The organism is Curtobacterium sp. MCBA15_008, from assembly GCF_001865065.1.
Classification (GTDB): domain Bacteria; phylum Actinomycetota; class Actinomycetes; order Actinomycetales; family Microbacteriaceae; genus Curtobacterium.
This window is the reverse complement of the sequence record NZ_MJGN01000067.1, coordinates 1-54,476: the sequence shown is the minus strand read 5'-3', so window position 1 is coordinate 54,476 and position 54,476 is coordinate 1. Positions and strand designations below refer to the sequence as shown.

The 54,476-nt window shown below is 72.5% G+C and carries 49 protein-coding genes, 1 tRNA gene and 1 pseudogene; 27 read left to right on the top strand and 24 right to left on the bottom strand.

Annotated elements, in window-relative coordinates; genetic code table 11:
* Positions 1-19 precede the first annotated feature (19 nt).
* The 3 genes and pseudogenes from BIU96_RS17945 to BIU96_RS17935 form a co-directional block, all read right to left on the bottom strand.
* Positions 20-982, bottom strand: a complete 963-nt coding sequence (locus tag BIU96_RS17945) for an SURF1 family protein (protein ID WP_083403064.1) — start codon at positions 980-982, stop codon at positions 20-22.
* 98 nt (positions 983-1,080) lie between these two features.
* Positions 1,081-1,287, bottom strand: a pseudogene (locus BIU96_RS17940) (hypothetical protein); the annotation flags it as partial.
* Positions 1,287-1,706 (bottom strand): DUF3099 domain-containing protein, encoded by a 420-nt coding sequence (locus BIU96_RS17935; RefSeq protein WP_071293973.1) that lies wholly within the window; start codon positions 1,704-1,706, stop codon positions 1,287-1,289. The gene BIU96_RS17935 and the pseudogene BIU96_RS17940, both read right to left, overlap by 1 nt.
* A 164-nt stretch (positions 1,707-1,870) precedes the next feature.
* Here BIU96_RS17935 and fabG point away from each other — a divergent pair, with 164 nt between their 5' ends.
* Positions 1,871-2,584, top strand: a complete 714-nt coding sequence (gene fabG, locus BIU96_RS17930; RefSeq protein ID WP_071293972.1) for a 3-oxoacyl-ACP reductase FabG — start codon at positions 1,871-1,873, stop codon at positions 2,582-2,584.
* 92 nt (positions 2,585-2,676) lie between these two features.
* On the opposite strand, the gene serB is transcribed toward fabG, so the two are convergent.
* On the bottom strand, positions 2,677-3,315 hold the full coding sequence (gene serB, locus BIU96_RS17925) for a phosphoserine phosphatase SerB (RefSeq protein ID WP_071293971.1): 639 nt from the start codon (positions 3,313-3,315) through the stop codon (positions 2,677-2,679).
* Positions 3,316-3,395: 80 nt separating this feature from the next.
* On the bottom strand, positions 3,396-4,637 hold the full coding sequence (locus BIU96_RS17920; protein WP_071294003.1) for a glucose-1-phosphate adenylyltransferase: 1,242 nt from the start codon (positions 4,635-4,637) through the stop codon (positions 3,396-3,398).
* Positions 4,638-4,684: 47 nt separating this feature from the next.
* Here BIU96_RS17920 and glgA point away from each other — a divergent pair, with 47 nt between their 5' ends.
* The 3 genes from glgA (at position 4,685) to BIU96_RS17905 (ending at position 7,033) form a co-directional block, all read left to right on the top strand.
* On the top strand, positions 4,685-5,884 hold the full coding sequence (gene glgA, locus BIU96_RS17915) for a glycogen synthase (RefSeq protein WP_071293970.1): 1,200 nt from the start codon (positions 4,685-4,687) through the stop codon (positions 5,882-5,884).
* Positions 5,885-5,893: 9 nt separating this feature from the next.
* Positions 5,894-6,676 carry an ABC transporter ATP-binding protein gene (locus tag BIU96_RS17910; RefSeq protein WP_071293969.1) on the top strand — a complete coding sequence of 261 codons (783 nt, stop codon included), beginning with the start codon at positions 5,894-5,896 and terminating at the stop codon, positions 6,674-6,676.
* 108 nt (positions 6,677-6,784) lie between these two features.
* Positions 6,785-7,033, top strand: a complete 249-nt coding sequence (locus BIU96_RS17905; RefSeq protein WP_071293968.1) for a type B 50S ribosomal protein L31 — start codon at positions 6,785-6,787, stop codon at positions 7,031-7,033.
* A gap of 574 nt (positions 7,034-7,607) precedes the next feature.
* Here the strand turns inward: BIU96_RS17905 and BIU96_RS17900 are convergent.
* The gene (locus BIU96_RS17900) at positions 7,608-8,273 is read right to left on the bottom strand and encodes a 3'-5' exonuclease (protein WP_071294002.1); all 666 of its coding nucleotides are present in this window, start codon (positions 8,271-8,273) and stop codon (positions 7,608-7,610) included.
* Between the two features lie 298 nt (positions 8,274-8,571).
* Positions 8,572-10,281 (bottom strand): maltose alpha-D-glucosyltransferase, encoded by a 1,710-nt coding sequence (gene treS, locus BIU96_RS17895; protein ID WP_071293967.1) that lies wholly within the window; start codon positions 10,279-10,281, stop codon positions 8,572-8,574.
* Positions 10,282-10,453: 172 nt separating this feature from the next.
* Here treS and BIU96_RS17890 point away from each other — a divergent pair, with 172 nt between their 5' ends.
* Complete coding sequence (locus BIU96_RS17890) at positions 10,454-11,470, top strand: alpha/beta fold hydrolase (protein ID WP_071293966.1); 1,017 nt, start codon at positions 10,454-10,456, stop codon at positions 11,468-11,470.
* A complete protein-coding gene (locus BIU96_RS17885) occupies positions 11,467-12,558 on the top strand; it encodes a glycosyltransferase family 1 protein (protein ID WP_071293965.1) in 1,092 nt (363 codons plus the stop codon). The genes BIU96_RS17890 and BIU96_RS17885 overlap by 4 nt, the downstream gene beginning before the upstream one ends.
* Before the next feature lie 243 nt (positions 12,559-12,801).
* Here BIU96_RS17885 and BIU96_RS17880 read toward each other — a convergent pair whose 3' ends face one another.
* From BIU96_RS17880 to BIU96_RS17870, 3 genes are all read right to left on the bottom strand, one after another.
* Complete coding sequence (locus BIU96_RS17880; protein ID WP_071293964.1) at positions 12,802-13,551, bottom strand: hypothetical protein; 750 nt, start codon at positions 13,549-13,551, stop codon at positions 12,802-12,804.
* A gap of 89 nt (positions 13,552-13,640) precedes the next feature.
* On the bottom strand, positions 13,641-14,279 hold the full coding sequence (locus BIU96_RS17875) for a histidine phosphatase family protein (protein ID WP_071293963.1): 639 nt from the start codon (positions 14,277-14,279) through the stop codon (positions 13,641-13,643).
* Positions 14,276-15,136, bottom strand: coding sequence for a Sir2 family NAD-dependent protein deacetylase (locus BIU96_RS17870; RefSeq protein ID WP_071293962.1), 861 nt, complete (start codon positions 15,134-15,136; stop codon positions 14,276-14,278). Before BIU96_RS17870 ends, BIU96_RS17875 begins: the two co-directional genes overlap by 4 nt.
* Before the next feature lie 95 nt (positions 15,137-15,231).
* On the opposite strand from BIU96_RS17870, the gene BIU96_RS17865 reads away from it, so the two are divergent.
* On the top strand, positions 15,232-16,083 hold the full coding sequence (locus BIU96_RS17865) for an RNA methyltransferase (RefSeq protein ID WP_071293961.1): 852 nt from the start codon (positions 15,232-15,234) through the stop codon (positions 16,081-16,083).
* Here the strand turns inward: BIU96_RS17865 and BIU96_RS17860 are convergent.
* From BIU96_RS17860 to BIU96_RS17850, 3 genes are read right to left on the bottom strand one after another with little or no spacing between them, the layout of a single operon-like run.
* A complete protein-coding gene (locus BIU96_RS17860; protein WP_071293960.1) occupies positions 16,080-17,609 on the bottom strand; it encodes an AtzH-like domain-containing protein in 1,530 nt (509 codons plus the stop codon). The two genes, BIU96_RS17865 and BIU96_RS17860, sit on opposite strands and share 4 nt — an antisense overlap.
* The gene (locus tag BIU96_RS17855; RefSeq protein ID WP_071293959.1) at positions 17,606-18,703 is read right to left on the bottom strand and encodes an acetamidase/formamidase family protein; all 1,098 of its coding nucleotides are present in this window, start codon (positions 18,701-18,703) and stop codon (positions 17,606-17,608) included. Before BIU96_RS17855 ends, BIU96_RS17860 begins: the two co-directional genes overlap by 4 nt.
* Entirely contained in the window at positions 18,700-19,407 is a 708-nt protein-coding gene (locus tag BIU96_RS17850) for a FadR/GntR family transcriptional regulator (protein WP_071293958.1), read from the bottom strand. Before BIU96_RS17850 ends, BIU96_RS17855 begins: the two co-directional genes overlap by 4 nt.
* A gap of 286 nt (positions 19,408-19,693) precedes the next feature.
* On the opposite strand from BIU96_RS17850, the gene BIU96_RS17845 reads away from it, so the two are divergent.
* Positions 19,694-20,614, top strand: a complete 921-nt coding sequence (locus tag BIU96_RS17845; protein ID WP_175477605.1) for a helix-turn-helix transcriptional regulator — start codon at positions 19,694-19,696, stop codon at positions 20,612-20,614.
* 302 nt (positions 20,615-20,916) lie between these two features.
* The gene (locus tag BIU96_RS17840) at positions 20,917-21,765 is read left to right on the top strand and encodes a helix-turn-helix domain-containing protein (protein ID WP_071293956.1); all 849 of its coding nucleotides are present in this window, start codon (positions 20,917-20,919) and stop codon (positions 21,763-21,765) included.
* A gap of 56 nt (positions 21,766-21,821) precedes the next feature.
* Here the strand turns inward: BIU96_RS17840 and BIU96_RS17835 are convergent, their stop codons facing one another.
* Entirely contained in the window at positions 21,822-22,391 is a 570-nt protein-coding gene (locus BIU96_RS17835; RefSeq protein WP_071293955.1) for a hypothetical protein, read from the bottom strand.
* A gap of 225 nt (positions 22,392-22,616) precedes the next feature.
* Between BIU96_RS17835 and BIU96_RS17830 the strand changes: the two genes are divergently transcribed.
* Both BIU96_RS17830 and BIU96_RS17825 read left to right on the top strand, forming a co-directional pair.
* The gene (locus BIU96_RS17830) at positions 22,617-23,894 is read left to right on the top strand and encodes an NAD(P)/FAD-dependent oxidoreductase (protein WP_071293954.1); all 1,278 of its coding nucleotides are present in this window, start codon (positions 22,617-22,619) and stop codon (positions 23,892-23,894) included.
* Between the two features lie 21 nt (positions 23,895-23,915).
* Complete coding sequence (locus BIU96_RS17825) at positions 23,916-24,596, top strand: hypothetical protein (protein ID WP_071293953.1); 681 nt, start codon at positions 23,916-23,918, stop codon at positions 24,594-24,596.
* Between the two features lie 105 nt (positions 24,597-24,701).
* On the opposite strand, the gene BIU96_RS17820 is transcribed toward BIU96_RS17825, so the two are convergent.
* A complete protein-coding gene (locus BIU96_RS17820; RefSeq protein WP_071293952.1) occupies positions 24,702-25,061 on the bottom strand; it encodes a UBP-type zinc finger domain-containing protein in 360 nt (119 codons plus the stop codon).
* 58 nt (positions 25,062-25,119) lie between these two features.
* Positions 25,120-27,972 (bottom strand): helix-turn-helix transcriptional regulator, encoded by a 2,853-nt coding sequence (locus BIU96_RS20455; RefSeq protein ID WP_083403063.1) that lies wholly within the window; start codon positions 27,970-27,972, stop codon positions 25,120-25,122.
* Between the two features lie 246 nt (positions 27,973-28,218).
* On the opposite strand from BIU96_RS20455, the gene BIU96_RS17810 reads away from it, so the two are divergent.
* Positions 28,219-29,445, top strand: a complete 1,227-nt coding sequence (locus BIU96_RS17810; protein ID WP_071294000.1) for an MFS transporter — start codon at positions 28,219-28,221, stop codon at positions 29,443-29,445.
* Here BIU96_RS17810 and BIU96_RS17805 read toward each other — a convergent pair.
* Complete coding sequence (locus tag BIU96_RS17805; RefSeq protein ID WP_071293951.1) at positions 29,442-32,090, bottom strand: LuxR family transcriptional regulator; 2,649 nt, start codon at positions 32,088-32,090, stop codon at positions 29,442-29,444. The genes BIU96_RS17810 and BIU96_RS17805 overlap by 4 nt on opposite strands.
* 285 nt (positions 32,091-32,375) lie before the next feature.
* On the opposite strand from BIU96_RS17805, the gene BIU96_RS17800 reads away from it, so the two are divergent.
* A complete protein-coding gene (locus BIU96_RS17800; RefSeq protein ID WP_071293950.1) occupies positions 32,376-33,521 on the top strand; it encodes a Dyp-type peroxidase in 1,146 nt (381 codons plus the stop codon).
* Positions 33,518-34,318, top strand: a complete 801-nt coding sequence (locus tag BIU96_RS17795) for a family 1 encapsulin nanocompartment shell protein (protein WP_071293949.1) — start codon at positions 33,518-33,520, stop codon at positions 34,316-34,318. The genes BIU96_RS17800 and BIU96_RS17795 overlap by 4 nt, the downstream gene beginning before the upstream one ends.
* Before the next feature lie 105 nt (positions 34,319-34,423).
* Here BIU96_RS17795 and BIU96_RS17790 read toward each other — a convergent pair whose 3' ends face one another.
* From BIU96_RS17790 to BIU96_RS17775, 4 genes are all read right to left on the bottom strand, one after another.
* Positions 34,424-35,278 (bottom strand): helix-turn-helix domain-containing protein, encoded by an 855-nt coding sequence (locus tag BIU96_RS17790; protein WP_071293948.1) that lies wholly within the window; start codon positions 35,276-35,278, stop codon positions 34,424-34,426.
* 159 nt (positions 35,279-35,437) lie between these two features.
* Entirely contained in the window at positions 35,438-35,824 is a 387-nt protein-coding gene (locus BIU96_RS17785) for a nuclear transport factor 2 family protein (protein ID WP_071293947.1), read from the bottom strand.
* A complete protein-coding gene (locus BIU96_RS17780) occupies positions 35,808-36,524 on the bottom strand; it encodes a DUF1275 family protein (protein WP_071293946.1) in 717 nt (238 codons plus the stop codon). Before BIU96_RS17780 ends, BIU96_RS17785 begins: the two co-directional genes overlap by 17 nt.
* A 3-nt stretch (positions 36,525-36,527) precedes the next feature.
* The gene (locus BIU96_RS17775; protein ID WP_071293945.1) at positions 36,528-37,685 is read right to left on the bottom strand and encodes an FAD-dependent monooxygenase; all 1,158 of its coding nucleotides are present in this window, start codon (positions 37,683-37,685) and stop codon (positions 36,528-36,530) included.
* Positions 37,686-38,006: 321 nt separating this feature from the next.
* Here BIU96_RS17775 and BIU96_RS17770 point away from each other — a divergent pair, with 321 nt between their 5' ends.
* The 3 genes from BIU96_RS17770 to BIU96_RS17760 are packed head-to-tail and all read left to right on the top strand — an operon-like array spanning position 38,007 to position 41,171.
* The gene (locus BIU96_RS17770; protein WP_139200130.1) at positions 38,007-39,239 is read left to right on the top strand and encodes a D-alanyl-D-alanine carboxypeptidase family protein; all 1,233 of its coding nucleotides are present in this window, start codon (positions 38,007-38,009) and stop codon (positions 39,237-39,239) included.
* Complete coding sequence (locus BIU96_RS17765) at positions 39,236-39,790, top strand: GNAT family N-acetyltransferase (protein WP_071293943.1); 555 nt, start codon at positions 39,236-39,238, stop codon at positions 39,788-39,790. The genes BIU96_RS17770 and BIU96_RS17765 overlap by 4 nt, the downstream gene beginning before the upstream one ends.
* Positions 39,791-39,800: 10 nt before the next feature.
* The gene (locus tag BIU96_RS17760; protein WP_071293942.1) at positions 39,801-41,171 is read left to right on the top strand and encodes a serine hydrolase; all 1,371 of its coding nucleotides are present in this window, start codon (positions 39,801-39,803) and stop codon (positions 41,169-41,171) included.
* Between the two features lie 90 nt (positions 41,172-41,261).
* On the opposite strand, the gene BIU96_RS17755 is transcribed toward BIU96_RS17760, so the two are convergent.
* Together BIU96_RS17755 and BIU96_RS17750 are read right to left on the bottom strand one after the other, a co-directional pair.
* Complete coding sequence (locus BIU96_RS17755; protein WP_071293941.1) at positions 41,262-41,684, bottom strand: hypothetical protein; 423 nt, start codon at positions 41,682-41,684, stop codon at positions 41,262-41,264.
* Between the two features lie 34 nt (positions 41,685-41,718).
* Positions 41,719-42,513 carry an SGNH/GDSL hydrolase family protein gene (locus BIU96_RS17750; protein WP_071293999.1) on the bottom strand — a complete coding sequence of 265 codons (795 nt, stop codon included), beginning with the start codon at positions 42,511-42,513 and terminating at the stop codon, positions 41,719-41,721.
* A 23-nt stretch (positions 42,514-42,536) separates the two neighbouring features.
* Between BIU96_RS17750 and BIU96_RS17745 the strand changes: the two genes are divergently transcribed.
* The 7 genes from BIU96_RS17745 (at position 42,537) to BIU96_RS17715 (ending at position 50,517) form a co-directional block, all read left to right on the top strand.
* The gene (locus BIU96_RS17745; protein ID WP_071293940.1) at positions 42,537-43,700 is read left to right on the top strand and encodes an acyl-CoA dehydrogenase family protein; all 1,164 of its coding nucleotides are present in this window, start codon (positions 42,537-42,539) and stop codon (positions 43,698-43,700) included.
* A gap of 38 nt (positions 43,701-43,738) precedes the next feature.
* Positions 43,739-44,989 carry a DNA polymerase IV gene (dinB, locus tag BIU96_RS17740; RefSeq protein WP_071293939.1) on the top strand — a complete coding sequence of 417 codons (1,251 nt, stop codon included), beginning with the start codon at positions 43,739-43,741 and terminating at the stop codon, positions 44,987-44,989.
* A 155-nt stretch (positions 44,990-45,144) separates the two neighbouring features.
* A complete protein-coding gene (locus tag BIU96_RS17735) occupies positions 45,145-46,944 on the top strand; it encodes a DEAD/DEAH box helicase (RefSeq protein WP_071293998.1) in 1,800 nt (599 codons plus the stop codon).
* Entirely contained in the window at positions 46,941-47,159 is a 219-nt protein-coding gene (locus BIU96_RS17730; RefSeq protein ID WP_071293938.1) for a hypothetical protein, read from the top strand. The genes BIU96_RS17735 and BIU96_RS17730 overlap by 4 nt, the downstream gene beginning before the upstream one ends.
* Before the next feature lie 32 nt (positions 47,160-47,191).
* Complete coding sequence (locus tag BIU96_RS17725) at positions 47,192-48,520, top strand: NAD(P)/FAD-dependent oxidoreductase (protein WP_071293937.1); 1,329 nt, start codon at positions 47,192-47,194, stop codon at positions 48,518-48,520.
* Positions 48,521-48,784: 264 nt separating this feature from the next.
* Positions 48,785-49,924: a zinc-dependent alcohol dehydrogenase gene (locus BIU96_RS17720; RefSeq protein ID WP_071293936.1), complete on the top strand. Its 1,140-nt coding sequence runs from the start codon at positions 48,785-48,787 to the stop codon at positions 49,922-49,924.
* A gap of 11 nt (positions 49,925-49,935) precedes the next feature.
* Positions 49,936-50,517, top strand: a complete 582-nt coding sequence (locus BIU96_RS17715; RefSeq protein WP_071293935.1) for a hypothetical protein — start codon at positions 49,936-49,938, stop codon at positions 50,515-50,517.
* A gap of 196 nt (positions 50,518-50,713) precedes the next feature.
* On the opposite strand, the gene BIU96_RS17710 is transcribed toward BIU96_RS17715, so the two are convergent.
* Positions 50,714-50,799: transfer RNA gene (locus BIU96_RS17710), tRNA-Leu, on the bottom strand.
* Positions 50,800-50,960: 161 nt separating this feature from the next.
* Between BIU96_RS17710 and BIU96_RS17705 the strand changes: the two genes are divergently transcribed.
* From BIU96_RS17705 to mshC, 3 genes are all read left to right on the top strand, one after another.
* Positions 50,961-52,277, top strand: a complete 1,317-nt coding sequence (locus tag BIU96_RS17705; RefSeq protein WP_071293934.1) for a M20/M25/M40 family metallo-hydrolase — start codon at positions 50,961-50,963, stop codon at positions 52,275-52,277.
* A gap of 62 nt (positions 52,278-52,339) precedes the next feature.
* Positions 52,340-53,170: an undecaprenyl-diphosphate phosphatase gene (locus tag BIU96_RS17700; RefSeq protein WP_071293933.1), complete on the top strand. Its 831-nt coding sequence runs from the start codon at positions 52,340-52,342 to the stop codon at positions 53,168-53,170.
* Complete coding sequence (gene mshC, locus BIU96_RS17695) at positions 53,167-54,411, top strand: cysteine--1-D-myo-inosityl 2-amino-2-deoxy-alpha-D-glucopyranoside ligase (protein ID WP_071293932.1); 1,245 nt, start codon at positions 53,167-53,169, stop codon at positions 54,409-54,411. Before BIU96_RS17700 ends, mshC begins: the two co-directional genes overlap by 4 nt.
* Positions 54,412-54,476: the final 65 nt, after the last annotated feature.

The following is a 54,476-nucleotide window of genomic DNA, read 5'->3' as shown; positions in this document are numbered from 1 at the left end:
GCCACGTGCCTCCAGTCCGTCAGCGGCCGGACCGCAGCAGCTCGTCCTCGATCTCGGCGTCGGTCTTGGGCTTGGCGTCCTTGCGGCGCTGGCGCTCGAGGGCGCGCTCGCGCTCTTCCGGGTCGTCCTGGTTGAGGTTCCGGTACTCCTGCACCATCAGGTATGCGAGGAACCCGAAGCCGCCGGCCGCGAACATGAACCACTGGATGAAGTAGCTGAGGTGCAGCCCGGTGTCGGCGGTCGGCCGGTCCCAGCCGAGCGGACGCGCCTCGGACGGAGCCGGTGACTCGGACGCGAGTTGCCCGTACGCACCCGTCCAGAGCGGCCTGTCGACCTTCTTCGCGACGTCGGACAGCGTCACCGACTGCACCTGGTCGGTGTGGGCGGGATCCGTACGGCCCGGGATGCGAGGCTCGCTCTGCTGGAGTCGGACGATCGCCGTGACCTCGCCGGTGGGGGGAGCCGGCACGTGGTCCGGGGCGTCCTGCGCGTTGCCGGTCGGCACCCAGCCGCGGTCGACGATGAACGCGCGGCCGTCGTCGGTGACGAGGGGCGTCAGGACCTCGAAGCCGGGTTGCCCGTTGTGCACGCGGTTGCGGACGAGCAGTTGGTCGTCGACGTCGTAGCGCCCGGTGGCGGTGACGCGGAGCCAGGTCTGCGAGTCGTCCCAACTGCCGGCCCGGGGGAGCGCCTGGTCGAGCGGCACCGGCGTGTGCTCGTAGTTCTGCGCGACCTGCTCGTTCTGGCGGACGGCCTCGTTGCGGCGGTCCCACTGCCACATGCCGAACAGGGTGCAGACGATCGCGAACGCCACGGCGATGGCGAAGTAGCCGAGCCACCGGCGGCTCTGCACGAAGCGCCAGCCGACGAAGGGCTCGTCCGGGTCACGCGCCGTTCGGTCGCGGTCAGCTGCCGCGGCCCGCTCGATCTTCTGGGCGTGCCGACGGCCGTACCGGGAGCCCGGGTCGAACCGGTCCGTCACCGACGCTCACCGGCCGCACGCGCACCGACGTCGTTCTTCGGGGCGTCGGCCGGGTCGCGCTCGTCGTCGAGACGGTCCACGTCCTCGTGCATGCCGGTCACCCGGACGGGGAAGGACCGGGAACGCAGGTAGTCCGCGAGGAAGTCACGGTGCTCGTCGCACGCCGCCCAGATCTTGACGCGGTCGGTCGCGTGAATCCGGGGGTTGCGCCAGTTGACGCGCCAGGCAGCGGTCGACACGCAGCCCGCGCGCGAGCACACCGGGGTCGAGCCGGGTTCGGTGAACAGGTCGAAGGTCGCGCCCATCAGCGACGACCCCAGACACGGGAGCGGTCGCCGTTGCGCTGCCACTCTTCCTGCGCGTGCTGGGCCTGTTCGCGCAGACGGTCCTGTTCGGCGCGGTAGGCCTCGGCGCGGGCGTCCTCCTGTTGTTCGCGGAGGCGCGGGTCGACGGCGTCGTACAGCTCGATCGACCCGGCGGGGGAGACCATGTCGCTCTCGGTGTGGTTGCCGGCGTTCGCGATGACCACGGCGACCCAGGGGATGACACCGGCGAGGACGATCGGGATGACGGCGAGCCAGGTGTGCCACACCGACCACACCAGCACCGCGCCGACGAAGAAGACCACGCGGACCGCCATCTGCCAGACGTAACGGGACAGCCGGTGTGCGCGGTCCTGCTCCGGTGAGTCCGGGAGGGACGTGATGCTGTTGGTCTGCTTCATCCGATGTTCTTTCCTCTGCCCTGCTCCAGCCTAAGCCCGACCGCTGACAGATGTGGGCAGCTCGCGGGGGACAGGTGCGGGTATCGGCTCCGGTACGCTCGTCCGGGCGTGTCCGACCGGTCCGGTCCCGGCGCGCCGAGCACCCCACCCCGAACGGAGCGACCATGAGCACCCCCCGTACCGTCCTCGTCACCGGCGGCAACCGCGGCATCGGCCACGCCCTCGCCGAACGGTTCGTCGCCGCCGGACACCGCGTCGCCGTGACCTCCCGCAGCGGGCAGGGCGGCCCCGAGGGTGCGCTCACGGTGCAGGCCGACATCACCGACACCGCCTCGGTGGACGCCGCCTTCACGCAGGTCGAGGCCGAGCTCGGGCCGATCGAGGTCCTGGTGGCGAACGCCGGCATCACGAACGACCAGCTCCTGCTCCGGATGTCCGAAGAGGACTTCACGAGCGTCATCGACACCAACCTGACCGGCACCTTCCGGGTCGTCAAGCGCGCCACCAAGGGAATGATGAAGGCGAAGTTCGGCCGCATCGTCCTGATGTCGAGCGTCGTCGGCGCCTACGGCCAGGTCGGGCAGGTCAACTACGCGTCGTCGAAGGCCGCCCTCGTCGGCATGGCCCGCTCGATCACCCGTGAGCTCGGATCGCGCGGCATCACCGCCAACGTCGTCGCCCCCGGCTTCATCCAGACCGACATGACGGCGGCGCTGCCGGAGGAACTGCAGGCCGAGTTCAAGAAGCAGATCCCGGCCGCGCGCTACGGCACGGTCGACGACGTCGCGGACGCCACGCTGTTCCTCGCCGGCGACGGTGCCGGGTACATCTCCGGCGCGGTCATCCCGGTCGACGGCGGCCTCGGCATGGGGCACTAGCCAGCGCCTGCGCGTCGTTTCGTGCCCAGCGACAGTTCACGGGAGCTCGCGCGCGTGACGTGTCGCTGAGCGCGAAGAACCGCACGGTCCGCTCAGCCGCGCAGGCCGAGCGTCGAGAGCACCGCGGACAGGTCGCGGTCGACGACCGCCACGTCCGCTTGCTCGCGCACACGCGGCTTCGCGTCGAACGCGACCGACAGGGCGGCGATGCGCATCATCCCGAGGTCGTTCGCGCCGTCGCCGACCGCCACGGTCCGCGCCGCGTCCACGCCGTCGGCCGCGGCCCACTCCCGCAGCGCCACGGCCTTGGCGTGCGCGTCGACGACGTCGCCGAGCACGCGCCCGGTGAGGACGCCGTCGGTCACCTCGAGCCGGTTCGCCCGGCAGTGGTCGAGCCCGAGTCGTTCGGCGAACGGGTCGAGGACCTCGTGGAACCCGCCGGACACCACCCCCACGGTGCCGCCGGCGGCGTGCACCCCGCGGACGAGTTCGTCGGCTCCGCGCGTCACACGGACCGCGTCCTGTGCACGACGGAATACGTCGACCTGGAGGCCCGCCAGGGTCGCGACACGCTCCCGGAGGCTCTCGGCGAAGTCGATCTCGCCGCGCATGGCGCGCTCCGTGATCGCCTCCACCTGTGGCCGGGTCCCGGCGCTGTCGGCCAGCAGTTCGATGACCTCGTCCTCGAGGAGCGTGGAATCGGCATCGAGGACGACGAGGAAGCGGGGCACGCACCAACGGTACCGACTGCCGGAGGGCGGCCCGTCCGTGTGACGTGCGCCGCGCCTCCAGGCAGTGTGCTGGTGCGTGTCTACGCGTCGACGCGGACGCCCTTGCCGACCACGGTGATGCCGGATTCGGTGACGGTGAAGCCGCGGGCTTCGTCCGCCTCGCGGTCGACGCCGACCTTCGCTCCCGGTGCGATGACGACGTCCTTGTCGAGGATCGCGCGGTTCACGACGGAACCGGCGCCGATCGACGCGCGCTCGAAGACGATCGAGTCGAGCACCTTCGCACCGGAGTCGATCCCGCACCACGGGCCGATCATGCTGCGTTCGACCTGCGCTCCGGAGACGAGGCAGCCGAGCGACACGAGCGAGTCCACGGTCGAGCCGGTGTTGCCGTTCGCGTCGCGGACGAACTTCGCCGGGGGCAGGTTCGTCTGCTGGTTGAAGATCGGCCAGTCCTGGTTGTAGAGGTTGAACACCGGCACCGGGGCGATCAGGTCCATGTGGGCGTCGTAGAACGAGTCGATCGTCCCCACGTCGCGCCAGTAGTACCGGTCGCGCTCGTTCGACCCGGGCACGTCGTTGCGCTTGAGGTCGTACACGCCGGCGTCGCCGCGGTTCACGAAGTCCGGGACGATGTCGCCGCCCATGTCGTGGTCCGAGGTCTCGATCTGTCCGTCGCGGAGGACCGCGTCGACCAGGGCGTCGGCGTTGAAGACGTAGTTGCCCATCGACGCGAGGATCTCGCCGGGGGAGTCGGCGAGCCCGACGGCGTCCTTCGGCTTCTCGAGGAAGGCGTCGATCTTCGTCGGGTCGTCGGCGGCGACCTGGATCACGCCGAACTGGTCGGCGAGACCGATCGGCTGCCGGATCGCGGCGACGGTCGCGCTGCGCCCGGAGGCGATGTGCGCCTCGACCATCTGGTGGAAGTCCATCCGGTACACGTGGTCCGCGCCGACCACGACGACGATGTCGGGTCGTTCGTCACGGAGCAGGTTGAGCGACTGCAGGATCGCGTCCGCCGAGCCGGCGAACCAGCGCTTGCCGAGCCGCTGCTGCGCCGGCACCGAGGCGACGTACGAGCCGAGGATGCCCTCCATGCGCCAGGTCTCGGCGACGTGGCGGTCCAGGCTGTGGGACTTGTACTGCGTCAGGACGACGATCTTCTGCAGCCCGGAGTTCACCAGGTTCGAGAGCGCGAAGTCGATGAGACGGAAGTTCCCGCCGAACGGGACAGCGGGTTTCGCGCGGTCGGCCGTGAGCGGCATGAGCCGCTTTCCCTCGCCTCCGGCGAGCACGATGCCGAATACCTTCTTTGGTGCCATGCCGCTCACAGTAGGCGTCAGCACTGGGAACCCGTTACGTTGAACGCGTGCGAGTCGATCTGCTGACCAGGGAGTATCCGCCGGAGGTCTACGGCGGAGCGGGTGTCCACGTGGCCGAACTGACCGCGGCGCTGCGGTCCGGAACGGACACCGAGGTGCGCGTCCGCGCCTTCGGGGCGTTCCGCGACGAGGCCGACGTGTGGGCCTACCGGACCCCCGACGGCCTCGAGCAGGCCAACGGGGCGCTGCAGGCGCTCGCCACCGACGTCGCCATCGCGGCGGACGTCGAGGGCGCCGACGTCGTGCACTCGCACACCTGGTACGCGAACTCGGCGGGCCGGATCGCGCAGCTGACCTACGGCATCCCGCACGTCGTCACGGCGCACAGCCTCGAGCCGCTCCGTCCGTGGAAGGCCGAGCAGCTCGGCGGCGGCTACCGCCTGTCGAGCTGGATGGAGCGCGAGGCGTTCGAGCAGGCCGACGGCGTCATCGCGGTGTCGAAGGCCATGCGCGCCGACATCCTCCGCTCGTACCCGTCGATCGACCCGGCGAAGGTGCACGTCGTCTACAACGGCATCGACATCGAGGAGTGGAAGCCGACCGTCGACGAGGACGCCGTGCGCGGCCTCGGGATCGACCCGTCGCGCCGCTCCGTCGTGTTCGTCGGTCGCATCACCCGGCAGAAGGGCCTGCCCTACCTGCTGCGCGCCGTCGCGTCGCTGCCGTCGGACGTCCAGATCGTCCTCTGCGCGGGTGCGCCGGACACACCCGAGATCATGGCCGAGGTCACCGGGCTGGTCGAGTCACTGCGCGAACAGCGTGACGGCGTGGTCTGGATCGACCGGATGCTCTCCCACCAGGAGATCGTGAACGTGCTGTCGTCCGGCACGGTGTTCGTCTGCCCGTCGGTCTACGAGCCGCTCGGGATCGTCAACCTCGAGGCGATGGCGTGCGGCATCCCCGTCGTCGGCACCGGCACCGGCGGCATCCCCGAGGTCGTCGCCGACGGCCTCACCGGGCGCATCGTGCCGATCGATCAGGTGCAGGACGGCACCGGCACGCCGACCGACCCGGACCGCTTCGTGGCGGACCTGGCGGCGACCCTCGAAGAGGTCCTCGCCGACGAGGGGCTGGCGAAGCTCATGGGCCGCGCCGGACGCCTCCGCGTCGAGACCGAGTTTACCTGGGACGCGATCGCCCAGCGGACACGGCAGGTCTACGACGAGGTGCTCGGCCAGAACCCGTAGGCTTGTCGCATGCCCTCGGTCGTGCGCTTGTCAGACGTCTCCGTGGTCCGCAACGGGGCCACCATCCTCGACGAGATCTCGTGGGAGGTGCAGGACGACGAACGCTGGGTCGTGCTCGGTGCCAACGGTGCCGGCAAGACCACGCTGCTGCAGGTCGCGGGCGCGCAGAGCTTCCCCACCTCGGGTGAGGTCGAGGTGCTCGGCACGGAGCTCGGCGGGGCCGACCTGTTCGAGCTCCGCCCCCGCATCGGCTTCGCGTCGACCGCCCTGGCGCGCCGGATCCCGGTGACCGAGAAGGTCATCGACGTCGTCCTCACCGCCGCGTACTCGGTCACGGGTCGCTGGAACGAGGAGTACGAGGAGCTCGACGTCCGCCGTGCGCAGCGCGTGCTCGACGAGTGGGGCCTCGGTGCCTTCACGGACCGGACGTTCGGCGAGCTGAGCGACGGCGAGCAGAAGCGCGTCCAGATCGCCCGCGCCGTGATGACGGACCCCGAGATCCTGTTCCTCGACGAGCCGGCGGCGTCGCTCGACCTCGGCGCGCGCGAGAGCCTCGTGCGCACCCTCGGCGGCTACGCCCAGAGCGACGACTCGCCCGCGATCGTCATCGTCACCCACCACGTCGAGGAGATCCCGGCCGGGTTCACCCACGCGCTGGTGCTCGCCGACGGCCACGTGCAGGCAGCGGGCCCGATCGACGAGGTCCTGACCGCCGAGACCCTGACCGAGGCGTTCGGCATCGAGCTGACCGTCTCGAAGGACGCCGGCCGGTACACGGCACGCGCGGCCTGACTCCTGCTCCCGTTGCGGCTCGCTGTCTGGTAACGTAGACGGCTGGCGCAAGCCGCAGACTTCCGGCGCTCTTCGCGCACTTCCATCACCGCTATCCGAGGAATCTCCATGAAGACCGACACCCACCCCGAGTACCGCGCCATCGTCTTCCGCGACCTGGCTTCCGGTGAGACGTTCCTGACGCGTTCGACCGCGAACAGCGACAAGACCATCGAGCTCGACGGTGCCACCTACCCGGTCATCGACGTCGAGATCTCGTCCGCGTCGCACCCGTTCTACACGGGCAAGCAGCGCATCCTCGACTCGGCCGGTCGCGTCGAGAAGTTCAACCAGCGCTTCAAGGGCTTCGGCAAGTAAGCAGCCGTTCTCTCCGCAACGGGCGGTCCTCCTTCGGGAGGGCCGCCCGTTGCGTCGTGTGGGGCGTTCGGTGGCGGTACGGCGATGTCGGCGGCGGTGGCGGTGGCGGCGGCGGCGGTGGCGGTACGCGTCGGCGGCGGTACGCGTCGGCGTTTGCACCCCCGTGCGGAGGTCGCGCCCCGGTGTGTGCGGGTGCGACGTGCGTGCGGGGGTGCGACTCGTGCGGGGTTGGCGTCGCAGGACCGGATCACGGCATGTGGGGCACGCACCGCGCGCCCCGGGGCGTTGCGGGCGTTGCGGGGTGCTGCACGCTGCGGGGCGCGGCTGACGCGGTGCGTCAGCGGCTGCACCCGCATGTGGACGTTGCGCCCCGGTGTGTGCGGGTGCGACGTGCGTGCGGTGGTGCGACTCGTGCGGGGCTGGCGCGCGCGGCGGCCCCGCGCGACGGCGACGGCCCAGGTTGAACCACGCAAACGACATCGAACCGGGTGCGTGACCCGGTTCGATGTCGTTTCCGTGGTTCGGCGCGGCCGGGCACGCGCGGCCGACGCAGCGCCACGGCAGCGCCCGCGCGTCAGCCGGCGTTGCGGTGCGGCCAGCGACCGTCTGCGGTGAAGGACGGGTCGCGCTTCTTGCGCATGTAGTCCTGGAACGAGGTGGCCTGCTCGGCGCACCAGCCGACCTGCTTGCGGTGGAGCTCCTCGGCGGAGACGCCGAGCTCCTGCGGGTACTTCGCCGCGATGGCCTGCGCGACACGCCCGGCAGCGATGGCGTCCGCACCGGCGTCGTGGGCGTCGTCGAGGGTGACGCCGTAGAGCTCCGACGCGGCCTCGAGCGTGCGCTTGCCCTTCCGGAAGGTGTCGAGCGCCTTGTCGATCACGAGCGGGTCGACGACGTTGCCGATGACCGGGGAGGCGATGCCGTGGCGCTTTGCCTCGCGGTCGAGGACGGTCAGGTCGTACGGGGCGTTGTAGATCACGAGCGGGATACCGCGCGCGAACACGGCCTCGACGGCGGCGATGATCTCGGCCACGACCTCGCCCGCGGGACGACCGTCGGCGCGAGCGCGTTCGGTGGTGATGCCGTGGACCGCGGCGGCGCCCTCGGGGATCTCGACGCCGGGGTCGGCGAGCCAGGCCCCTTCGACGATGGAGCGCCCGGTCATGTCGATCAGGCCGACGTGCGCGGTGACGATCCGGGCGGTCTCGACGTCGACCCCGGTGGTCTCGAGGTCGAACACCCCGAGCGCGTGCCACCAGGGGCGCCCGGCGAGGTCCTGCGGCGCGCCGGGTTCGGCGGCGGGCGTGTCGAGCGCGGTTGCGGAGTACGTCACGTCACGAGGCTAACGGCGCGCACCGACACGACCGCCGCGACCCGCCCGACGGGGGCGAGCCGCGCCTCCAGGCCGGGACGGTCCCGTGCGGGGTGGGACGCAGTCGAGGGGGCAGGAATCGTCGGGCCGGGCGTCGCCACCCGACGATTTCTGCTCCCTCGACCGGGGCGCGTCGCGCAGCGCCCCGCCAGGCCGCGCCCGCCGACTACTGGACCGGCGCGCCGACGTGCAGCCAGTAGAACGACTGCGTGCCCATGGTGAGGGTGACCTCGCCCGAGGCGTCGAACGACGGGAAGGACCCGCCGCCGAACAGGTCGTAGAGCGGGCGACCGGCGTACTCGGGGGCCGAGATCGTCACCGACGTCGGGTTCGTGGCGAACGAGAAGACGCAGAGGACGTCCTCAGCGGAGGGGCCGAACTGCTGCCCGGACCCCTCCCACGAGCGGACGAAGGCGAGCACCGAGTCGTTCGTGGTCTCCTGCACCTGCAGGGTCCCGAGGCCGAACACCGGGTGCGCCTTGCGCACGTGGATCACGTTCCGGACCCAGTGCAACAGCGACCGCGACTGCGCGAGCTGCGCCTCGACGTTCACCTGCGCGTAGTTGTACACGAGGGACTGCACGACGGGCAGGTACAGCTTGCCCGGGTCGGCGGTGGAGAAGCCCGCGTTGCGGTCCGGCGTCCACTGCATCGGCGTGCGCGAGGAGTCGCGGTCCGGCAGCCAGATGTTGTCGCCCATCCCGATCTCGTCGCCGTAGTACAGGAACGGGGACCCGGGCAGCGAGAAGAGCAGCGCGTGGATGAGCTCGAGCTCGGCGCGCGAGTTGTCGAGCAGGGGAGCGAGGCGTCGGCGGATGCCGATGTTCGAGCGCATCCGCGGGTCGTAGCCGTACCAGCCGTACATCGCCTGCCGGTACTCCTCGCTGACCATCTCGAGGGTGAGCTCGTCGTGGTTCCGGAGGAAGACACCCCACGCGGCACTGGCCGGCACGTCGAGGGTCTCCGAGAGGATCGCCTTCAGCTCGGCGGCGTGCTGCGCGCGGAGCGAGTAGAAGATCCGGGGCATCACCGGGAAGTCGAACGCCATGTGGCACTCGGGCTCCTCGTCGGTGCCGAAGAACGCGGCGGTCTCACGCGGCCACTGGTTCGCCTCCGCGAGGAGGACCCGCCCGGGGTACTCGTCGTCGACCATCGCGCGGAGCTTCTTGATGAACTCGTGGGTCTCCGGTTCGCCCTCGCCGTTGCCCTCCTCCGACTCGAAGAGGTACGGGATGGCGTCGAGCCGCAGCCCGTCGACACCGAGGTCGAGCCAGTGCCGGACGACGTCGTAGACCGCCTCGACGACCGCCGGGTTCTCGAAGTTGAGGTCGGGCTGGTGCGAGAAGAAGCGGTGGAAGAAGAACTGCCGACGGACCGGGTCGAACGTCCAGTTCGACTCCTCGGTGTCGACGAAGATGATGCGGATGTTCTCGTACTCGGTGTCCGTGTCGCGCCAGACGTAGAAGTCGCCGTAGGGGCCGTCCGGGTCCTCGCGGGACTGCTGGAACCACTCGTGCTGGTCGCTGGTGTGGTTGATCACCATGTCGATGACGATGCGCATGTTGCGCTCGTGCGACTTCGTGACGAGCTCACGGAAGTCGTCGAGGGTGCCGAACTCGGGGAGGATCGACTTGTAGTCGGCGATGTCGTACCCGCCGTCACGCATCGGCGACTTGAAGAACGGCGGCAGCCACAGGGCGTCGACGCCGAGCCACTGCAGGTAGTCGAGCTTGCCGATGACGCCCTGGAGATCACCGATCCCGTCGCCGTTGGAGTCGACGAAGGAGCGGATCATGCACTCGTAGAAGACCGAGCGCTTGTACCACTGCGGGTCCAGTGTCAGGCCGGGGAGCTGGATCGGGGCGGTGAACGTCACCCTGGACACGCTAGGCCGCCACGGGTCCGGTTGTCCGCAGAAAGGCCGGAGTGCAGGGCGGACGGACGGGAGGCGCGGCTCGTCCTCCACAGGCGGCTCACGTCGACGGGTCGTCCACGTTCTCCCGCGGGGTGCGGGGCTCGCGCGGGTGCGCGTTCGTAGACTGACGGGGATGCAACCGCCCGTCCTCTCCCCGTACCAGTCGCTGATGGCCGCCACCCCGGTCGTGCACCGTTCCGTGCCGGTCGACGGCCGCACCACGCACTACTGGGTCTACGGCCCGGAGGACGCCGCCCGCACCGTGCTCGCCGTGCACGGGTTCCGCGGGGACCACCACGGCCTCGAGACGATCGCGGCCCACCTGCAGGGCGTCCGGGTGATCGTGCCCGACCTGCCCGGGTTCGGCGTGTCGGACCCGCTGCCGGTTTCGGACATCGACTCGTACGTCGGGTGGCTCACCGGATTCCACGCCGCGCTCGGGCTCGGACGCGACACCGTCGTCCTCGGGCACTCGTTCGGCTCGATCGTCGTCGCCGCGACGGTGGCCGCCGGCCTCGACACGCGGCTGCTCGTCCTGGTGAACCCGATCGCGGCCCCCGCCCTGCAGGGACCACGGGCGGTCGGCACCGGCATCGCGATCGGCTACTACCGCGCCGGCGCCGTGCTGCCGAAGCCGCTCGGGCTCGGGCTGCTCCGGAACCCGGCGATCGTCCGCGTGATGAGCGTCGCGATGCTGAAGTCGCACGATCGCGACCTCCGCCGCTGGGTGCACGACCAGCACGACCGGTACTTCTCGGCGTTCGCGAACCGCACGAGCGTGCTCGAGGCGTTCCGCACCTCGGTCACGCACGACGTCTGCGAGTACGCGGACCGCATCACGGTGCCGGTGCTCATGATCGCGGCCGAGCACGACGACATCACCGCCGTCCCGGAGCAGCGGGCGTTGGCTGCGCGGCTGTCGGACGCCGAGCTCGTCGTGATCCCCGAGGTCGGGCACCTGGTGCACTACGAGACGCCGGACGTGGCGGCCGAGGCGGTGTTGCGGCGGATGGCGGACGCACCCGTGCGCGCGAAGCGGGACGGTCGGACCAAGGCGAGCCGTGCCTCCAGGCGGGCGACGACCGGCGGAACGAGCACCGACGCGCGCGACGTGGCCACCGGTGACGCGACCGACGGGGGTGCCGCGTGACGCGCCTCCGGGTCGGCATCGACTGCCGGTACGTCCGCATCGGGCGGCACGACGGCATCAGCCGGTTCACCGCCGGCGTCGTCGCGCACCTGCCGGACCGGCACGACTACACGCTGCTCGTGCACGACGAGCGCCAGCTCGAGTCCCTGCCGGAGGGCATGCCCTGGGCGCTCCTGCCCGCACCGACCGAACCGGGGGAGCCGTTCGTCGCCCGGAAGGTGAACCGGCTCGGCCTCGACGCGGTGTTCTCGCCGATGCAGACCATGGGCTCCCGTGGTCGTGACTACGCGCTCGTGCTGACCCTGCACGACCTCATCTACTACCGCAACCGAACGCCCCCGCGGGAGTTCTCGTGGCCGCTCCGGCTCGGCTGGCGGGCGTTCCACCTCAGCTGGGTGCCGCAGCGGGTGCTGCTGAACGGTGCCGACGGTGTCGTGACGGTGTCCGAGACCACCGCGGGCCTCATCGCGGAGCACCGGCTGACGAAGCGCCCGGTGACGGTGGCCTACAACGCCGCCGACCCGGCTGCGCGTCGGCCGTCGGACGGCGACCGGACGAAGACCCTCGTCTACATGGGGTCGTTCATGCCGTACAAGAACGTCGAGACCCTGGCTGCAGCGCTGCCGCTCCTCGGTGCCGACTGGGTGCTGCACTGCATGTCGCGCGTGTCCGACGCCGACCGTGCACGGCTGAGCGGCCTCGCGCCGTCCGGCTCGATCGTGTTCCACGACGGCGCGACCGACGACGAGTACCTGAGGGTGCTGCGGTCGGCGACGGCGCTGGCCACGGCGTCATACGACGAGGGCTTCGGCATCCCCCTGGTCGAGGCGATGGGCATCGGGACGCCGGTGGTCGTCAGCGACGTGCCGATCTTCCGCGAGATCGGGGGCGTGGCCGCCGAGTACTTCGACCCGTCGTCGCCGTCCGCCGTCGCGGCTGCGGTGCGCCGACTGGAGGCGCGGTGGGACGCCGCCTCGGAGGCGTCGGTCGTGCAGGCGGCCCGGTTCCGGTGGGACGACTCGGCGGAGCAGGTCGTGCGCGCGGTCGAGCGGGCGGTCGCGGAGCGCGCGGCGCGCGCGGCGCGCTGACGCGCGGCGGGCGCCCTGGGCGCCGGCGGCGCCCGAGTTTCGGGCTCAGCGACAGATCTCGCGGCGCGCGGCACGAGAAGTGTCGCTGGGCGCGAAAGCGACAGAGCTGCGCGGACTGACTCGCGTTGAGCCGCGAAAGCGACAGAAGGGCGCCGAACATCGGCGGCGAACTGTCGCTTTCGCGGGACGGGCGCGGACGGGACGGGGACGGACGGGACGGGACGGGACGGGGCGCGACGCGCGTCAAGACGCCGGTGCCGCCGACTCGAGCGTCGCGCCGGGGAACACAGCGTGGGCCTCCTGCGTCGCCTTCGCCATGATGGCGCCGAGCGCGTTCCCGGTGCCGTGCGTCTCGACCGTGATCGTCTGCGCCGCGGCTTCGTCCGACGGGGCATCGTCGCCCCACGAGCACCGCACGCCCGTCACCCCGCCGATGGCGTCGAGCTGGCGGGCGAGTGCGAGGCGCTTGCCGGTGGCCTCGCCGTCGGCGGAGACGCCGACCTCGAGCACGCCGAGGTCCGCCACCGCGAACACCCGCACGCCGTTGCCGCTCGCGTCGTCCGCCGCGTCGCTGAGGGCGTCGACGACGGCGGTGCGCTCGGCGTCGGACAGGGTCGGGGCCACGGCGACGGTGGACTGCACGTCGTAGCTGGCGAACGAGGTCTTCGTGGGCTCGTCGTCCCGCACGCGCTGCACGCCGTCGACCTCGCCCGCGACCGAGCCGAAGCGGTCGAGTGCGGCCTGCGGGCGGGGGAACACACCACCGACGCCGTTCTGCACGCTGCCGATGATGGTGACGAGCACGACGGCGATGACCCCGGCCGTGACGACCACGCCGATCGCGATGAGGGCCCCGCGGCCGAGGCGCTGCCGCGGCGTGCGGACGGCGACCGACTCGGTGCCCGGTCCGAAGGCGCGGTCGAGGTCGTCCGCCTCGGTGGACTGTGGCCACCCCGGCCGGGCACCACCGGTGCCTGGTTCGTCGACGGTCATGTCAGCCCCCTCACGCGCACGGGTCTGCGAGTCCCTCGGAGCCTAGTACGGCGGGTCCGACATCGGTTCGGGGGTGACCGGATCGTGCCTCAACCGCGACGTTCGAGCGGGTTCTGGTACTCGAACGCGTACCGTCCCGGCCCGTCCGACACGTCGTCGATCGGGTCGTCGAACCGGACGAGTTCGGCGTGGAAGCGCTCGGGGTCCCACCGGAAGGAGTGCACGGAGCCGTTCCGGATCGGCGTCTGGTGCCGGTCGGCGGTGCCCGGCGCTGCGGCGTTCACGATGCTCCGGATGACGGCGCCGTGCGTGGCGACCACCACGGAGCCGGCGTCGTAGCGCACGGCGATCTCGGCGAGGGTCTCGGTGACCCGGGCGAGGAGCGCGCTGCGGGACTCCCGCCCGGGGATGTCGTCGTGCGGGTACCGCTCGAGGACCTCGTCGTTGGTGAGCCCCTCGGCTTCGCCGTAGGAGCGCTCGGCCAGCCCGGGGGCGGTCGCCGGCGCCGCGAGCCCGAGGTGGTCGGCGATGATCGAGCCGGTCTCGAAGGCGCGGGACAGCGGCGAGGCCACCACGGCGTCGAAGCGTCGGCGTTCGAGCAGGACGGCGGTCGCGGCGGCCTGGGCGCGTCCGGTCGCGTTGAGGGGGATGTCCGTCGAGCCCTGGATGCGTCGTTGCGCGTTCCAGTCGGTCTCGCCGTGCCGGACCAGGTACAGGAGCGTCGTCACCGCTCGATCATCGCAGACGGGTCGAGCCGTTCCGCCAGGGCCTGCAGCGTCTCGGTGGTGCCGGCGTCGAGCTTCACCGCTGCCCGACGGTCGCTGCGGGTCTCGCCGCGGTTCACGATGACGACCGGGAGCTTCCGCCGCGTGGCGTGGTCGACGAGCCGGACGCCGGAGTTCACGGTGAGCGAGGAGCCGACGACGACCAGCGCCTCGGCCTCGGCGACGATGGACACGGCCTCGCGGAACTTCTCGGCGGGCACGAACTCGCCGAAGAACACCACGTCGGGCTTCAGCACGCCGCCGCACACCGAGCAGTCGGGCACGCGGAACCGCTCGACGTCGGTGATCTCGACGTCGCCGTCCGGTTGGAGCTGCACCGACCCGGGCTCGTCGATCCACGGGTTCTCGCGGTCGAGCACGGTCGCGAGGTCGGCGCGCGAGAACACCTGCCCGCAGGTCAGGCACACGGCGCGGTCCATCGAGCCGTGCACCTCGACGACGCGGCGGGAGCCGGCGCGGAGGTGCAGTCCGTCGACGTTCTGGGTGATGACGCCGGTGACGATGCCGTCGCGTTCGAGTCCGGCGAGCGCCCGGTGTCCGGGGTTCGGCCGTGCGGCGGCGAAGGTGCGCCAGCCGAGGTGCGATCCTGCCCAGTAGCGCTGGCGCTTCGCCGGGTCGGCGCGGAACTCCTGGAAGGTCATCGGCTTCCGCACGACCCGGCCCGCTCCGCGGTAGTCGGGGATGCCGGAGTCGGTGCTCAGGCCGGCGCCGGACAGCACCGCGATCCGCTTGCCGGCGAGCAGCTCCACCGCGCGGTCGAGATCCGCGTCCGCGGTGCTGGGCTGTTCGCTCGTGGCCATCGTGTTCACGGTACCCTCAACAGCCGACCGTCCCGGTCACTTCCCAGCACGCACCGCACCCACTTCCCAGCACGCACCACACTGAAACGAGCCCCGTGCACGCCGTCCGCATCGACTCCCTCGACGACCCCCGCCTCGACGACTTCGCCCGGCTGACGGACGTGGCGCTCCGCCGGGTCAGCGAGGTCGAGGGCGGCCTCTACATCGCCGAGTCGAACACGGTCATCGAGCGCGCGGTCCGCGCCGGGCACGTGCCCCGCAGCGTGCTGGTGCAGGAGAAGTGGCTCGACAGCGTGTTGCCGCTCGTCGCCGAGCACGACGGCCCGGTGTTCGTCGGCCCCGACGCCCTGCTCGAGGACCTCACCGGCTTCCGCATGCACCGTGGCGCCCTCGCGGCGATGCAGCGCCCGGCACTGCCGGACGTCGCCGACGTGGTGCGGGACGCGAAGCTCGTCGTCGTGCTCGAGGACATCGTCGACCACACGAACGTCGGGGCCGTGTTCCGGAGCGTCGCCGGGCTCGGTGCGGACGCCGTCCTGGTCAGCCCGCGGTGCGCCGACCCGCTGTACCGACGGAGCGTCCGGGTCAGCATGGGCACGGTCCTGCAGGTCCCGTGGACACGCATCGGCGAGTGGCCGGCCGCGGGCGAGGAACTCCGCGCACAGGGATTCCACCTGGCGGCGATGGCGCTCACCGACCGCTCGGTCGACCTCGACGCGTTCGTCGCGGACGTGCCGGAGAAGGTCGCCCTGGTGATGGGCACCGAGGGCCAGGGCCTCACCGATGCGGCGGTGGCCTCGGCGGACACCACCGTCCGGATCCCGATGTCGCACGGCGTCGACTCGCTCAACGTCGCCGCGGCGAGCGCCGTGGGACTGTGGGCGGTCGCCCACGCGCAGCGGTCGCGCTGGTCTGCTGCGCCGGCCGGGAGGCGCGGCTCGGCCTAGTCCCGCAGCATCCGCCCGGCGGTGCGCACGAGGGCACGGTCGGTGCCGGCAGCGCCGACGAGGCAGATCCCGACGGGCGCGCCGTCGACCGTGACGGCCGGTGCGCTCACCGCGGGGAGGCCGCCCACGCTCGCGAGGCTCGTCATCGCCGTGGTCGCCGTCCGCGCACGTTCGAGCGTGACGGTGTCGGCGGTCAGGGACGGTGCCGGTCCGGGGGCGGTGGGGAACAGGAGGACGCGGCCGACGGCAGCGTGGCGGATCGTCGCGCGCAGTGCTGCGAGCCGTGCGACGGCGTCGGCGACCTGCTCGGGTGGGTTCGCGGCCGCGGCGGCGAACCGGTCACCGACGACGGTGCTGAGTGCTCCCGGGTGTGCGGCGATCCACGGCCCGTGGGCAGCGGTGGCCTCGGCCGCCTGCACGAGACGCATCGTCTCGCGGAGCACCTCGAGCGGTGGGATCCCGAGCTCGGTGAGCGTGACCTCGGCGAGGTCCGTGCCGACGAGCGCGCGGAAGGCATCGCGGGTGGCGGGTTCGGCGGCGTCGACGAGGTCGGTGACGACGGTCAGGACCGCGGGCGGGTCGTCGTCGGTCGTGCGGGAATCCGGCACCGAGGCGTCGAGCACCCGGCCGAGCAGGTCCGGGTCGCGCGTGAGCCACCCGACGGTGTCGAACGACGGCGCGAGCGGCAGGAGTCCCTGGCGGGAGACGGCGTCGTGGGTCGTCCGGAGGCCCCAGAGTCCCTGGTACGAGGCGGGGACCCGGACCGATCCCGCGGTGTCGGTTCCGAGTCCGATGTCGGCCATCCCGAGGCGGACGGCCGATGCGGAGCCGCTGGACGAGCCTCCCGGCAGTGCCGTCGGGACCGCCCCGTTGGGCGGGGTGCCGTGGTGCTCGTTCCGCCCCGTCAGGTTGTAGGCGAACTCGTCGGTCCGGGCGATCCCGCGGATCGACGCGCCCGCGTCGAGGAGCGCTGCGACGGCCGCCGCGGGCACGGCCTGTTGCGTGGACTCGGCTAGGTGGGTCGGGTTGCCGGCGCCGACCGGGTGGCCGGGGACGGCGTAGAGGTCCTTCACGGCGACGGTCGTGCCGTCGAGCGGGCCGGTCCCCGTCGAGGGGAGCAGCGGGTCGCCGACCGTGCGCCAGATCGTCGGGTCGAACGCGCGGGGGCGTCCGGTGACGTGGGCGGCCGAGATGCGCCACGTGCCGTCGGTGCGTCGCCACAGCTGGGTCTGCAGGCCGTTGCCGCCCGCGGTGAAGCCGGAGACCGAGACGACGAGGGCGAGGTCGTCGGCGAGGGTCCGGACCTCGACCCGCGTGAGGGTGCGCTCGGGCACCCCGCCGCGGGCGCCGCGGAAGGCGCTGATCGTGTCGTGGCCGACGAGGAGCCCGCGGTCGTCCCCGCGCAGCGTGTCCGGGGCGCGGACGAAGGCGTCGTCGAGCGCGTCGAGGTCGTTCGCCATCAGGGCGGCCTCGTAGGCGTCGAGGGCCTCGAGGAGCCCGTCGGGTGCGTGCTCGGCGGGGCTCATCGTGCTCCCTCGAAGTCGCTCTTGCGGATGCGGGCGTGGGCACCGGTCACGAGGTCGACCACCTGCGAGATGTTGAAGTCGGTGGCTGCGCTGAGGTAGGCGTACGCCAGGTGCGGTTCCATGCCGTAACGGGCGCCGAGGATCGCGACGGCGTGCCGGACGCATGCCCGGACGGCCTCGTCGAGGTCCGGGTCGAGGCCGGTCGGCACGAGGTGCTCGTGCGTCTCGACGAGCGGCCACACGAGGTCGCCGAAGCGCGCTGCCGCCTCGCCGGCCGGCGTGAGGTCGAACCGGACGGTCGCGCGGAGGGATGCCTCCATCGCGGTGAGCGCGACCTCGCCGTCGCCCTGCGCGAAGTGCGGGTCGCCGACGTAGGCGAGCGCCCCCGGCACGAGGACCGGGAGGTGCAGCTGCGCGCCGGCCTGCAGCAGGTTCACGTCGATGTTGCCGCCGTGCCGTCCGGGCGGGACGGAGTGCAGCCGGTCGCCGGGCGTCGCGACGCCCATGATGCCGAGGAACGGGGCGAGCGGGAACCGGGCGAAGCGCTCCCGTGCCGGGGTGAGGGGGATCCGCCCCCAGGCGCCGTCGTCGTCGGTGACCACGTCGGCGAAGACGCTGACCGTGCGGCCGTCGACCGGGTACTCGCCGTGCAGGGCGCCGCGGCCGTGGCGGTTCGACACCACGCCGTAGGGCACGCGGGGGAGCGTCTCGACGACGGTCATCGTGAGGACGTCGCCCGGCTCGGCGCCCTCGACCGCGATCGGCCCGGAGACGACGTGCGGGCCGTCCTGGTCCGGGTCCCGGCGGGTGTTCCGGGTGACGGCGATCGCGTCCTCGAGCACGGCGTCCGGCGCGATGCCGTGGCGCGCGAAGAACGCCAGCGGGTCGCTGCCCTGGTCGGGGAGGATCCCCTCGTGGCTGACCGTGTCGATCGTCACCTCGGTGCCCGCCGGCACGGTCAGGGCCGGCCTCGAGTCACCGTTCGGCAGCCGCCCCCACGCGACCTGTTGGGCGTCGACGGGCAGGTAGTGGTCGGCGCGGATCGGGCCGGTGCCGGGCTGGAGCGTCCGGCTGGCGGTCGTGGTGTGCGTCACTGGTGGGGGGTCCTCTCGACCAGGTGGGCGACGTCGGTCAGGTGGTCCGCCATCGCCTGGCGGGCGGCGGCCTCGTCGTGCCGGCGGATCGCGTCGTGGATGCGCTCGTGCCACTCGAACGAGGACCGCCGCCCGTGACTCGTGCTGTGCGACTTCGCGCGGACGTCCTCGACCCAGCCGCTGCTGAGCTCGCAGAGCGACACGAACAGCGGGTTGCCCGAGGCCCGGGCGACCTGCACGTGGAAGGCGACGTCCTGCGCGAGGGACTCGGCGGGACTGAGGCCGGCGTGGGTCGACGCGAGCACGCCCTCGAGCTGCAGGAGGTCGGACTCGTCGGCACGGCGGGCGGCGAGCCCCGCGATCTGCGGTTCGACGAGGGCGCGGAACTCCGACACGTGCTCGGTCTCGGACGGGTCCCGTTCGGAGCGGGCTCCGTCGACCAACCCCAGGAGCTGGTCGGCCTCGACCGACCGCGGCAGCACGACGGTCCCGCGGCCCGGGGTGCGCGAGACGAGCCGGCGGCGCTCGAGTTCCTGCAGGGCCTCGCGCACCGTCGTGCGTGAGACGGCGAGGTCCTCGGCGAGGGTCCGCTCGGGCGGCAGCTTGTCACCGGGGGAGAGCTCGTCGCGCACCAGGCGCCCCAGGTGTGCGGCGGTGGCCGCGCCGAGGGTCCGCCCCCGGTGGAGGCCGTGTCCGTGTTCCATGTGCAGAACCCTAGGGCGACTTGGTCCCCTTGGTTCATTGGTCGGACCATCTTTTACACGGTCGTCACACGAGCGCACCCGGACCGCGCACCCGGACGGCGCACCCGGACGGCGGACCGGACCGGGAGCCGGGGTCGGCACCGGCCACGAGGCGGACGCGAGCGGCGCGCATGGCCGCTCCGCGCCTCCCGGCCGGATCGGAGCCGAGCGACGCGGAGGCGACCCGCCGTCGGGTCGGGTCGATCGACCCACCCGGCGGCGCACGTCGGGCAATAGGCTCGGGGCAGTGACCCGTGAGGGGAGGACGAGCGTGTACCTCCCCTTCGCACGTCGCGAGGACGGCCGGTTCCCCGGCCGCAGCGTCGCGGTCGTCGAGAGCCGCCGGATCGGCCCCGTGACCGTCACCCGCACCCGGGCGCCCAACGCGGCCGACCCGGACGAGTACGCCTACGTCGACCCGGGCGATGCCGTCGTGTGGGCGTTCATCGCCTCCGGGGCGATCACCGTGCGCCGGTCGTCGAGCGAGACCGTCAACGGCGCCGGCACGCTGAGCGTCGACCGCATGCAGCGCATCCACGAGTTCGGGGTGACCCCGGGGTTCGTGGCGGTGTCGGTGCGGATGGAGCGGAGCGCGCTGCACCTGAGCGGCAGCGAGCTCGACGACCTCACCGACGGCGTGTTCCCCCTGACCTCCGGCGTGCCCGTGATGATCGCGTCGGTGGCGACGAGTGTGCTCCGGTCGGACCTCGGGGACGGGCGGGACGCGGCGAGCGAAGCGGCCGCCGGACAGGCGCTCATCTCGCTCGCGAACGGGTTCGCCGTCGACGCGACCGTCCGGCAGGTCCCCTCGGACGCGGCGGCCCTCGCGCTCCGGATCCGGGCGAAGCGGCACATCGAGTTGTTCTCGACGGACCCCGGCCTGACGGTGGGGACGGTCGCCGCGGCGATGCAGGTGTCGCCGCGGACGCTGCAGAAGGCGTTCGAGGGTGAGGACGCGGGGCCGGGACGGCTCATCGCAGAGTCCCGACTGCGGCGGGCGGCCGGGCTGCTCCGCGACCCGGAGCTGGTCGACCACGTGGGGGTGGAGGCCGTCGGGCGTCGGGCGGGGTTCGGCTCGGCGTCGAGCTTCAGCCGGGCGTTCCGGGCGCGCTTCGGGGTCGGGCCGCAGGAGTACCGGGCGGGGCGGGGTCGGGACGGGGAGGGCTGACCTGCTGGGCGTCCGGGCTGCTGGCGTGCTGGCTTGCTCGGCTGCTGCTTGCGTGGTGCTTGCCTGCTGGCTGGCTGCTGCTTGCGTGGTGCTTTCCTGCTGCTTGGCTGCTGCCTGGCCGCTGCTTGGCTGCTGCCTGGCCGCTGCCTGGCTGCTGCTTGCCTGCGGCTTGTCGGATCGCGCAGGCCGTCTTGTCGGATCGCGCAGCGCTGGTCTTGGACGTAGCGCGGGCGCGGGACGATGACCCCGCGGTGCCGCCGTCCTGGCGGCCCGGCCTCGTTGCCCGGTGAGAAGGAGCAGAGATGCCGTCGCACGCTTCCCTGGTCGGTGAGTACCTCCGCGCACGGCGCGACCTGACCCAGCCCGAGGACGTCGGGCTCCCACGCGAACCGAACCGGCGGGTCCGCGGACTCCGCCGAGAGGAAGTGGCCACCCTCGCCGGCATCAGCGCCGAGTACTACCTGCGTCTCGAGCAGGGCCGCGACCACCAGCCCTCCGACCAGGTGGTGCTCTGCCTCGGCCGGGCACTCGCGCTCGACGAAGTCGCCGTGGCGTACCTCCGTCGGCTCGCCCGTCCGCCATTCGGTCCGCGACGGCGGGGCCGCAGCGCCGCCGACGAACCCGCGATCCAGCGCCTGCTCGCACGCCGGTCCGACATCCCGGCGTTCGTCGTCGACGACCGGCTCGACGTGGTCGCCTCGAACGCGCTCGCGGCGGCCCTCAGCCCGAGCATGCAGGTGGGTGCGAACCGGCTGCTGCGGATGTTCACCGAGGTCGACCGGGACACCTACCCGGACTGGCACCGCCGTGCGCAGGAGATGGTCGCGGTGCTGCGCATGCGTGCCGATCCGGAGGACCCGCGGATCCAGGACCTGGTCGGGCGTCTCTCCATCGGCGACGGGACGTTCGCCGACATGTGGGCGCGGCACGAGGTGCACGTCTACACGTCGGGGACCTGCATCGAACAGGTGGAACCGTTCGGGTCGATGGAGTTCGAGTGGGAGGACCTCGTGATGCCCGGACACGACGGGCTGACCGTGAACCTGCTCTACGCGCCGCCGGGGTCGCCCGGGGCGGCGGTGCTGGCGTACCTGACCGAGGTCATCGCGGTGGGGGCAGGGCCGCTCGGCGCGGGTCCGCGCGAGGGGTGACAGGCGGGCCCCGCTCGGGCGGCTCCGCTCGGGCGGCTCCGCCCGGGCGGTGACGGTCAGTCTTCGGCGGTGACGGTCGTGACCAGTCGGTCGTAGGCGTGCCGGGACGCTGGCGCACCGGCGGGCCGCCAGAGCAGCAACCGCAGCGCGAAGTCGTCCGGGATGAGGAGCTCCTGGAAGGCCATCGACAGCGGTCCCACCGACGCCGGCGCGAAGCCGACCTCGCCGGTGCGTGCAGGCCGCCGGTGGTCGTGCGCCCACGTCCGCGCGAAGAGGATGCTCTGCGAGGACAGCTCGCCCACGAGCCGACGGAACCCGTCGTCCTCCTCGTGCTGCTCGAGGGAGTCCCGGAGCATGGCGGCCACCTGGGCGATGGTGTCCAGGCGGCCGGTGGCGGCCCCGTCCGCGTCGTTCCGATCCGCCTCGTCGTCGGCCTGCCGCCCGAGGAACGCGTAGCGGGCGATGTTCACACCGGGGCGGAACGCTCCGGTGAGGGCCTGGGCGAGCGCGTTCGACGTGACCACGGTGAGGTGTCGGTCGGTGACCACCGCCGGGAGGCACCCGATCGCGACGACCATCTCGCGCACACCGGCAGGGGTCGCGCCCTCGGCACCGTTGCGGCTCATGCGACCCACGGTAGCGCCGAGCGACGCGCGGGAGGGTGGCCCTCGGAGGACCAGTGCTCGGTGCGGCACGGGCAAGGACCGGGCTCTCGGTGCCCCGACGGTCGGCCGGGGTGGTCCCCGGCGCGGCGACCGGGGCCCGACCCGGGCCCCCGGCAGGGCACCCGGTCCTGAGAGGGCCACGTGCGACCGGCACGGTCGTCCCTACCCTGGCGGTCAGGAGGACTGATGACCGACTACCCGGACCCGAGGCCGGAGCTGACGTCACGGCGCATCCGCGTCTACGGGCGCGAGTTCGAGGCGAGCGCGCACGCCATCACGGACTTCCTCGCCCGTTCCGTCGTGCACTTCGACTGGATCCCGCTCCGCACCGACACACAGTCAGTGGAGGTCACCGGGGACCGGTTGGCCGACGCCACGCTGCCGGTCGTCGTGTTCCCGGACGGTGCGCGGCTCGTCGCCCCCGACCTCCGTCAGGTCGCAGACCGACTGGGCTGGGTCCACGCACCTCGGCGGACCGAGTACGACCTGTCGATCTACGGCGCCGGACCCGCCGGCCTCTCCGCCGCCGTCTACGCGGCGTCCGAAGGACTGCGCGTCGTCCTGCTCGAGCGGGACGCCGTCGGAGGACAGGCTGGCTCGAGCAGCCTCATCGAGAACTACCTGGGGTTCCCGGACGGCATCCCGGGGGCGGACCTCGCCGAGCGCGCCCGCGAGCAGGCCGTCCGGTTCGGCGCCGAGCTCCTGCTGATGCGCGAAGGGATCCGGGGCGCCTTCCACGGCCACCGGATCCACGCCGACCTGGCGGACGGCAGCCAGGTCGTCGCCCGCGCCAACATCTGCGCCACCGGCGTCGAGTGGCGCCGGCTCGGCCTCGAGCGCGAGGACGAACTCCTCGGCCGTGGGGTGTACTACGGCGCCGGGACGAGCGAGGCCGACCGGTGCTCGGGGGAGCAGGTCTTCGTCGTCGGGGGAGCGAACTCGGCGGGACAGGCCGCGATGAACCTCGCCCGCTCGGCGTCGCAGGTGACGATGCTGGTCCGCGGTGACTCGCTGTCCTCGACCATGTCCGAGTACCTGAGCAGCAGGATCCGCCAGGCGCCGAACATCTCCGTGCAGACCACCAGCCGTGCCACCCGCCTCCTCGGCGACGACCGCCTGCGCTCGATCGAGGTCACCGACGGCTCCGGCACCGCCGTCGAACGACCGGCCACCCGGCTCTTCATCTGCATCGGCGGGCAGCCCAACACCCGCTGGGCCGCCGACACCGCCATCACCCGCGACCGCCTCGGGTGCCTCGTCACCGGGCCCGACCTCGACGCCGTCCCGGGGGCCCTCGACGCATGGCCGCTGTCCCGTCGCCCGTACCACCTCGAGACCAGCGTCCCCGGGTCCTTCGCCGCGGGGGACGTCCGCGCCGGCTCCGTGAAGCGCGTCGCCGCGGCCGTGGGCGAGGGTGCCAACGCCGTCACCCTCGTGCACCGCTACCTCGCCGAGACCGACTGACCCGCACCCGGAGGACCGACGATGACCGACGAAACCGACCCCGCGCTCCCCACCGCCGGCCGATCCGCCGACCACCTCGACCGACCGGCCGCGTTCTTCAGTGCGCTCCTCAACGAGCACTTCGTCCTCGAGAGCGCCCGGAGCATCACCGTCAGCGAGTCCAGCAGCAGGTCCTCGCTCTACCTGACCACGCTCTCCAGCTCACTCGTGGCGTTCGGCTTCCTCGCCCACACCCCGTTCGCGCTCGGCTTCCTGGCGGCCATCATCCCGGTCATCGTCCTGCTCGGTGCCTTCACGTACGAACGCCTCGTGGAGACGTCGCTGGAGGACGTCGCAGCGCTCGCCGCGATGCAGCGGATCCGCCGCTACTACGGACGCCTGCTGCCGGAAGCGGACACGTACTTCACCATGCCCCGGGGGCGGCACGCCGCGAACGAGCTCCTCGACATCGGCCGAGCGCCGTCCTGGTACCGACTGCTCTTCACGATGTCGTCGGCGATCGCGTTCGTGAACTCCATCGTCGCCGGAGCGGGGGTCGCGATCCTGATGGACCAGCTCGGCGCCGCCGACCCGGGGTCGATCGTCTGGGGAGTGGCCGCGACGGTGGCGCTCGCCGCGGCTCACCTCGCCTACCAGCTCCGGTCCTACCGGATGATGCACCGGCTCATCGCGCAGTCGGAAGCGCTCGACGAGCGGGACTGATCGGGGCGGCGCGCTACGGGCCGCCGGGCCGGGCCAGCGGGCCTGACCGCCGGGCCTGGCCGCACGGACGGCACGTGCCGTGGCGGTCACGACCGGGCGCGCCGACTAGGGCCGTTCCGCCAGCTCCTCGACCCAGTCGGACGGGACACGGTCAGCCGGGCCCGGCACGGACTGCCGCCGGGGGTGGCTCTGCGGGTCCGCCAGGCGCGGCCCGGGCACCGTCTGCAGGGTGACGAAGTCCCAGAACCAGTCCTCGCCCGGCTCGAAGGACTGCATGACCGCGTGTCCGGTGGCCTCGAAGTGCGCGGTCGCGTGGCGGCCGAGGGAATCGTCGCAACAGCCGATGTGGCCACACGACGCGCAGCGCCGGAGGTGGACCCACCAGGAGCCGGTCGCGTCGCACTCGACGCACCCCTTCCCGGAGGGCGGCACGGACGCGTCGATCATGTTCGCGGTGTTCGTCATGCGAGAACGATGCACCCGCCGGTCGACGCTGCACGTCGGTCGTTCGACTGCACTTGGGTCAGGACGCCCGCTGTTCGTGGAAGCGGGCGGCCAGTTCGCGGCGTGAGGAGACGCCCCACTTCGCGTAGACGTGCCGGACGTGGGTGATCACGGTGTGCGAGGAGATGAAGAGGTCCGACGCGATCTGCTGGGTCGTGAGGCCGGCCGCGACACGCTCCACCACCTGCTGCTCCCGCGACGTCAAGCCGTCCTGGGCAGGGTCCACGCACACCGGTCGTGTCGGCACGCCGGCGTCACGGAGCCGGCGCCGGACGCGTTCGGCGTCCCGGGTCGCGACGGCGCCTCCGAACCACCTGGCGGCCTCCTGCCAGGCCTCGACGGCGCCCGGCTCGCCTGCCGCTGCAGCGAGGCAGCCGAGGTCCTCGAGTGCCGACGCGAGCACCAGCGGCCGTCGCACGCGTCGGAGCCGCACCACCGCCCGGCTCAGGCTCTCCGCCGACCCGCGCACGAGGCCGTGCACGTGCAACGCGATCCCCGCGGCGAGGTCGTTCTCCGGGTTGGCCTCGGCACGGGCGAGGGCGACGGCCTCGATCCGGCAGACCCGGTCGTGTCGGCCCGCTCGGAGGGAGACCCGGAGCAGGTGCACGTCGTCGGCGGGGTCAGCCGGGCTCGACATCGACGCGACCGGCTCGTCGAGGGTCTGCCACGCCTCCTCGGTCAGGGCCACCGCCTCGTCGACGGCATCGAGCGTCTGCGCCTCGAGCGCCAGCAGCCAGGCGCCGGCACGGTGCAGCGACGGGTTTGCCCGAAGGTCCTCCGCGAAGTGCCGGTACCGCTGCACCGCCTGTCGGTCGGACTGCACGAGCGCGATCCGGAAGAGGACCGAACCCGCGGTGAGGTCCGCGAAGCCGCCGAGTTCCAGGTCCTGCGCGATGTCGAGCACGGCCTCGGCGACGGTCTTCGCCTCTTCGAGCTCGCCCTGGTCGAACAGCACCCGCGTCCGGAGCATCATCCACGACGCCGACGCCCGGGCCAGGCGGTTGTTCCTCGTCTCCGTCGCGTTGGCCTCGGCGATGCGGGCTGCGCGCTCGGTGTCGCCCGTCGCGTTCGCGAGGAACGCGACCCACAGCCCCTCCGGCAACCAGGCCGTCGCCGCGGCCTCCGGTGATCCGGCGATCCGGCGCATCGCCGACGTGATGAGCCGGGTGGCGTCGGCGAAGCGTGACTCGTTGAACGCGAGGACGGACTCGCTCGCCTCGAGCGTCGCGACCGCCCGCTGATTCGGCCCGAAGCGAGCGGCTTCCCGTGCCTCCGCCAGCGTGGCCCGGAGCGCCTCGTGGTCGCCCGCGTGGGCGAGGTTGAGCGCCCGCAACGCGAGGAAACGGGTCCGCGAGTCGGCGGGCAGTCCGGGCAGGTCCAGCCCGGACTGCACGGAACGGAGCGCGTCCGCCGTCGAACCGTCCGTCTGGAGCCGTGCGATCGCGAGCCGGAGCCGCGCGTCGTCCTCGACGTCGAGGTGCCCGTCGACGCACGTCATGAGCGCGCGGGCCTCCTGGACCCGGCCGCTCTGCCAGAGCAACGGCAGGACGTCGGCGACCAGTCCGGGGAGCGCCGGGGTCCCACGTGCCACCTCGGCCGCCCGGAGTGCGAGGGCGCTCGCCTGGTCGGCGTCGGTCTCGGCGAGTTCGAGCGCCGCGGACCGGAGGAGGTCGGCCGCCTGGACGTCCCCCGGTTCGGCGACGTTCGCGACCCGGGCGGCGACCGTCAACGGCTGGACACCCTGACGCAGCAGCGCGGTGACGCCCTGCCGGACGAGCGCGTCACGCGCGGCCGCCGGGATCATCGACTCCGCGACCTCGCGGATGACGTCGTGCCGGAAGGAGAGCACGCGTCCCTCGTCGACGAGCACCCCGGCCGCCAGCGCCTCCTGCAACTCGGGGAGCAGCCGGTGCACGGGCTCGCCGAGCACCGCGGCGAGCGCCTGCACGTCGAAGGTCCGTCCCAGCGTCGAGCCCACCTGCACGACCTGCCGCGCCGAGGTCGAGAGCCGTCGAAGGGTCTCCCGCACGGACGCTCCGAAGGCGACGGGCAGGGTGGGTGACGGCAGTGTCGCGACACCGCCGCGGAGGTCGACCAGGTGCTCGTCGACGAGCCCGCGCACCAGTTCGACGATCAGCAGGGGAACGTTGTCGGCGCGGCGGGCGGCGTCGAGCACGGACTGGTCCGGCACGGCGTCGAGCAGGTCGCCGATCACCACCGCGGTGGCCTCGTCGGTGAGCGGCTGCAGGTCGATCAGCCGGCCTCGCGTCGAGAGTTCCTCGACGGTGTCCGCCACGGACGGGTCCTGGTCCTCGGAGCGCACCGCGACGACCCACAGCACCGGCAGGTCGGACAGCCGTGCCGTGAGGGACCGGAGGACCGCGAGGGAACTCGTGTCGCACCACTGCAGGTCGTCCAGGACGACGACGACGCCGGTGGTCGACGCCGCGCGTTCCAGGTCCTCCTGCAGCTGCTGGAGGAGCCAGTACCGCGACTCGGGATCGGCGGCGACCGCTCCGGAGCGCCGCGTGTCGAAGATCGGGCGGGGCCCGGTGCCGAAGGCGTCCAGGACCGGGGCGAGCGGGATGAGGTGGGCGTCCCGGTCGGTCCGTGCGACGGCGAGGCGTGCGCGCGCGGCGGTGGCCTGCGCGATCGCTTCCTGGAGGAGCCGCGACTTCCCGATGCCGGACGGCCCCCGGACGACGATGACGTCGCCCGCTCCGGCTGCGAGGCCGTGGATCGCCGCGGCGATGTCGGACTGTTCGGCGGCCCGACCACGGAGCGGCGGTTCACGGTGCCGGCCGGGGAGCGCCGGCGGGGCGGAGGGGCCCTCTCGCACGGCGCGGTCCTCGTTCGTCAACACGGTGTCCACCAGTTCTCCTCGGGTGGCCAGAGTCTATGGACGAGGTGTGGACCAGCGACTGGCCCTGTCACTACCCCAGCGGGAATGCCGCGGGCTCGTCGGGCCGGTCGACGCCCCCGGTTCCGTGCGGGATCGGCCCTGGCGGCTGCCCGGCGGCGACGGGCCGCACACTCCGTGCCGGAGGGTGGCCCCGGCAGGACCACGACGAGCCGTTTGACGCTTGGGACCCGCAGCGCGGGTGTGCAGGCTCGTGACATGACCGCGACACGAGATGGATCCGCGCTGCGACCGCTCCCGGTGGTCCGCCACGGGACCGGCTTCTGGATCGTCGCCGTGACGTTCACCGCGGTGATGGCCTACTCGACGGTGCCGACGCCCCTGTACGGCCTGTACGAACGAGCGGACGGCTTCCCGCAGTTCGTCGTGACCTTCGTGTTCGCCGCCTACGCCGTCGGGGTCGTCGCGGCGTTGTACCTGGCCGGGCACCTCAGCGACGTGGTGGGTCGTCGGCGGATGATCCTCGTCGCCGTCGCGGTGGAGATCGCGGCGGCGGTCGTCTTCCTCCTCTGGCCCCAGCTGCCGGGCCTCCTCGTCGCACGCCTGGTCAGCGGGGTCGGGGTCGGGCTCCTCACCGCGACCGCGACCGCACACCTCGGCGAGTTGCGGTCCCGCGCCCACCCGGAGGAGGACGCGGCGAACGCCGTGACCGTCTCCGGCGTCGCGAACCTCGGCGGACTCGGGCTCGGTCCCCTCGTCGGCGGGCTCTTCGCCGAGTTCCTCCCCGCCCCGCTGGTACTGCCCCACCTCGTCTTCCTCGTCGTCTTCGTGCTCGGACTCGTGGCGATCGCGATGGTCGCCGAGACGGTGGCCCCGCCGGTCGAGCGACGCCCGTACCGGCCGCAGCGGATCGCCGTCCCGGAGAAGGCCCGAGCGACGTTCGTGGCCGCCGGCGCCGCAGCGTTCTCCGCCTTCGCGGTCTTCGGCCTGTTCACGTCCCTCGCGCCGACGTTCCTCGTGGTGTCGCTGCACCAACCGGACCGGCTCGTCGCCGGCATCGTCTCGTTCTCGGTGTTCGCTGCCGCCTGCTTCGCACAGGTGCTCCTGCGCACCGTGACGGTCGCCCGGCAGCTCCGCGTGGTGCTCGTGGTGCTGCCGGCCGGGCTGGTGCTGCTCGCGGTCGGTGCGGTGATCGGGTCGTTCCCGCTCTTCACGCTCGGAGGCGTCCTCGCCGGCGCAGGGGTCGGGCTGCTCTTCCGGTGCGCACTCGCCCGCGCGGCGTCGACCGCGGACGCCGGGTCACGCGGTGCGGTCCTGGCCGCGGTGTTCCTCATCGCCTACGCGGGACTGTGCGTCCCGGTCCTGCTCGTCGGAGGCGCGCTGGTCGTCTTCCAGCCGGTCCCCGTGCTCGTCGTCTTCGTCGCCCTCGTCCTGGTCGCGGTGGTGGTCTCCGCGGTCGGGATGCTGCGGCGGTCAGACGGCTAGCCGGCCCGCTCGAGGCCGAGCAGCGCGTCCCGGAGCCCGGCACGGGTCGTGACCCCGAGCTTCGGGAACAGCCGGTACAGGTGCCCGCTCACCGTGCGCGGCGACAGGAAGAGCTGGTTCGCGATCTGCTTGTTCGTGAGACCGGCGGCAGCGAGGGACGCCACACGACGTTCCTGTTCGCTGAGGTCCGCCGACTCGATCGACACCGTCGGTGCACACGCGCCGCCCGCGACGCGGAGCTCGGACTGCGCCCGACGCCGCCACTGCTCGGCGCCGAGGCCCTCGAACACGCTCGCCGCGAGCCGGAACTGCGTCCGAGCGTCCAACGGGTGCATGTTCCGGCGCAGCCAGTCGCCGTACGCGAACCGGACGCGAGCGACCTCGTACGGGGCGGTGTCGACGTCGACGGTCGCGAGGGCCTCCTCGAACGCCGCCCGGACGTCGTTGCCGACGTCGAGGACGGCCCGGGCAGCGCGCAGGACCAGCGCCTGACGGGGGGAGACCCGGCTCCCGATCCGCTGCTCGGCCGTCTCCAGCAGCGCGATGCCGTGGTCGTGGAGCCGCAGGCGTGCCGCGCACTCGGCGGCGTCCAGTAGCTCGACGGGCCCGTAGCCGTCCGCGACCCATCGACTCTCCACCGGCGGCCGCGTGACCGACCGGGCGTGCGCCTCCTCGAACCGTCCCATCGCGACGTCGAGCGAGGTCCGCGCGTGGTCGGCGGTGCGTGCCACGAGCGGGGCGCCGTGCTGTCGGGCCCACCGGGTCGCGTCCTCCGCCTTCTCCACCGCCTGTTCCGCTTCGCCCTGCACGGCGTGGACCACGGCGTGGAGCGCGTCCGCCAGCGCGACGAACGTCGATGCCCCCCACCGGTCGGCGGTCTCGTGCAGTCGCGTGAGCACGGCGCTCGCGGCGCGCAGACGCCCGGCCTGGAAGGCGGCCACCGCGTCGCGGCAGGATCGGAAGTACCCGAGGAGGCCGGTGCCGCCGGCTCTGCCGAGCATCGCGTCGACGAGGTCGCGCCGAGGATCGGTCGCGTCGAGCAGCGACCAGGCGACGTGCAACGCGACGGCCTTCCACGGCTGGGCGTCGGCCGTCGAGGCACGCGCGTCCCGGTACAGGGCCGCCCGCTCGTGTTCCGACCGGGAGTCGTCGACGCAGTCCTCGACGAGCCGCAGCACCGGGTCGAGGTCGCGGTCGGCGGCGAGAGACAGGGCGTCGTCCCACCAGGAGTGGTCGCCGCGGAGGAAGCAGAGGACGAACAGGGTCGTGACGAGGAGGTCGTCGTCGTGGTCGGCCGTGTCGAGCGCAGCGAGGACGGCGCGTCGGCAGTCCCGGACCTCGCCCGAGCGGACGGCTCGGACGAACTCGATGGCGGCCGTCATCGCCGGCAGTTGCTCGGCCCCCGTCCCGGCGAGACGGTCGCCTTCCGTGTCGACGACGGCGAAGTCCCCGATGAACGCCGCGACGGCCGTCGCTCGGGCACGCAGCCGAGACCTCCTGTCGTCGGACGAGGTCAGGCGCGCGGCTTCGAACAACGCGGTGACGGCCTCGTCGGGGCGGCGGAGCCGGAAGGACTCCTCGACGAGGGCGACCAGGCGGCCGGCCAGGCGGTCGTCGTCGCCGGGCGACGTCGTTGCCAGGGCGAGGACGCGGAGGCGCTCGGGAACTCCGGCGGTGGCGGCGACCAGCGCACGGACACGTCGGAGTTCGGTGCCGGAGGCCGTCGACAGGAGGTGGGCCCGGACGACGGGGTCGCGGACGATCGCTCCGGCGCCGGGGGAGGCGGGCAGCCGACCCTCGGCCGTGGACGTCCCGTCCAGGGTGGACACTTCGAGCTCCGCGTCGGGCGGGAACTCGACCGAGGCGATCGAGGCGAGGAGCGCCGCCTCGCGCTCCGCGTGCGCGAGCCCGTCGACGACGCGCGCCGCCTGTTCGGCCGCCGGGCCCAGGGGCGGGTAGAGGGCCGGGAACGGTGCCGATCGGCTGGTCCGGGACTCGGCGCTCCATCCCTGTCCGACGGCGCGGAGGACGAGCGGGTTGCCGGCGGCGAGCCGGCGGAGCACCGCGGTGCGGGCGGCGGGGAGGTCGACGCGGTCCCGCCGGAGCAGGTCGTCGATCGCCGCCGGCCCGAGCGGGCGGAGCGGGACGGACCGGAGACCGTCCCAGCCGGGGACCGTCTCCCGGTCGTCGACCGCGACGACGCACACCGTCCCCGGATCGCGCACCATGCCCGCGAGCATCGTGTGCAGCTGGGTGCGCGCGACTTCGGCGAGCGTGTGGAAGTCGTCGACGAGCACGACGTGCCGGCCTGACCCGACGGCACGACCGGTGTCGTCGGCGGTGCGGCCAGCCGGGGACTGGCTCCGCTCGGCGGCGCCCTGGACGAGCGCGATCCACGGCTCGAACGACGACGCAGAGATGACGGGGTCGCCCCCGGACGACCGCAACCGCACGACCCGGTGCCCGTCCGCTCGTGCCGCGGCCGCGATGCCGGCGAGCGCATGGGTCTTCCCGGTACCGACGGCCCCCTCGAGGATCAGGAAGCGGTCGTCCGCAGTCGACGACGGGTGGACCGCCCGACGGAGCAGGTCGTCGTCGTGATCGTCGCCGTGCGTCGGTCGCGTGCCCGCGATGCTGATGGTCATCGTTCGCTCCTCGATCATCGGTGGTCGTGCCGGTCGGGCGCTGCACCGATCCGGTGCGATCGGACGCTACTGACCCGACGTCCGCCCGCACATCACCCCTCGACGGTGAGCGCATCCCCTGCCCGGAGCCGGGCCACGGCGAGTCATCCGACTCAGGCGTCGATGAGCGCGCGCCTGGAACGCTCGGAAAGCACCATCGTGATCGGGAGGAGCGGAGCCCATGACGTCGAGCCACGTCGCACCACCGCAGCGACGCGCCCGTCGCCCCACCGGCGAGGACGACCGGTGACGGCGTCGGGCGCGCGGGTCCCGATCGACGCGCAGAGCGTCGACGCTCCCCTGTCGCGGTCGGCCGTCTTCCTGACGATGACGATCGGACCGGACGACGACGACCTCGAAGCGGTCCGCGACGTCATCGCCGACCTCGACGGGCTCATCAAGACCGTCGGCTTCCGTGACCTCGGTGCGCACCTGTCGTGCGTCGTCGGCATCGGTGCGAGCGCGTGGGACCGGTTCGTCCCGCACGTCCGGCCACGCGAGCTCCGTCCCTTCACGCCGATCTCCGGGGGGAAGCACGACGCCCCCGCCACGCACGGTGACCTGCTCTTCCACATCCGTGCCGAGCGGCAGGACTTCTGCTTCGAGTTCGAGCGGCTCCTGCTCGCGGCACTCGGCGACCACGCCGTCGTCCTCGACGAGGTCTCCGGGTTCCGGTACTTCGACACCCGCGACCTCCTCGGGTTCGTCGACGGCACCGCCAACCCCGTCGCGCAGGACCTCGACGCCTCCGCGCTGGTCGGGGACGCCGACTCGGCCTGGGCGGGCGGCAGCTACGTCGTCGTGCAGAAGTACCTCCACGACCTGGCGGGGTGGAACGCGCTCGGGACCGACGCGCAGGAACGGATCATCGGGCGGTCGAAGTCCGACAACGTCGAACGCGACAGTGCGACCGAGGCGCGACCGTCGCACAAGACCCTCGCCACGATCGTCGACGACGCCGGGGTCGAGCACGACATCCTCCGGGACAACATGCCGTTCGGCCGGCCGGGCAGCGACGAGTACGGCACGTACTTCATCGGCTACAGCGGTGAGCTCTGGGTGCTCGAACGCATGCTGGAGCGGATGTTCGTCGGGGATCCTCCCGGCACCTACGACCGACTGCTCGACTTCTCGCGCGCGGTGACCGGGGCGACGTTCTTCGCCCCGACGCACGACCAGTTGGTCGACCTCGAGCAACTGGCCGCGACCCCGCCGCCGGACGCCGCCGCCGCGGACGCCGGCGCGGACGACGGCACCACGGACGGCGGCGTGCCGACGACGGCCTCCGCAGGCGACGCGCCGCTGGCCACCCCCGCGCCCCACCGCGACCACGACCACGACCACGACCTCGGCATCGGATCACTGAGACGACCGCAAGGACGGACACCATGAACCACCTCCTCCGAGAACTCGCACCGTTCGGTCCCGACGCCTGGGCGATGCTCGACGCCGAAGCCCGGGACCGACTGGTCCCAGCGCTCACCGCACGACGGGTCGTCGACTTCGACGGTCCGTACGGCTGGCAGCGGTCGGCCGTGGACCTCGGCCGGACCGAGACGATCGACGGGACGCCCGGCATCAGCGCCCGTCGACGACGGGTCCTCCCGCTCTGCGAGGTCCGCGCCGAGTTCACCGTGCGGGTCGAGGAGATGGTCGACTTCTCCCGGGGAGCGACCGACGTGGACCTCGGCGCACTGGACCAGGCCGCACTCCGCATCGCAGCGCTCGAGAACGAGGCGGTCCTCCGCGGCTGGGCTGCCGGCGGGGTCGTCGGGGTCGGAGGCGCGACGACGCAGCCCACCCAACCGCACGACGGGACCGCGGAGTCGATCCGGGTCGCGGTCACGAACGCGGTCGCGGCGCTCCGGGACGCCGGGGTCGACGGCCCGTACTCGTTCGCCTGCAGCCCACTCGACTGGGCGGCGATCGTCGAGACCGACGACGCGGGCTACCCGCTCCGGAAGCAGATCGAGGGGATCATCGGCGGGCACGTGGAGCGGGCTCCGGGGATCGAGGAGTCGGTGGTGATCAGCATGCGCGGCGGCGACTTCGAGCTGACGATCGGCGAGGACCTGACCCTCGGCTACCTCCACCACGACCGTGACGACGTCTCGCTCTACGTCGAGGAGACGTTCGCGTTCAAGGTCAACACCCCGGAAGCGGCGGTGCGCGTCGTGCGGACGCTCTGACCCACACCCACACCCACACCCACACCCACGACGCTCCAACCCACGACGCTCCAACACGCGACGCCCCCACCCGCGACGCGCCCACTGGCGACGCGCCCACCCGCGTCAGGCCGGCGGCTGCCCCGCGCTTCCCTGCACGTCGAGGAACGCGACGGCCGCCGCGCTCTCCGGCGTCGACGGGAACAGCGGCGTGATCGTCAGCCCGTCCGTCCCGGGGACGACGAGCAGCTCCCACTCGAAGTCGAGCTGACCGAACGGCGGCACGTCCTGCACGAACGCGCCGTTGGTCAGGATGGCCACGTCGTACCGTCCCCAGAGCTCGGCGAACTCGGGGGAACGCGTCATCAGTCCGCCGAGCACCTCGCGCATCCGCTCGTCGGCGGGGTCCGCGCTGAACCGGAAGACGGCGACGATCTGCGCAGCTCGTGCCTGCCACTCCTCGGCCGCGTACTTCGCGCGGCACGCGTCGGAGAACACGTACTCGACGCGGTTCTGCCCCGGGCTGAGGACGCCGCCGCCGATCGCTTCGCAGAGCGCGTTCGACGCGACGATGTCGAGGTTCCGGTCGGCGACGAAGACCGGGGTGCCGTCCCACCGGCGCACGAGCCGTCGGAGCTCCTCGTCGCTCGGCTGTCGCCCGCTCCCCGGCGCCTCCGGTGCCGGGGCGCGTTCCGCGACCGCCCGCAGGTACGCGGCGCCGTCGGCGTCGAGCCGGAGGGCGCGTGCCAGTGCCGCGATCACCTGGGCGGAGGGGACGTGCTCGCGGCCCTGCTCCAGTCGCACGTAGTACTCGGTGCTGATGCCGGCGAGCCTCGCGACCTCGGCCCGCCGGAGGCCCTTGACACGACGTCGGTCGTCCGCGGGCAGTCCGGCGTCCGAGGGGCTGACCGCCGCTCGTCGTGCCCGGAGGTACCCGCCGAGCAGCGAGGCGTCGGCCGTCACGGCGACGACGGCTGGCACGTGGGTCGGACCATGCCCCGATCCTAGACGGACGTACAGAGGCGCCGGACGCACGCGCTCGCACCAATAAAGCGCGCGGACGCACGCGCAAGGACGCACGCACGCGCAAGGACGCACGCACGCGCAAGAACTCGCGCGACGGCGCCCGGACTCCGCCCCTCACCCCTGCAACTGCCGCCACGCAGTGATCTGGAAGTCACGCACCTCGAAGGACGCGAGCCCCATCAGCGTGCGTTCCGGCTCGCCGGGGAACCGCACGTGGATCGTCTGGTCGAGCATCACGAGCGACCCGCTCGAGGTGACCCGGTCCGGCACGATGTCGAACACCTCGAAGCTCTCGAGGATCGCCGCACAGAAGCGGAGCACCGCGGTCCGCCCGCGGATCTGGCTGCACGTGGCCGGCTGGTAGACCACGTCCGTGTCGAGGAACGGCACGAGCTGGTCGAGGTCGCGTGCGCGGAAGTTGTCGAGGAAGTCGCGCACCACGAGTTCGTTCTCCAGCGATGCCGTCATCCTGGACAGCGCGTCGTCAAGCGGGTCGAGCACGGGGTCCCCTCCGTTCGTCTCGAGTGAGCACGACCAGTGCCGATCCGGTCGTGACGAGTGGGAGCAGCGGGACGACCATCGGCGCGGCGTGTACGAGGGCGGTCCCGGCGACGGCGCCCGCCAGCACGGCAAGGACGACCAGCAGTTGCACCAGTCGCACGCCGGGTCGGCGCGCTGCGAGCTCCTCGACGAGCGAGGTCAGCGTCCCGGTGACGAACGTCGTCGTCACGCCGGAGGCGCCCGAGACCCGTTTCGCCAGCACCGTCTGCGTGCCGAGGGCCGCCGCCGAGAGCGCGATCATCCCGCACGACCCGGCGGTCCCGACGTGCCCGCCGGTGGTCGCCCACGCCACGAGCAGGCCGAGCTGCAGGACGAGTCCGGCGACGGCCAGGAGCCCGGACGCCCGTCTCGGGTATGCCGTACCGGTCACCGGCGTCGGCGACACCCGGAAGGCCACGAACGCCGCGGCCGCGAAGACCACGAGCGCGGTCGCCGCGCCGGCGACCGTCACGAGCCAGTCGGGGCGGGTGAACATCCCGAGCAGCACGAGGTTGCCGGTCATGTTCGCCGTGAAGATGCCGCCGAGCAGCAGGAACGCGAACGCGTCCGCCGCGCCGGACCCGAAGGCGAGCAGCACGAGCGCGGCGCCCAGCCGCGCGCCGGGGGCTCCCGGCGCGTGCGTGTCGCGACCGCTCGACACGGGTCATCCCTCCCGCGCGAACGGCATCGAGTGGCCGAGTCGGACGCCGTACCGGGCGACCGCCCGTGCGACGTCGAGCCGGTCGCTCGCGTAGGCGGACAGTGCGGCGTCGAGCGGTCGTCGCGCGAGCGCGTCGGCCAGCGCGAGGGCGTCACCGGCGGCCTTCGCCGCGCCCATCGCGGTGTGCGGACGCACGACGGCCGCCGCGTCGCCCGTCAACACGGCCCGGCCGGCCGTCAAGCGCGGTGCGACGTAGTCGACGATGGCCTGGAGGAACGGGGCCGGTTCCGCCAGGACGGCTGCGGCGAACTGCGGGGGCAGTTCCGACACCGCGTCGGAGTGCAGCTCGTCGCGGAGCAGGTCGGGCAGGTCACCGGGTGCCAGCGAGGTCCCGGTCGGCGGACGCCCGGACTCCCGCATGATCCGCTCGAGCCGGCTCGGCCCGATCGGTCGGTACCAGACCCAGTTGTACCGGCGGAGGCCGGGTTCGGTCTCGCCGTCCGGTCCGGGCACCAGGTAGCCGAGCACGTGCGAGCGGGGCCCGGTGAAGAACGCGAAACGCTCGAGGAGCACGTCCGCGGTCTCTGCGCGCAGGGCCCGCTCCGGGATGAGTCCGCGCCAGGTGCTGTACCCGACGTACCGGTTCGTGTGCTCGTCGGGCGCGACGAAGCGGCGGACGACGGAGTTCGCACCGTCGGCGCCGACGACGACGTCGAAGGACCGGGCGCGTCCGTCGGCGCCCACCACCTCGGCGTGGGCGTCGTCCGCTCGGACCGCTTCGACGCGGTGGTCGAGGAGGTACTGGTCGTCGTCGAGCAGGTTCCGGAGGGTCACCCAGAGGTGGTCCCACGAGACCTGCGTCTGGGGGGACCGGTCGCGGGAGACGACGTGCCCGGACTGGTCGAGCGTGATCCGCTCGTGCGCCAGGACGCCGACGTCGGCCGCTCGGTCGAGGCCGAGCCGCCGGAGCGCGAGAACCAGGTCCTGCTGGGCGACCAGTCCGGCCCCACGGCGCTCGAGGCCCGTCGGCGAGCGCTCGAACACGGTCACCTCGTGGCCGTCCTGCTTGAGCAGGGCCGCGGCGAAGAGGCCACCGAGCGACCCGCCGACGACGGCGACCCGGCGCCGGGTCGGTGATCGGAACGGGGAGGAGGTCGTCATCGTCGTCGCCCTACTCCAGGCGCCGCTCTTCGGCCTCCTCGGCGCGTCGCTTCTCCTCCTCGTGCGCCTCCTCGACCTTCTCGATCGCTTCCTCGCGGGGCTTCTTGTCGGTCATCGTGTGTCCTCTCCGTACTGGTCGCGGACGGTCGTGCCCGCAGCCTCTCGGAACGCCATCCCACCGGGGCGCCGGACGGCGCACCAGAGTCGCTTGACTGCAGTTCCGCGATCCTGATCGGACCGACATCGAACGCGAGCACGACTCGTGACCGGCGGCATGTCCTCGCAGCCTCCCGGGACCGGCCCCCGGTACGCTCGGTTCCCGTGTCACGAGTCGTCCGCCGCCCCCGTTCCGCCGTCCGGAGGCCGGTGACGATCTCGGTCGTGGCCGTGCTCGTGCTGGCGGTGGGCTACCTCGTCGCCGCGGCAGTCGTGCCCTTCGCCCCGGCAAGCGCCTCGACCACCACGTACTCGGCGCCGACCTCCACGGTGCCGGACCTCGCCTTCCCCGGCTACGGCGCCACCGCCGTCGAGGCCACCGACTTCCCGGAGAGCCTCCGGACCAGCGGGGACACGAAGCCCCGGTCGATCGCCAGCATCTCGAAGGTGGTCACGGCACTCGTCGTCCTCGACGCCAAGCCGTTGCAGCCCGGCGAACCCGGACCGTCGATCGCGTTCAACGCCGAGATGCAGGGCCTCTACGCCAAGTACCTCGCGGTGAACGGCGAGGTCGCTCCGATGCCCGCCGGCCTGAAGCTCTCCGAGTACCAGACGCTGCAGGTCATGCTGATGAAGTCGGCGAACAACTACGCGGGGTCGCTCGCGATCTGGGCGTTCGGGTCGCTCGGCGCCTACGACCGTGCCGCTGACTCGTGGCTCGAACGCCAGGGCCTCGACCACACGACCATCGACGAGCCGACCGGGCTCGACGCGGACAACACCTCGACCGCGACGGACCTCGTCAAGCTCGGCCAGCTCGCCCTCGCGAACCCGGTGGTGAAGGAGGTCGTGGGGACCAAGAAGGTCACCGTGCCCGGCGCCGGCGAGATCGAGAACTCGAACAAGCTCCTCGGACTGGACGGTGTCGAGGGCATCAAGACCGGCACCCTCGACGAAGCCGGCGCCTGCCTGCTGTTCGCGGCGACCTACGAGCGCGGTGGCAGGTCGGTGACGGTCGTCGGCACCATCCTCGGCGGGGTCGACCACGACTCGCTCGACGTCGACGTGCAGCGCCTGCTCCGGTCGGTGGCGGACAACTTCCAGGTCGTCACGCTGACGCATGCGGGACAGACCTTCGGGACGTTCTCGACGCCGTGGCAGGACGAGGCCGACGCCGTGTCCGGGAAGGCGTCCGAGGTGTTGGTGTGGGGGAAGACGACCGTCTCGGCGAAGGCCCACCTCGACCGGATCACGCTCGGCACGAAGGGGGAGCGCGTCGGGCAGGTGCGCTTCACGGTCTCCGACCACGACCCGGTGACGGTCCCGCTGGTCCTCGAGCGCTCGATCGACGACCCGGGCGTGTGGTGGCGGTGGACCAACCCGTTCCAGGGCGCGTGACGACCCCGCCGGCCGCACACCTCCGGCCCTGGTCTCCGGCGGACGCGCCGGTGCTGCGCGCGGCCTCGGCCGACCCGGAGCTCGCACGCCAACTCGGCGGGTCGCCGTTCGACGACGACGCGGCGGCGGCCGCGTTCATCGCCTCCCGGTACCGGCACGACGACCACGCCCGCAACTGGGCGGTGGACGACGGGACCGGCACCGTCGTCGGGTCCGTCGGCGTCACCTCCGTGGAGTACGGGCACGGTACCGCGTGGATCTCGTACTGGCTCGCCCCCGCGGCACGCGGCCGAGGGCTGGCGACCCGTGCCCTCGTGTCCGCCGCCGAGGACGCCTTCGCCCTCGGACTGCACCGCCTCGAGCTCGGGCACCGCACGAACAACCCCGACTCGTGCGGCGTGGCCACCCGCGCGGGCTTCGCGGCCGAGGGGATCGAGCGCGAGAGGCTCCGTTACGGCGACGAGCGCTTCGACGTCGAGACCCATGCCCGACTGGCCACTGACCCGGCCCCCGACGTCCGGCCCCTGCCGATCGCGGCCACGGAGTCGTAGTGTCGGACGTGTGACGACGACGTTCCCCCGCACTGCCCCGTCCACCCTCGGCATCGACGCCCGCGGCATCGCGGCCTTCCTCGACGCCCTCGAGTCCACCCCGGACGTGGAACCGCACGGCCTCGTGCTCCTCCGCCACGGCCAGGTCGCGGCGGAGGGTTGGTGGCGGCCGTACGACCGCGACCGCGTCCACCTGCTCTACTCCCTGAGCAAGAGCTTCACCGCCGCCGCGGTGGGGATCGCCGTCCGCGAGGGTCGCATCGACCTCGACGCCACCGCCCTGTCGTACTTCCCAGAGCTCGACGCCGACGTCACCGACGAGCGCAGCCGCCGCATCCGGGTCCGGCACCTGCTGGCGATGGCGAGCGGTCACCGCGAGGAGACCATCGCCCGTGCCGAGGCCCTCGACCCGTCGAACACCGTCCGCGGCTTCCTCCTCCTGCCGCCCGACGAGGAACCCGGCACGGTCTTCGCCTACAACCAGCCCTGCACCTACACGCTCGGCGCGATCGTCCGTCGGGTGAGCGGCGTCTCCCTCGTGGAGTACCTCCGTCCCCGGCTGCTCGACCCGCTCGGCATCGACGACCTCGCCTGGCGGCGGGACGCGTCCGGCGCCGAGTTCGGGTACAGCGGTTGCTACGCCACGACGGAGTCGGTCGCGAAGCTCGGTCAGCTGTACCTGCAGCGCGGCGTGTGGGAGGGCGAGCGGATCCTCGACGAGGACTGGGTCGCCGCAGCGACGAGCACGCAGGTGGAGAACCCCGCCGAGGCGAACCCGGACTGGCGCCAGGGGTACGGCTTCCAGTTCTGGATGGCCCGTCACGGGTTCCGCGGCGACGGCGCGTACGGCCAGTTCTGCGTGGTCCTGCCGGAGCAGGACGTCGTCCTCGCGATCACCGGGCAGAGCCTCGACATGCAGGCGGTCCTCGACGCGGCCTGGCAGCACCTGCTGCCCGCCGTCGACGCTGCGGACGCCGACGGGGCCGGGGACGACGGCCTGGAGGCACGACTCGCCTCCCTGGGGCTGCCCCCGGTGCGGGGTGGCCGGCTCCCCGACCTCGCTGCCGCCGGTCCGTTCACGGGGCCGGAGCTCGACGGCCTCGTGTTCACGCACGACGTCGACCGCTGGCGGGCGACGATCGACGTCGACGGCGGCACGCTCTCGGTGCCGGTCGGCGAGGGGGAGTGGGCCGTCGACGGCGCCCTCGCGGCGAGCGGCGCGGTCGACCCGGACGGCACGGTGCTGGTGGACGTCCGCTTCGTCGACACCCCGCACCTGCTGCACCTGCGCGTCGACCCCGGCACCGCGACCGTCTCCGCCAGCTGGGCGACCGAGCCGCTGCACGACGGCCCGCTCACCCTCCGTCGTCCGGCCGACTGAGCCCCACCCGATCGCACCCCCGCGGCGACGTCGCACCCCCGCACACCGGGGCGCGACGTCCGTGGCGGGGTGCGAACCGAACGGCCGTCGTCAGGGAGCCGGGGCCGGCAGGTCGAGGGTGACGTCCGGAGCGTCCTCGAACCGGAGCGACACGACGACGTCGTCCGCGTCGCGGAAGCGTGCGGGCAGGTCGAGCGCGTACGACGCCGGACCGAAGTCGGCCGTGCAGGCGTTGCCACCGGTCATCGTCGTCGTCGTCGTCATCGTCACGACCGGCCCCCGGTCGCCGGACTCGATGCCCGTCGGAGCGGTGGGGCAGCTGGACGACCCGTAGGTCGTGACGAAGAACCGCTCGCCCGGGTCGACCCACCCCACCGCCGGACCGGTGGCGGGCGGTGAGCTCGACAGGCCACCCGGGCCGGCGCCGTGGTAGGGCTCGCCGATGACGTCCGGACCCGAGCACCCGGTCAGGAGCGACACCACCACCGCGGCCGTGACCACACCGGCGGGCACGGCTGCGGGACCTCGGCTGCGACGCACGGCGGGCTCAGGGGGTGTCGGACTTGTGCTCGACGACGTCCTGCAGCTCCGGGCGCTTCGGGACCACGCCGTCGCCGGACGACGTGTGCTTGATGCGGCGGACGACCCAGGGCACGAGGTACTCGCGCGCCCAGCCGAGGTCCTCGGCGCGGGCCTCGCGCCACGGCCTGGCCTCGAGCGGTTCCGGGTTGAACGGCGCGAGCCCGTGCTCGACCCCCAGGGCGTCGAGCACCGCGGCTGCGACGGTCGCGTGGCCCATCGGGGAGTGGTGCAGCCGGTCGGGTGCCCACATCCGCGGGTCGCGAAGGACCCGGAGCGCCCACATGTTCGCGACGAGGGCGCCGTGCTTCAGCGCGATCGCGTGCAGGTTCTCGTTGTAGATGGCGGTCTTGCCGCGCACCATGCCGAGCACCGGGGTCATCCCGACGTCGGGGCCGGTGAAGAGCACGACGGTGGCGCCGTCACTCCGTAGCCGTTCGACCATCCGGTCCACCCGCTCGGCGAGCTCGTCGGGGTCGGAGCCGGGCCGGATGATGTCGTTGCCGCCCGCCGACACGGTCACGAGGTCGGGGCGGAGCGTGAGCGCCGGCTCGACCTGCTCGTCGATGATCTGCTGCAGCAGGCGACCGCGGATCGCGAGGTTGGCGTAGGCGAAGTCGTCGGTCTGGTTCGCCAGGACCTCGGCCACCCGGTCCGCCCAGCCGCGGTTGCCGCCCGGCACCGTGGGGTCCGGGTCACCGATCCCCTCGGTGAACGAGTCACCGATCGCGACGTACCTGGACCACGGATGACGATCTGACACGACTCGGACCATAGTCTCGTGCCATGACGAAGGCCAACACGGCAGCCGCGGGCTGGACCGCGCCGGAGGACCTGCTCGACCGCATCGCCGGACGCGCCCCCGGCTACGACGCCGCGAACGCGTTCTGCACCGAGGACCTCGACGAACTCCGGGCGGCGGGCTACCTGCGGATCGGCGTGCCGGTCGAGCGGGGCGGGTCCGGCCTCGGGCTCGCCGCGACGAGCGCGGTGCAGCGGCGCCTCGCGCAGGCCGCACCGGCGACGGCGCTCGGGCTCGGCATGCACCAGGTGTGGGTGCAGGCGGCGCGGGCCGTCACCGCGCGGGGTGAGTCGTTCCTCCAGGCCGTCACCGACCACGCGTCGGACGACCACCTGCTCGCGTTCGGGGTGAGCGAGCCCGGCAACGACGCCGTCCTGTTCGACTCGTCGACGACGGCGGAGCCGGACGGCGACGGCGGGTACCGCTTCACCGGCACCAAGGTGTTCACCTCCCTCGCGCCCGCGTGGGACGTGCTGAGCGTGTTCGGCAAGGACGAGACCGGGCCGGAGCCGCGGCTCGTGCACGGCTTCGTGCTGCGCGCCGACGGCGACGTCGAGCACCTGGACGACTGGGACACGCTCGGGATGCGGGCGACGCAGAGCCGCACGACGAAGCTGCACGGCGTGCGCGTGCCGGCGGAGCGGATCGTGCGGTCGCTGCCGGTCGGGCCGAACCAGGACCCGCTCGTGTTCGGGGTCTTCGCGGCGTTCGAGCTCCTCATCGCGTCGGTGTACGTCGGCATCGCGTCGCGTGCGGTGTCGCTGGCGGTGTCGGCGGTGCAGTCGCGCGCATCGCTCGACGGGACGCCCCGGTCCGAGGACCCGGACGTGCGCCGGACGATCGCGGACCTGCGCGGGGCGGTCGACGCGATCGAGCTGCAGGTGTCCTCGCTCGCGCGGTCCGTCGACGAGTTGGACGACCTCGGCGCGCGGTGGTTCCCGCTGCTCGTGGGGACGAAGGCACGCGCCGTGGACACCGCGCAGCACGTCGTGGACGAGGCGATGCGCGTCGTCGGCGGCGGGGCCTACCGCGCGGGCGGCGAGCTCGCCCGACTCGCTCGTGACGTCCGGGCCGGGCAGTACCACCCGTCCTCGCGGGACTCGGCGGCGCGGACGATCGCGGCGTCGGTGCTCGGTCCGCTCGGCTGACGCGCGGCGTTGTCGGTGGGGGCTGGCATCATCGCCGTGTGAGCAAGCAGGACGGACGCAACCGGCTGGTGTCCGACGCGCCCGTCGACGACCTCACGGCCACCGTGCTGCACGTCGACATGGACGCCTTCTTCGCCTCGGTCGAGCTCCTCGACCGTCCGGACCTGGTCGGACTGCCCGTCATCGTCGGGCACGACTCGGACCGGTCCGTCGTCACCGCCGCCACCTACGAAGCCCGGAAGTACGGCGTGAACTCCGCGATGCCGATGGCCGTCGCGAAGCGCCGCTGTCCCGCCGCGATCATCGTCGAGCCGCACTTCGAGAAGTACCGGGCGAAGTCCGACGCCGTGATGGCCGTCTTCGACCGCTTCACACCCCGCGTCGAGAAGCTCGGCATCGACGAGGCGTTCCTCGATGTCGCCGGCGCGCTGCGGCTCTACGGCACCCCGTGGGAGATCGGGCGTGCCATCCGCGCGGCCGTGTTCGCCGAGACGGGGCTGCACTGCTCCGTCGGCGCCGCGTCGACGAAGTTCGTCGCGAAGCTCGCCTCCAGCCGGTCCAAGCCCGACGGACTGCTGGTGGTGCCCGCGGCCGACACGGTGGCGTTCCTGCACCCGCAGCCCGTCTCCGCGCTCTGGGGCGTCGGCGGCAAGACGCAGGAGACCCTCGAACGCCGGGGGATCCGCACCGTCGGCGACCTGGCGACCACCCCGCTCGGGTCACTCGTCTCCGCGCTCGGTCCTGCCGGCGGGCAGCGCCTGCACGACCTCTCCTGGGGGCGGGACCCCCGCACCGTCGAGGGCGGCGTCGGTGAGAAGTCGATCGGGCACGAGGTCACGTTCGGACACGACCTGACCGAGCGCGACGACGTGGCGCGTGAGCTCCTGCGCCTGGCCGACAAGGTCGCGGTGCGTCTCCGCCGCGCCGACGTGCAGGCCCGCACGGTCGCGCTCAAGGTGCGGTACACCGACTTCACCACCCTGACCCGCTCCCGGACCCTGGCCGAGCCCACCGACGTCGCGAAGCGCCTGCACCGCGAAGCCGTCGAGCTGTACGACGTGCTGCACCGGCCGGGCAACCAGATCCGCCTGATCGGCGTCCGCGGCGAGAACCTCGTGCCGGCCGCGGCGAGCAACGCGCTGTGGGACGACGACGCGCCGTGGCGCGAGACGGAGACCACGGTCGACGCGGTCGCCGCGCGCTTCGGTGCTGGTGTGCTGCGACCGGCCTCCCTGGTCCGCGGCACGCCCGAGGGGCACGTCCCGCACGCTCGGCAGGACCGAGGGTGACGGTAGAATCTGCTGAAGTGAGCGCAGCCGAGTACACCGATCAGCCAGGGCCCGGGGACCAGCCCGCGTCCCTGTGGGACGACTCCGCCGCGGCCGACCAGGCGTCCCTCGGGGTCGACGCCGACGGCCCCGCCGCAGCGGCTCACGACGACGCCGTGGCCGCGGCCGAAGCCGCCGGCAACGCTGCCGTCCAGCACCTGTCACCGGCCTTCCCGGACCGCGCCGCGTGGGGCACCGCGTCGAAGCTCCGCGCCTGGCAGGTCGAAGCGCTGACGAAGTACTTCGAGAAGGAACCGCGCGACTTCCTCGCGGCGGCGACCCCCGGCGCCGGCAAGACCACGTTCGCCCTCCGGCTCGCGACCGAGCTGCTCGCCCGCGGCACCGTCGACCGGATCGTCGTCGTCGCCCCGACCGAGCACCTGAAGCGACAGTGGGCGGACTCCGCGGACCGCGTCGGCATCCGGATCGACCCGATGTTCAAGAACGGCGACGGCATGTTCGGCCGGCACTACCAGGGCGTGGCGATCACCTACGCCCAGGTCGGCATGAACCCCGAGGTCCACCAGAAGATCACCGAGGGCGGCCGCACCCTGGTCGTCCTCGACGAGGTCCACCACGGCGGGGACGCCCTGACGTGGGGTGACGGCATCCGTGAAGCCTTCTCCAAGGCCGCCCGACGGCTCTCCCTGTCCGGCACCCCGTTCCGCTCCGACACCGCGCCGATCCCGTTCGTGCAGTACGCCCCCGACGAGCAGGGCATCCGAACCTCGATCTCCGACTACAACTACGGCTACGGCCGCGCCCTGAAGGACGGCGTCGTCCGACCGGTGCTGTTCATGGCCTACGCCGGGCAGATGCGCTGGAAGACGCGCATGGGCGACGAGATGTCGGCGTCGCTCGGCGAGCAGGTCACGAAGGACATCACCGCCCAGGCGTGGCGCACCGCGCTCTCGCCCGAGGGGGAGTGGATGCCCGCCGTGCTGTCGGCGGCCGACAAACGCCTGACCGAGGTCCGCCGCGGTGTGCCGGACGCGGGCGGGCTCGTCATCGCGACGGACACCACCACGGCCCGCGCCTACGCCCGCATCCTGCAGCAGATCACCGGCGAGCGGCCGACGGTCGTGCTCTCGGACGAGGTCGCGGCCTCGAGCCGGATCCAGGCCTTCGCCGACGACACCTCGCGCTGGATGGTCGCCGTCCGCATGGTGTCCGAGGGCGTCGACGTCCCACGGCTCTGCGTTGGCGTCTACGCCACCAGCGCCAGCACGCCGCTGTTCTTCGCCCAGGTGATCGGCCGCTTCGTGCGCGCCCGTCGTCGCGGCGAGACGGCGAGCGTCTTCCTGCCGAGCGTGCCCGGGCTGATGGCGCTTGCCGCGACGCTCGAGCTCGAGCGGGACCACGCCCTCGACCGCCCGAAGGACGCCGACGACGGGATGTACAACCCCGAGGACGCGATGGTCGCCGAGGCCAACAAGGAGGACCGCGCCTCCGAGAGCCTGCTCGAGGTCCAGCCCTTCGAGGCGCTCGACTCGCAGGCGTCGTTCGACCGCGTGCTTTACGACGGGGGCGAGTTCGGCACCGGGGGAGAGGTCGGTTCGCTCGAGGAACTCGACTTCATCGGCATCCCCGGGCTCCTCGAACCCGACCAGGTGCGCGACCTCCTCCGTGCCCGGCAGGCCACGCAGGTGAAGCGCGCGAAGGGTCGGACGCCCAAGGACGGCATGCCGAAGGCCGCCGAGCCCGAGAACCGCCCGATGTACCAGACCATCAAGGAACAGCGGTCCGAGCTGCACCGGCTGGTCTCGATCTGGTCGCGGCACTCGAACGAACCGCACGGCTCGATCCACGCCGAACTCCGGCGGATCAGCGGCGGCCCGGCCGTGGCGCAGGCGAGCATCGAGCAGATCCAGAAGCGCATCGACGTGCTGCGCTCCCGGATCGGCGGGCGCCGGTGATCGAACCCGTCGACGACCGCACCTGGTACGTCAAGCGCGACGCCGAGTCCTCGCCCGAGGCGATCATCGACCGGTTCGGCGGCGGGTACCGCCTGCGCCGTTTCTCCCTGACCGAGTCGCGCCGGACCCCGCACGGGGTCTACACGGGCGTCGAACTGGCCGAGACGGCGTGGTGGCGGCTGCGGGATCGGCCGCGCGGCGGCGCGGCCTCATGACACACCAAGCGAATCTCCGGTAGACCGGGGGAATGGCAGACTCGATCCCTCACGTCCTCGTCCTCGGCGGCGGCTCCGCTGGCTACACCACCGTCAAGCAGCTCCAGAAGCACGCGGCCACGGTGCCGATGCGCATCACGCTGGTGGACCAGAACACGTACTACACCTACCTGCCGTTCCTGCCGGAGGTCGCCGGCGGCCACATCGCCCCGAAGGACGTCACGGTGGAGCTGCGTCGTGCGCTCCGCAAGACCCGCGTGATCCAGGGCAAGGTCACCGGCATCTCGTCCGCTGACAAGACGGTCACGATCGCCACGGCCGGCGGCGACGATCGCACGCTCGGCTACGACCAGCTCGTCGTCGCGCTCGGCTCGGTCACCCGCACCTTCCCGACCCCGGGGCTCGAGGAGTTCGGCGTCGGCTTCAAGAGCGTGGAAGAGGCCGCCTACGTGCGCGCCAAGCTCCTCGACAACATCGCGAAGGCCGCTGCCACCCGCGACGAGGACGAGCGTCGCCGCCTGCTCACGAGCATCTTCGTCGGCGGTGGCTACACCGGCGTCGAGGCGATCGGTGAGCTCTTCGACGTGTCGCAGGCCGCCATCAAGACGTACCCGTCGCTCGCCGGCGAGCACCCGCGCTGGGTCCTCATCGACGCGCTCGACCGCGTCGCCCCCGAGGTCGGCCCGGAGCTGTCGAAGTGGACCCTCGAGTCCCTCCGCGCCCGTGGCATCGACGTCCGCCTGAAGACCACGATGCCCAGCTGTGAGGGCGGCGTCGTGAAGCTGTCGGACGGTGACGAGTTCGCCACCGGCCTGCTCGTCTGGACCGCGGGCGTCAAGCCGAACCCGCTCCTCGACGCGTCCGACCTGCCGCGCGGACCGAAGGGCCACCTCGCCGCGAACGCGAAGCTCCAGGTCGAGAACGAGGAGACTCACGAGGTCGTCCCCGGCGTCTGGGGCCTCGGCGACGTCGCACAGGTGCCCGACCTGACCGCCGACAAGCAGCCGGCGTACTACCCGCCGAACGCGCAGAACGCGGTCCGTCAGGCCGTCGTCGCGGCGGACAACGTGGTCGCCACGATCACCGGCAAGCCCCTCGAGGAGTACCGCCACCCGTCGATCGGCACCGTCGCGTCGTACGGTGTCGCCAAGGGTGCGGCGAACATCAAGGGCATCAAGATGACGAACCTGCTCGCGTGGCTCGCGCACCGCTCGTACCACGTGTACGCGATGCCGACCCTGAACCGGAAGGCCCGCATCATCATCGGCTGGGTCACCGGTGCCGTGTCGGGTCGCGACGCGACCTCGCTCATCAAGGAGACGGACCCGCGACGCAACTTCGTCGAGGCGTCGAAGAGCTAGACGCGACCGTCCGACGGACTGGAGGCGCGGTGCCAGCTGGCACCGCGCCTCCAGTCCGTCCCGGGGTCCCCACCCCCCCCCCCCCCCCCCCCCCCCCCCCCCCCCCCCCGCAAAACGCAACCTCGGCGGTTGCTCGCAGCGGTATCTCTCTGCGCGCTGTCGCCGACGTTGCGTATCGCGAGGGCAGTGGTCAAAGTGCGCGGACCTGGATCGTCTCCCACGTGCGGCGCGCGAGCCTGGGCACGTCCAGCGACAGGAGCGCCCATGCGAGCGATGACGTACCGCGGGCCCTACCGGGTCCGCGTCGAGGAGAAGCCCGACCCGCGGGTCGAGCACCCGAACGACGCGATCGTCCGGGTGGAACGCGCGGCGATCTGCGGGTCGGACCTGCACCTGTACCACGGCATGATGCCCGACACCCGCGTCGGGCACACGTTCGGCCACGAGTTCATCGGGGTCGTCGAGCAGATCGGCTCGTCCGTCGAGACCCTGTCGGTCGGGGACCGCGTGATGGTCCCGTTCAACATCTCGTGCGGGACCTGTTGGTTCTGTGCCCGCGGACTCTTCGCGAACTGCCACAACGTGAACCCGAACGCCACCGCAGTCGGTGGTATCTACGGGTACTCGCACACCACCGGCGGGTACGACGGCGGGCAGGCCGAGCGCGTGCGGGTGCCGTTCGCCGACGTCGGACCCCAGGTGATCCCGGACTGGCTCGACGACGAGGACGCCCTCCTCATGACGGACGCACTGAGCACCGGGTACTTCGGGGCGCAGCTGGCGTCGATCCGCGAGGGCGACACCGTCGTGGTGCTCGGCGCCGGGCCGGTCGGACTGTTCTCCGCCGCGTTCGCGTGGTTCATGGGAGCCGGCCGGGTGATCGTCGTTGACCAGCTCGAGTACCGGCTCGAGAAGGCCCGAAGCTTCGCGCACGCCGAGACGATCAACTTCGCCGAGGTCGACGACGTCGTGCTCGAGATGAAGAAGCAGACCGACTTCCTCGGTGCGGACAGCGTGATCGACGCCGTCGGAGCCGAGGCGGACGGCAACTTCACCCAGCAGGTCACCGCCTCGAAGCTCAAGCTGCAGGGCGGGTCCCCGACGGCGCTCAACTGGGCGATCGACGGCGTCCGCAAGGGCGGAACGGTCTCGGCGATCGGTGCGTACGGTCCGATCCCGAGCGCGGTGAAGTTCGGCGACGCGATGAACAAGGGCGTCACGATCCACACGAACCAGGCCCACGTGAAGCGCCAGTGGCCACGGTTGCTCGAGCACATCCAGGCCGGGCACTTCAAGCCGAGCGACATCATCACGCACCGCATCCCCCTCGAGCACATCGCCGAGGGCTACCACGTGTTCTCGTCCAAGCTCGACGGTTGCATCAAGACCGTCGTCGTGCCGTGAGGAGGCCCGACATGTCCGACCACACCCCGTACATCGCCGATCCACCGCGACGGGTGCCGTCCGCCGAGGAACTCCGCGCCCGGATCCCCGGGTGGGGGAGCGACCTCGACCCGGCGGACCGGCCGTCGGTGCCGAAGCTCTCGCGCTCGGCCGGCGCCGCGACCGGTGCGCACTGGGAGGTCCCGGCGCAGCAGCCCGGCGCTGCCGGCCGGGAGCGGTCGATCGAGCACGCGCACGTCACGCCGGTGTTCGGCACCGCGCAGCCGCTCCGAGGGGTGCCGGGAGCGGTGCGGCGCCTGGCGTACGCGAGGTTCAGCGAGGGCCGGCTGGCGCACTGGATGCTCCTCGTCGTCGGGGATCGGCTCGACGTCGGGGTGCACCGGGTGACGGACGCGCTGCACGGGCGGCCGGACCGGGTCATCCGCGAGACGGGGGTGCGCGCCGAGCGGGGGAAGCACCCCGTGGCCTCGCGGCTGGGGTCGTCGCGGCGGGACTGGCGGCACCAGTTGCTCGACCCGCTCGTGGCGAACTGGGGGTGGCTCGCCGCGCTCGGTGGTGCCGTGCTGCTCGTGCGGCGGTTGCGGCGCCGCTGAGGGCCATGCGGCGCTGGTGCCGCGCCGGCGTTCGGCGGGTGGGAGGGTCTGTGCGTGTGCATCGTGCGACGTCCCACGCGTCGTTCGACGAGTGCGGTGTCGCTCCATGCACAACGGATACGGGCGCGTCCGTACGACACCGTCGACCAACAGCAAATGCCCCCCGACCGCCAGGTCAGGGGGCATTCGTCTTCTGTGTCCGAGGGGGGACTTGAACCCCCACGCCCTAATACGGGCACTAGCACCTCAAGCTAGCGCGTCTACCAATTCCGCCACCCGGACAGGGTGTCTGGTGTCTGTTTCCCGGGTTTTCCCCGGCGTTCCTGCCGAGAGAAGACACTAGCACGGGTCTGAACGCTCGATGAACACGGACGCGCATCCCGGGCGCGTCCGCCGGAGTCCGGCTCCGCAGTGGGTGCGACGGCGACCGGTAGCGTGGGGGCATGACGAACCCGGAGGCCACGCTGACCGACCTCGAGGCCACCGCGGCGATCGCCCGAGACCTCATCCGCATCGACACGACGAACTGGGGCGAGGGGAAGTCCCGCGGCGAGACCGAGGCGGCGCACTACGTCGAGGCGAAGCTCCGGGCGCTCGGGCTCGAGCCGCAGCTGTTCGAGTCCGACCCGGACCGGATGAGCGTCGTCGCACGGGTTCCCGGTCGCAACCGTGACAAGCCGGCGCTGGTCGTGCACGGGCACCTCGACGTGGTGCCGGCGGACCCGGCGAACTGGTCGGTGGACCCGTTCGGCGGCGAGGTCAAGGACGGCATGCTCTGGGGTCGCGGCGCCGTCGACATGAAGAACATGGACGCGATGATGCTGACGTCCCTCGGCGACGTCATCGAGCAGCACGGCGCCCCCGAGCGCGACCTGGTGATCGCGTACTTCGCCGACGAAGAGGCCGGCGGCGTCCTCGGCGCGCACCACGTCGTCACGCACCACCCCGAGGTGTTCGAGGGGGCGACCGCGGCGATCAGCGAGGTCGGCGGCTACTCGGTCACGCTCGGCGACCGTCGCGCGTACCTGCTGCAGACGGGTGAGAAGGCGTTGCTCTGGATCACGCTGACCGCCACGGGCACGGCGGCGCACGGGTCGCACGTCATCCGCGACAACGCGGTCACGAAGCTCGCCCGGGCCGTCGCACGGATCGGCAGCGAGGAGTGGCCGGTGCGACTGTCCGCGACGACCGAGGCGATGGTGCGGGAGATCGCCGGCTTCCTCGGGGTCGACCCGGAGACGACCGGGCCGGACGAAGTCGCACTCGCGACGGGCTCGGCCTCGCGCTTCATCCACGCGGCGCTGCACACGACGACGAACCCCACGCAGCTGCGCGCCGGGTACAAGCACAACGTCATCCCGGACCAGGCCGAGGCGCTCGTCGACATCCGCTGCCTGCCGGGCGACGAGGACGCGGTGCTCGCACGCGTCCGCGAGCTCGCCGGCGACGACGTGACGATCACGATGACCCACCAGGACGTCGGACTCGAGCAGGACTTCGGCGGACCGCTCGTCGACGCCGTGCGCGACGTCCTCGACCGTCACGACCCGGGCGCCCCGGTCCTGCCGTACCTGCTCTCCGGCGGGACGGACAACAAGGCGCTCTCGACCCTCGGCATCGCGGGCTACGGCTTCGTGCCGCTGCAGCTGCCGGCCGGCGTGGACTTCCCGGCGATGTTCCACGGCGTCGACGAGCGGGTGCCGCTCGCGTCGCTGGCGTTCGGGCGGCGAGTTCTCGGCGACCTCCTGGCCACGTACTGATATTGTTCGTGGTCGCCTTCGTGGCGGTGTCCTGACCGACCTTCGCGCGAAAGGCCAGCCCGATGCACATCCTCGAGGCGATCTTCCTCGGCTTCGTCCAGGGGCTCACCGAGTTCCTGCCCGTCTCGTCGAGCGCCCACCTCCGGATCGTCGGGCTCTTCCTGCCCGACGCGAAGGACCCCGGCGCGGCCTTCACCGCGGTGACGCAGCTCGGCACCGAGACCGCCGTGCTCATCTACTTCTGGCGAGACATCACCCGGATCATCGGGCGGTGGTTCCGGTCGCTCTCGGGGAAGACCGTGCCGCGGAACGACCCGGACGCCCGGCTCGGCTGGTTGGTGATCATCGGCACCATCCCGATCGGCATCGCGGGGCTGCTCCTCAAGGACTCCATCGAGACCACGTTCCGGTCGCTCTGGATCGTCGCGATCGTCCTCGTGGTGTTCGGCATCGTCCTCGGCGTGGCCGACGTGCTCGGGCGCAAGGTCCGCCGCATCGAGCACATGACGTTCGGCGGCGGCATCCTGATCGGCCTGGCCCAGGTGCTCGCCCTCGTCCCCGGCGTCTCGCGGTCGGGTGCGACGGTGTCGATGGGCCTGGCCCTCGGCTACACCCGTCCGGCCGCCGCGCGGTTCGCGTTCCTGCTCGCCGTGCCCGCGGTGTTCCTGTCCGGGCTGTACGAGGCCGCGACGAGCCTCGGCGACTCGGGCGCCCCGTTCGGCCTCGCCGACACGCTCATCGCGACGGTGGTCGCCTTCGTCGTCGGCTTCGTCGTGATCGCGGCGTTCATGAACTACATCAGCAAGCGGAGCTTCCTTCCCTTCGTGGTCTACCGGATCGCACTCGGTATCGTTCTCATCGTGTTGTTGTCGCTCGGAGTGATCCAGCCGTGAGGGCCTGGCAGGTCCCGTCCGTTCCCGAGGTCCCCGGTTCCGCGCCGCGCCCCGTCGTGCACGACACGGCGAGCGGCAGGCCCGTCGACCCGACCGGTGGCGAGGAGCGTGCCGCGCTCTACGTCTGCGGCATCACCCCGTACGACGCCACCCACCTCGGCCACGCGGCCACCTACCTGGCGTTCGACACGCTCGGTCGGGTCTGGCGCGACGCCGGGCTCGAGGTCGAGTACGCGCAGAACACCACCGACGTCGACGACCCGCTCCTCGAGCGCGCGGCTCGCGACGGCGTCGACTGGCAGGAGCTCGCCGCGTCGCAGATCGACCTGTTCCGTCGCGACATGGAAGCCCTGCGCGTCCTGCCCCCGGACGACTTCGTGGCCGTCACCGACGAGGTCGAGCGCATCGCCGAGGCCGTCGCGTTCCTGCAGGAGACCGGCTACGCCTACGCCGTCCCGACGCCCGAGTCCGAGGGCGACGACCTCTACTTCGACGTGAACCGTCCGACCGAGGCGTGGACCCTCGGCGACGAGAGCGGCCTCGACCGCGAGACGATGCTCGCGCTGTCGGCGGAGCGCGGCGGCGACCCGGACCGTGCCGGCAAGCGCGATCCGCTCGACCCGCTGCTCTGGCGTGCGGCCCGCGCGGGGGAGCCGAGCTGGGACGGTGCGGTCGGCCCCGGGCGACCCGGTTGGCACATCGAGTGCAGCGTCATCGCCGGTGACCGCCTCGGCCTGCCGATCAGCGTGCAGGGCGGCGGCAGCGACCTCGTCTTCCCGCACCACGAGATGAGCGCCGGGCACGCCGCCGCGCTCGCGCACCAGCCCCTCGCGGCCGCGTTCGTGCACACCGGGATGATCGCCTACCAGGGCGAGAAGATCTCGAAGTCGCTCGGCAACCTCGTCACCGTGCGGAGGCTGCTCGACGACGGCGCCGACCCGCGGGCGATCCGGCTCGCCCTGCTCTCGCACAAGTACTCCGACGACTGGGAGTGGTTCGACTCGGAGCTGACGAGCGCCACCACGCGCCTGGCGACGTGGGACGCGTGGGCCTCCGGTGCCGACGCCGGTCACGCCGACGACGCGGCCGAGGTCGCCGCGCGCGTCCGTGCACGGGTCGCCGACGACCTCGACACGCCCGGCGCAGTCGCGGCGGTCGACACCGCGATCGCGGGCGGGACCGCGGTCACGCCCGAGCTCGTCGACCTGGTCGACGCCCTGCTCGGCATCCGGCTGGGCTGATCGGTCCGGTGGCGACCAGGCGGGGCGCGCCGCGCCCGTCCTGACCCCACGACGGACTGGAGGCG

Coding starts and splice junctions, on each gene's coding strand:
- BIU96_RS17910 (WP_071293969.1), top strand. CDS start 5,894: ATGCCCTCGGTCGTGCGCTTGTCAGACGTCTCCGTGGTCCGCAACGGG.
- BIU96_RS17745 (WP_071293940.1), top strand. CDS start 42,537: ATGACGAAGGCCAACACGGCAGCCGCGGGCTGGACCGCGCCGGAGGAC.
- BIU96_RS17775 (WP_071293945.1), bottom strand. CDS start 37,685: ATGACGACCTCCTCCCCGTTCCGATCACCGACCCGGCGCCGGGTCGCC.
- BIU96_RS17825 (WP_071293953.1), top strand. CDS start 23,916: ATGACCGACGAAACCGACCCCGCGCTCCCCACCGCCGGCCGATCCGCC.
- BIU96_RS17850 (WP_071293958.1), bottom strand. CDS start 19,407: ATGGAACACGGACACGGCCTCCACCGGGGGCGGACCCTCGGCGCGGCC.
- BIU96_RS17715 (WP_071293935.1), top strand. CDS start 49,936: ATGTCCGACCACACCCCGTACATCGCCGATCCACCGCGACGGGTGCCG.
- BIU96_RS17820 (WP_071293952.1), bottom strand. CDS start 25,061: ATGACGAACACCGCGAACATGATCGACGCGTCCGTGCCGCCCTCCGGG.
- BIU96_RS17725 (WP_071293937.1), top strand. CDS start 47,192: ATGGCAGACTCGATCCCTCACGTCCTCGTCCTCGGCGGCGGCTCCGCT.
- BIU96_RS17705 (WP_071293934.1), top strand. CDS start 50,961: ATGACGAACCCGGAGGCCACGCTGACCGACCTCGAGGCCACCGCGGCG.
- BIU96_RS17840 (WP_071293956.1), top strand. CDS start 20,917: ATGCCGTCGCACGCTTCCCTGGTCGGTGAGTACCTCCGCGCACGGCGC.
- BIU96_RS17905 (WP_071293968.1), top strand. CDS start 6,785: ATGAAGACCGACACCCACCCCGAGTACCGCGCCATCGTCTTCCGCGAC.
- BIU96_RS17890 (WP_071293966.1), top strand. CDS start 10,454: ATGCAACCGCCCGTCCTCTCCCCGTACCAGTCGCTGATGGCCGCCACC.
- fabG (WP_071293972.1), top strand. CDS start 1,871: ATGAGCACCCCCCGTACCGTCCTCGTCACCGGCGGCAACCGCGGCATC.
- BIU96_RS17860 (WP_071293960.1), bottom strand. CDS start 17,609: ATGAGCCCCGCCGAGCACGCACCCGACGGGCTCCTCGAGGCCCTCGAC.
- BIU96_RS17720 (WP_071293936.1), top strand. CDS start 48,785: ATGCGAGCGATGACGTACCGCGGGCCCTACCGGGTCCGCGTCGAGGAG.
- BIU96_RS17830 (WP_071293954.1), top strand. CDS start 22,617: ATGACCGACTACCCGGACCCGAGGCCGGAGCTGACGTCACGGCGCATC.
- BIU96_RS17835 (WP_071293955.1), bottom strand. CDS start 22,391: ATGAGCCGCAACGGTGCCGAGGGCGCGACCCCTGCCGGTGTGCGCGAG.
- BIU96_RS17920 (WP_071294003.1), bottom strand. CDS start 4,637: ATGGCACCAAAGAAGGTATTCGGCATCGTGCTCGCCGGAGGCGAGGGA.
- BIU96_RS17805 (WP_071293951.1), bottom strand. CDS start 32,090: ATGACCATCAGCATCGCGGGCACGCGACCGACGCACGGCGACGATCAC.
- BIU96_RS17935 (WP_071293973.1), bottom strand. CDS start 1,706: ATGAAGCAGACCAACAGCATCACGTCCCTCCCGGACTCACCGGAGCAG.
- BIU96_RS17795 (WP_071293949.1), top strand. CDS start 33,518: ATGAACCACCTCCTCCGAGAACTCGCACCGTTCGGTCCCGACGCCTGG.
- BIU96_RS17880 (WP_071293964.1), bottom strand. CDS start 13,551: ATGACCGTCGACGAACCAGGCACCGGTGGTGCCCGGCCGGGGTGGCCA.
- BIU96_RS17810 (WP_071294000.1), top strand. CDS start 28,219: ATGACCGCGACACGAGATGGATCCGCGCTGCGACCGCTCCCGGTGGTC.
- BIU96_RS17870 (WP_071293962.1), bottom strand. CDS start 15,136: ATGGCCACGAGCGAACAGCCCAGCACCGCGGACGCGGATCTCGACCGC.
- BIU96_RS17700 (WP_071293933.1), top strand. CDS start 52,340: ATGCACATCCTCGAGGCGATCTTCCTCGGCTTCGTCCAGGGGCTCACC.